The sequence below is a fragment of the Pseudoalteromonas sp. S327 genome, assembly GCF_005886415.1.
In the GTDB taxonomy this organism is placed as follows: Bacteria; Pseudomonadota; Gammaproteobacteria; order Enterobacterales; family Alteromonadaceae; genus Pseudoalteromonas; species Pseudoalteromonas atlantica.
This window is the reverse complement of sequence record NZ_PNDP01000012.1, coordinates 57,672-110,577: the sequence shown is the minus strand read 5'-3', so window position 1 is coordinate 110,577 and position 52,906 is coordinate 57,672. Positions and strand designations below refer to the sequence as shown.

Here is a 52,906-nt window from a genome sequence, read left to right as displayed (position 1 = left end):
TGCAATCCACGGCTATAACTGCCCATGAATACAAGTTCTTTATGTAATGAAAAATAAAGATGCGCTGTTGCTACTCCGCAAAGTATCGGCCTAAATAAACTCTACCTCGAAGTAAACCGATTAGCTTTCGTATAACAGATAGGCAAATTATCAATTCAAATCACTTACTGTAATAGATGTTTTCAAGCGATTTCTCGTTGTTTAAGAAATTTACCTAATAAAAAACATAATTATTTTTAGAGTGTAATTTAGTTAATAAATCTCAATTTAAGTGCCATATTTCAATATAAATCAACAAGTTCTCAACGCGCCGTGAATTCTCGATTTAAGTGGCACTGATCATTTTTTGAAAAATAACTAATTTTTATTTCACAAACAATTGATAACCATTATTGTTTAGATTAGTATGCACCTACTAAATGAAATTGAGAGTAGTTTGTATTCATGTATATTTGTCTTTGTCACGGGGTGACTGATAAAAAAATTGAGCAAACAATTGACGATGGTGCAACTACCATGCGTGAATTAACTAAAGAGCTTAAAGTAGGCAGCCAATGCGGTAAGTGTTGTTGTTGTACTAAAAAGATCCTAAATCGCAAACTTATTGAGATTGCAGATATTACCGATCAAGTCGCTTAATTCGTTATTACAAAATTCAAATACAAAAAAAGCAGCTTATAAAGCTGCTTTTTTTATGACCTAAATTTACCTTACAGTTGAGACTGTAAGTAATTTTCAAGCCCTGTATTTTGAATAAGTAGTTGCTGGGTCTCTAGCCAGTCAATTTGTTCTTCCTGCTCGTTCAAAATATTGTCGAGTGCTTCACGGCTAATATAATCTTTTTTGTTTTCAGCTAATTTAATTGCACTGCGCAAATCATCAATTGTATCAAGCTCAAAGCTCATATTTGCGGCAATCATTTCTTCGCTGTTTTCGCCAATGCGTAAACGGCCTAGGTCTTGTAAGTTAGGTAAGCCTTCTAAAAATAAAATACGTTCGATTAAACGATCGGCGTTTTTCATTTTTTGAATTGAAACCTTGTAGTCTGCTTTATCAAGCTGGCTAAAACCAAAATCTTTAAACATGCGGGCATGCAAAAAGTATTGGTTAATACCCACAAGCTCATTAGCGAGTACTTTATTTAAAGCTGCTATAACGTCTTTATCGCCTTTCATACTTTATGCTCCTTACTCGCCCATTTGTGCTTGGTGGTAGTTTTGCGTACCAATTTTATCAATTAGACCAAGTTGTTGCTCTAACCAATAAACGTGATCTTCCTCGGTATCAAATAATAGCTTTTCTAACACTTCGCGAGACTGATAATCTTGCTGCTCTTCACAAATAGCAATTACCTCTTTAACACATGCAACTACTTCAAGCTCTAGTGTTAAGTCGTTTTGCATCATACTTTTTACATCGTTACCAATTAAAAGGTCACGGCGTTTAGTCATGTTAGGCACGCCTTCTAAAAACAAGATGCGTTTGATTAGCCAATCAGCATGATCTTTTTCTTCTTCCATTTCATGGTTAAGGCGTACATATAATTTATCTAAACCCCAGTCATCATACATGCGTGAATGAATAAAATACTGGTCAATTGCGGCTAACTCATTGGCTAGCAAAGTATTAAATGCATCGATTACTTTTTGATTACCTTTCATGATAAATCACCTTAACTATTTTAATTGTGCACAGTGTAGTTAAATTTGCGTATTTTGCAAGTTTTTCTATAAAAATCATTAATTTACAATTGGTTTTGATTCTTATTTAAGTTTGCGTTATTGCTTGGTTTATGTACAGTTTTGCATTTTCATTTAAAGGGTAATGTTATACCCATTTATGCCGTTTGCACCATAAATAAACACCACTGAGTATAAAAAATGCTAACGACAGTGATACTAAAAGCCATACAAATTTTACAATCGGCCCTGCAAATGCGCCAGTATGAAACACATATTTAAAGTTCCATACATGGGTGACTGCATTTGCTTTACTGGCATCATACGCGCTAAGCACTTTAGCGTTGTATGGATTTACCCACACCCAGCTATAAGCATGGCTTTCTCCTGGGTTTTGTAGGCGTAAAGCGATTGGGTCATTGTGTTTTTTAGGTAAGTAAATACGATACAAAATCCCCTCAGGAAATACATCAAGGGCTTTATTTATTGCTTGGTCGTAGTTAATACTTGCTGTTGATTTTGCTATCACTTTTGGCGCTTTAGGCCTATTTTGTACTTGAGAAAATGCCACGGTTTCTACTAATGTTTTGGTCGCGCTTTTCCAATTAAAGGTGATACCTGTGAAGGCTATAAGCAATAGCGGTAATAAAACATAAACACCAAGCACGGTGTGTAGCTGATACATAAGTACTTTAAATTTAGCTTTAGGTTTAATCGCCAGTCGTTTTAGGCGGTTTTTAGGCTTAACCCATAAATAAAAGCCCACTAACACATTTATTATTAATAATAGGGCGCATACAGAGACCACGTTTTTTAGTGGTTTTTCACCAGAGACTGTTTCAAATAATAGCCAGCGATGCAAAGCAAGGGTAAAACCATACAGCGTGTCATTTGTTTGGTATTGAAAAATTACTTTGCCTGTATACGGGTTCACACTGGCGTTACTGCCATCACCTAATCTAAATTGCCAGCTGGCATTAGGGTTACTAAGGGGCATAAAGCGGGTGATTTTTTTATCTGTTTGCTGCTGTACTGCGCGGATTAATTCTGCGTGGCTAAGCGTTTTGGTTTGTGGTTCTATCTGCCATTTATCGGGCTGAATATAATATTGTATGTCATTTGCATAAAGTAAAATGGCGCCGCTAATACTGAGTATTAACAAAAAAAGGCCACTTAGTAAGGCAAGGTATAAGTGAATTCGACGTAACCAGATTTTCAAAAGTAATCTCTATAATAAGCAGTTACAGCGATTGTAAGTGATAGAACAGGTGTTTATCAATTTATAAAATGTGACCCTTTGTGTAAGCAAACTACTGTATATAAAACCGCGAACAACACGCTAAGCTTTAGTCCCTTAAATAAAGTTTAAAAATTTAGGGGCTTTAAGTCAGTAAAAGTTCGTATGAGTAATGCGCTTTAATTTTTATAATAATGAAATAAACACCAGCTAAAAATTAAAATATGCACGGTTTGCGTTCTTGCTTATTTTTACGTGTAAATTTTAATTGCAACTTATTGATGTTTAAACTGTAATTATGTGATGTATTTTAAACGCTTTGCGGGCTAAAACTTGCGTCTTTTAGGTTTTAGTGCATTAATATAGGTAATAAATAATACAATTACAGTTATTGGATATATAGCATGGTTGAAGGAAAAAAGTATGGGCTGCTAAATGGCACAGCTCAGTCTGTGCGTAGTAAGCTGATCATTACTTTTTTAGTTATTGCTATTGTTCCACTTTGCTTGCTGACCTGGTTTAGCTTACAGCACGTTAATAATACCTTGCAAAAAAATGCAAATGCAGAGCTTCATGAATTAAGCTCTATCGCCTCAGAGTTTGCTAATTTATGGTTTGATGATCACCTTACTGATTTATATACCTTTAAAAATCAGCTTTCTAACTTCCCGCTTGAACAAAGCAAATTAATAAATCATTTTGTTAATCAATATGACTTTGTAAACAGTATAGAAATTATCGCTGCATCGGCACTTAAGCAGCCCATTATCTCGCCTTACGGGCAGATAAACAAAGGTGAGCTTAGTACGCTTATAAATTCGGTTAATACCTCAACGCCAGCCGCTTTTGGCTCTGTTATGTTAAATGGCAAACAGTTTAATATTGTGGCTATGCCTTTGCTTAATTCGGCGCAACAACTAGAGGGTGTAATTCTCACAGAAGTAAATATTAATGGCCTTTTAAAAAGCTTAAACACCATTCACAACATGCACAACGAAGTGAGTTTTTTTGTACTACATAATAATAAAATAGAGCGCTCTTCAGTAACAAATGCAGATGAGGCGCCTGTTTTTTCGCAAACGGCACTCACCAGTAAGCAAGTGTTTGATTACGCCAGTGCCAACGGCACGACATACCATGCATATATTAGTGATTTAAATTTTTTAGGTGTGCAAGGGTGGCAACTTTTAGCAGCAAAACCTTTGCATATTATGCTCAAAGACTCTACTTATTATAAGCAGCTGGCTATTTTTACAAATGCAGTTTCTTTACTTCTCATTTTATGCGCAGCGTGGTGGTTTAGTCGGCGCTTATCTAAGCCTTTAATTCAGCTTACCTCAGTAATGGCCCGAATTACCGATGGCGAGAAAGTAAAGGTGCCTACTTTAACTGATAGCCACGAGTTAAATAGGTTATCAGTAGATCTTCAAAAAATGGTGGCATTTAAAGAAGAGCAGCAGAGCATACTGCAAAAGCAGCGCTCTGCTTTGCAAACTGCGTTTAAACAATTGGATGAGCAAAAAAGTGCCCTCGATGAGCATGCCATTGTTGCGGTAACAGATTTAGCGGGCACTATCACTTTTGTAAATAAGAAGTTTTGTGAAATTAGCGGCTATGAAGAACATGAGCTTATAGGTCAAAATCACCGTTTACTTAATTCAGGAAGGCACGACAAAGGCTTTTTTAAAAGCATGTATAAAACCCTTAAACGGGGTGAAGTATGGAACGGCCAAATTTGTAATAAAGCAAAACATGGCGGTTTTTATTGGGTAGACACCACCATAGCGCCATTTTTTGATGAGCACGGAAAACCGCAAAGCTATATAGCCATTCGTACTGATGTCACGCCATTAAAATTACAAGAGCTTGAACTTGAGCAGCACAAAACCCAGCTTCAGTTAGTCATAGATACCACCGCCGTAGGAATATGGGATTGGTTTATAGATACCAGCAAAGTGACTTTTAATAATCGCTGGGCAGAAATAATAGGCTATAAACTCAGCGAGTTAGAACCTACCACTATTAATACTTGGTATAAGTTTGCACACCCCGATGATTTGGTTATTTCAGAGCAAAAGCTAAAAGCGCATTTTAATGGTGACACCGATTACTATGTCAGCGAAGCGCGAATGAAACACAAAGATGGCCACTGGGTTTGGGTACTCGATACTGCAAAAGTAGTCGACTGGAACCTAGATGGGTCGCCTCGTCGTATGATTGGAACACATTTAGATATTACCGAGCGCAAGCAAATAGAGTCTGAGCTACAGTATAGCCGCGATCGCTTTGCTTCTTTGGTGGAAAATATTCCAGGGGTTATTTATCGATGTAAGTTCGATAAAGCCTGGACTATGTTGTACATGAGTGACCAAGTAAAAGACATAACAGGCTATACGCCTGATGACTTTATTAATAATAAAACACTAAGCTTTGCCGCTATTATTCACGATGGCGATCAAGATGTTGGGCTGCAAGTAAGTACCTGTATTGCACAAAAGCTGCCTTGGTCTATTGAATACAGAGTAAAAAGAAATGATGGCAGTATTCGCTGGGTGCATGAAAAAGGCCAAGCAATTTATGGCGATGACAACGAAGTTCTTTATTTAGATGGCTTTATTTTAGACATTACTGAGCGCCATAATACTCAAGTAGAAATTACCCGCCAACAAAACCTGCTTGAAGCAATGAGTAAACAAGGCCAAATTGGCGCATGGGAAATAAACCTTGAAAACCAAACCATGTATTGGTCAGACGAAGTAAAAGTAATACACGAAGTTCCCGACGGGTTTGAACCTAACATTGATACAGCCATTAACTTTTATAAGCCAGGAGAGCACCGCGATAAAATTAGTACGTTGTTTGAATGTGCGGTGACTTTAGGCGAAAGCTGGAGTGTAGAGCTGATAATTTTAACTTATACCGGTAAAGAGCGCTGGGTTAAGTCGATGGGGCAGGCGGAATTTAAAGACGGTAAATGTGTGCGTGTTTTTGGCTCGTTCCAAAGTATTGATGCACATAAACGCCTAGAGTTAGAAAGCGAAAAAGCAAACGCCTATAACAAAAATTTAGCGTCATTAACGGTTTCGCCTGAGGTACAAAATAGCGACGTTGCGCAAGTTAAAAAGCTGACGATAAAGTCGATGGTAGAGGTATTAAATGTTGAGCGTGCCTCTATTTGGATATTTAACAAGCAGTGCGACGAAATGGCGTGCCATGGTTTATATACTCGAAAAGATGGATTTGTGGATTTTGACGGCGTTCTTAAAAAGGCTGATTTTCCAAGTTACTATGAGGCTATTTTTGAGCAAAACCTAGTGGCAATTGAAGATGTATATACGCATAAAGCAACCATTGAATTTACGCAAAGTTATACTCAACCATTAAATATTCAGTCAATGCTGAATGCGGTTATTTCATCAGGCGATGGAAATTTAGGTATTTTATGTGCAGAAACTGTAGGGGCTAAGCACATTTGGACGCAAAGCGAAGAAACCTACTTGCGCTCTTTGGCTACGTTAGTCGGTAGTACCTTGGTCTCGCAAAAGCGTAAAGAAACCGCTGAAAAGCTAAAGGTTGCTTTAGTGCAAGCACAAGATGCTGCTGTAGCAAAAAGCCAGTTTTTAGCAACCATGAGCCACGAAATTCGTACACCGATGAATGGCGTATTAGGCATGTTAGAGCTGGTAGAGTTAGAGCCATTAAGTAAACCAATAGAAAAAAAGGTCGCTATTGCTAAAAGCAGTGCTCATTCTTTACTTGGCGTTATTAACGATATTTTAGATTTTTCTAAGGCGGAAGCAGGCAAAGTTGAGCTTGAGCATATACATTTTAATGCGCGCGACTTAATTGGCGAAATAGCCGAGGCACAGGCCTTTACCGCACAAGAAAAAGGCATTGAGATTATTTTAGATTTAGTCTCCTTGGAGCCTTCACATTTAATGGGCGACCCCGGGCGCATACGCCAAGTGGTAACCAACTTAATTAGTAATGCGGTTAAATTTACCAGCCAGGGTGAAGTGGTGGTGAGTGCATCTATAGAAAAAACCGACCAAGACCTACTGCTAAATATAAAAGTAAAAGACTCAGGAATAGGCATAACCGAAGCAAAACAACAGCAATTATTTACCCCTTTTTCGCAAGTGGATGCATCAACCACGCGAGAATACGGAGGCACGGGGCTGGGGCTTGCAATATGTAAACAGTTATGTGAGCTAATGAATGGTAAAATTTCACTGGCGAGCGAACCTGGCAAAGGCAGCGAATTTACTGCAACCATGCAAGTGGCTGAAGGCATCGAAAAAGAACGTACTATCCCTAATATAAATATGAGTTCGTTAAATGTACTAGTGGTTGATGATAACGAGACAAACCGCTTAGTTATCTCTCAGCAGTTAGGACATTGGGGGGCCAATGTTACGCTTGCTAGTAGTGCAAAACAGGCGCTTGAACTATGTGCACAGCGCATAGAAAATAATCAGCCTATGTTTGATATTGCCGTGCTAGACATGCAAATGCCAGAAATGGATGGAATGGAGCTGTGTAAAGTGCTTAAAGCACATGATGACTATAAAGCCATGCCATTAGTAATGATGACCAGTATTGCAGGTATGGAAGGCGCTCAGCGCTACTCAAAAATTGGTTTTCAGGCTTATTTTCCTAAACCGGTTACAACCGCCGATTTAATTTCTGCGTTATCGGTTATTACAAGTTCAGACAGCACCGAGCCCCTTCCTTTGGTGACCCCAGGGTATATTTCGTCACTCAGAAAAGAAAAATCAGACACACCTGCAAAAATTTTATTAGTTGAGGATAACCCCGTTAATCAGCATGTTTCTACACTGATGCTTAAAAAGCTAAATTGCGAAGTAATACTGGCGCAAAATGGTCAAGAAGCCATAAATACCTTAAGCGAGCATAACGAAGGGTATTTTGATTTAGTGTTAATGGATTGCCAAATGCCGGTAATGGATGGCTTTGACGCCACGGCTAATATACGAGACGGTATGGCAGGGGATGAGCACAAAGCAATAAAGATAATTGCCCTAACCGCCAATGCAATGGACTCAGATAAAGAACGTTGTATTAATGCCGGTATGGATGACTACTTAACTAAACCCATTCAGCTTGATATTTTAAAAGAGAAAATAGAGCAGTACTTGTAGGATTAATAACATGAGTAAGCAAATACAAATACGCGACGCTAAAAAAAGCGATGCGCCAACCATTTTACAGTTTATTACCGAACTGGCCATTTACGAAAAAGAACCCGATGCAGTAAAAACAGATGAGCAGGCAATTATAAAAACGCTGTTTAGTGAGGGGGCAACTGCACACAGTGTTATTTGCCTTGAAGATGATGAGCCTATTGGCTTTGCGGTGTATTTTTATAATTACTCTACCTGGCTGGGTAAAAATGGCTTATATCTGGAAGATTTATACGTAAGCCCCGATAGCCGTGGCAATGGTGCGGGCAAACTAATAATGAAACACCTTGCTAATAAAGCTATAAAAAACGACTGTGGACGCTTTGAGTGGGTAGTACTGGATTGGAATAAACCCGCTATAGATTTTTATAATAGCATTGGGGCAAAAGCCCAAAACGAATGGATAATCTACCGCCTAGCAGGCCAAGACTTACTCGATTTTGCAGAGCAATAGTGATACTAAAACGCTTAATTAAGTGGGTTGGTATAATACTTTTTTAAAAGCAGATGAGTGCCGAAAACGGCCAGTATTTGCTTTAAAAATTGTTATGCTGAGGTACGTTTTATTGATTAAGACCCTACATGAATAATCAGTATTGGCAAAAAGCACGGCAAAGCCGCGATGCACGATTTGATGGCTTATTTTACGTTGCGGTAAAAAGCACCGGTATTTATTGTCGGCCAATTTGCCCCGCGCCCACCGCTCAAGAAAAAAATGTGGTGTATTATCAATATGCGCACAACGCAGCGCAAGCAGGCTTTAGACCGTGTATACGCTGCAGGCCCGATAGTGCTCCGGGCAGCGCTGCTTGGCAGGGGGTAAAAACGACCGCGCTTAGAGCTAAGCAGTTAATTGATTTAGGTGATAGCTGTAATTGCGAAATGCTAGCTACTCGTTTGGGTATTACCAGTCGTTATTTGCGACGCATATTTAATCAGCACTTTGGTGTGTCTGTTACTCAATATCGGTTATTTAACCAATGTCAGTTTGCTAAAAAGCTCATTCAAGAAACCACATTACCTATAACCGATATTGCATTTGCCGCTGGGTTTAAAAGTGTGCGACGTTTTAACGATGCTTTTTTACAACAATTAAATATGGCCCCATCAAAGCTCAGAAAATCAAAAAAAGAGGCAACCCCTGTGATCGTATTAACTCTCCCTTTTAGACCTCCTTACAATTGGCAGGCTTTGCACAGCTTTTTGTCAAAGCGGTTAATAGAGCCTATGGAGTGGATAACCCCAACCAGTTACGGGCGAACATTTAAGCTAAAAGGGGTGGTAGGTTATTTTAATGCGCACTTTAAGGCGCAAAATAACCATTTTAAAGTTGAAATAGTAATAAATAATACCGAGCACTTACAAAAAGTAATTAATAATATACGCCGTGTACTTGATGTAGATGCCGATATAAACCCTATTGAAAGCCACTTAAAAAACAGTATTAATGGGGCATTTACATTAAGTGAAGGGCTACGCTTACCTGGGATATGGTCAAGCTTTGAAGCGGGGATTCGCGCTGTATTGGGTCAACAAGTTAGCGTGGGGGCAGCGCACACTTTAGTAACAAAGCTGGTTGCAGAGCGAGGCGATAAACACGCAGATAAAGTGTATTTTCCACAGCCTGAGGATTTAGCGACATGCGACTTTGAATTTTTTAAAATGCCGCAATCGCGCAAAAATGCATTAAAAAATTTATCTAAGTACTGCGCTGATAACCCCGATAGCAGGGTTTTGGATAATTGGCTCGATATAAAAGGCATAGGGCCGTGGACTGTTAACTACGCTAAACTGCGCGGGCAAAGTAACCCAGATATACTATTAGCCGGCGATCTCGGAGTAAAAAAGGCGCTGATTAATGCTAAGCAATTTAACCCAGAGCTGAGCGCTCCATTTCGCTCGTACTTAACGTTTCAACTATGGCAGCAACTTTCATGATTATACAGACCGCAATTTCGAGTCCGATTGACGATGTTATTATTCAAGCGACTGAAAACGGGGTGAGCTATGTTGGTTTTTACCCAAAAACACACTACACCCATACACCCGTTGAGCAAGTAACAAATGAAGCGGTTTTAATCTGCGTAAAGCAATTAAACGAATACTTTAATGGTCAGCGCAAAACCTTTAATGTGCCATTAGATACGCAAGGTACGCCTTTTCAAAATGGTGTGTGGCAAGCGTTGCTCAGCGTCCCTTTTGGCAAAACCATGACCTACGGCGATATAGCTAAACAATTAAATAACCCTAAGGCGGTAAGAGCAGTCGGGGCTGCAAATGGCAAAAACCCCATTAGTATTATTGTGCCATGCCATCGAATTATTGGTGCAAACTCAAAGCTTACTGGGTACGCTGGTGGCCTTGAGAGAAAAAGTTGGCTACTAAAGCATGAAGGGATAATTTAACTGTTACAGCACTGGCAGCTTTGTTATCACAAGCTACAATTTACATTATTTACTAATAAAAATTATTATGAGTATCAGCAGCTTAAATTATTTATTTATATTTGGTTTGATGTTTTCTTCAGCGGTGTTTGCTAACTCTCAAACGCTTATATTTTGCTACGAAGATAAAGACGTTGCACCTATGTTTTTGGGCATTGGGCAAGAGGTACCTATAGATAACCCTGGCGCCTCAATTGAAATTTTAAAGCAACTGGATGCCGACATACCCAATGTGGCTATTTCATTTGTTAGAAAACCATGGCGCAGATGCCTAAACGATTTAGAGCTTAACCGTGTTAATGCCGTTATTGCCAGCTATCGTGATGGGCGTGAACGTTTTGCTGTGTACCCTACAAACGAAAAAGGGGTGTTGCTAGAAAAATTTGCAGTGAGTCGTTTTAGTAGCTGCTTAATAGGGCGAGCTCGTTTTCATAAACAATGGCAAACACGTGAAGTATTTCAAAATAAAGCGTTCACTATCGCCATTCCTAATGGCTATGGCTTAAACAGCGCGCTAAAAGAAGAGCCTTTTTATATTCATAATACTTTTTCAAAAGACAAAGCTTTTGAATTACTTGATAAAGGAGTGGTACAGGCAAGTGTTGATTTATGCCAAGTAGATGACTTAAAAGTGTCGAGCTATCAACATAAAGGGAGCGATGTAAAACCCCTTTACCCACCTTATGAAACAACCGACGGTTATTTAATTTTTTCAAAGCAGTTTTACCAGCAAAATAGCCAGCTTAGTAAAGAGATATGGCAATGGTTAGCGCGCTTTGACAGTGCACAAATTTATATAAAATACTTGCAAGCTGTTGAGTAATAAGAAAATCAAAGCGCTTATTAACTAAAATAGCGATATGAAATTGGTATTAATCGCATATTAAGGTAGCATAAGCGCACTTTTTATCTTAAGGCACGGCAATGGCTCAATTATACTTTTACTACTCTGCGATGAATGCGGGTAAATCAACCACCTTATTACAATCTGCGTTTAACTATCGTGAGCGTGGTATGGAGCCAGTTATTTTAACGGCTGCAATTGATAACCGCTCTGGTGTAGGAAAAGTATCGTCTCGTATCGGACTGCAAGCTGATGCGCATATATTTGATGCGTCAAAAAATGTTTTTGAGCTGATCCAAAATCTGCAAAACGAAAAAAAGCGCCACTGTGTATTGGTTGACGAATGCCAGTTTTTATCTAAAGAGCAAGTTATGCAGCTGACTGATGTGGTTGATGAACTTGGTATTCCGGTATTGTGTTATGGCCTGCGAAGCGACTTTAGAGGTGAGTTATTTATTGGCTCTCAGTACTTGCTAGCATGGGCCGATAAACTGGTTGAGCTTAAAACAGTGTGCCATTGCGGCCGTAAAGCCAATCATGTATTGCGTACAGATGAAAACGGCAATGCCATTGCCGATGGTAACCAAGTAGAAATTGGCGGCAACGACCGTTATGTGTCGGTGTGCCGCAAGCACTATAAGGCTGAGTTAAATATGGGCCGCTAAGGCTCGTATAAAAGTATCTATATCATCTTGGTTTATATCAAGATGAGTGACTAGCCTAAGCTGTTTGCTTGGGCTAATTAATATGCCTTGTTGTGCTAATTGCTCGCTAATATGCGTTATATTTAACTCACTTGAATAGCGCGCATACACCATGTTGGTGGTGTTATTCATATCAACGCTAAACCCATTGAGTTCGTTAAGCTTACTTGCTAAATAACGCGCATTAGCGTGATCGTATTTTAAGCGAGAGACGTTATTTTCAAGTGCGTATTGCCCCGCGGCTGCCAGCATTCCGGCTTGGCGCATGCCACCACCGAGTACTTTTCTCCAGCGCCGTGCTTTTTTGATAAGCTCCTTTGTGCCTAGTAATAGCGAGCCAACGGGAGCACCTAGCCCTTTTGATAAGCAAATTGAAACAGAGTCAAAGTGCTGGGTAATATCTGTAATATCAACGTTTAATTCAACCGCTGCATTAAACGCACGTGCGCCATCTAAGTGCAGAGCCAACGAGTGCTCATTTACAAAATGACGTGCTTTGGCTAAGTAGCTAAGGGGGAGTACTTTTCCGCCTATGGTGTTTTCAAGGCTAAGTAAGCGGGTGTTGGCAAAATGGCTATCATCTGGTTTTATTGCGGCGGCAATTTTATCAAAGCAGAGGCTGCCATCGGGTTCATTCTCAATCGGTTGTGGTTGAATAGAGCCTAATACTGCAGCGCCACCGCCTTCAAATTTATAGTTATGGGCATTTTGCCCGCAAATATATTCATCTCCGCGTTCGCAATGAGCCATAAGCGCAAGTAAGTTAGCTTGCGTGCCAGAGCTACAATAAAGTGCGGCTTCAAAGCTAAAACGCTCACTTGCATAGGCTTCTAGCTGGTTTACGCTAGGATCATCCCCGTACACATCATCGCCTACTGGCGCGTTATACATTATATCGCGCATGGCTTTTGAGGGTTTAGTAACCGTGTCTGAGCGAAAATCTATCATGGTGGTTATTCCTTTATTAAGTACTACAGGCTTTTTTGTTTTTTATGGGTTTAAACAAGCTCTTCAAAAATTTGTTCACGGGTGGCTTTATCAAAATAACTCCAGGCAATAAAGCGACTTACTTTTTGTCCTTGTGCCATGTCTATAATTTTATATTCGGCAATAGGGAGGGTGCTTAATTTATTTTCTAACACTTTAAGCGTTTCTTTTTTTGAAACCAAGGAGGTAAACCATATTACTTGCTCTGCAAATTGCTCACTTTGAGCAATCATATTGCTAATAAACTGTGCTTCGCCGCCTTCGCACCATAGTTCATTATTTTGCCCGCCAAAATTAAGGGTGTTTTTAGGCGATTTCCCTAAGTTTTTCCATTTGCGCTGCGACCCTTTATTGGCCTCTTCTGCGCTTGCGTGAAATGGGGGGTTACACAGGGTTAAATGAAATAAATCTTTTTGATTTATAATGTTTTCAAAAATAGATGATGCGTTTTTTTGGTGTTTAAGGGTTATTTTTAAACCATTAAATTGGGCGATTTGCTTCGCTATTTTTATTGAATTTGCATCGATGTCGCTACCAGTAAAGTGCCAGTTGTATTCATGATTACCTGTTAATGGGTAGACCAAATTGGCCCCTGTGCCAATATCGAGCACCTTAATTTGCCTGCCAGTTGGAATATTTTGTTGGTTGTCGTCGCTTAATAAGTCTGCCAAGTAATGAATGTAATCAACGCGACCAGGAATAGGAGGGCATAGGTTATGCTCAGGAATATCCCAAAAATCTATTTTATAATGCGCTTTTAAAAGCGCTTGATTAAGCGTTTTTACTGCTGTGTTATTGGTAAAGTCAATGCTTTTACTCCCCGCAGGGGTGACGATGATGAAAGGGGTTAACGCATCGTGCTTATCGCATAGCATGTCTAGATCGTAGCCATGTAAATGTTGGTTGCGTGGGTGGAGCTTGTTAGAGACTTGTTTTGATTTCATAGCATTAATTTAGCAATTAAATAATGGCGCAATTGTATCAAATGCCCCACTAAAAAGTGCAACCATTTACTTTAGAATTAACAGTGGTACTGGTAGGATGAGTGGCTAAAGATAATAAAGGAAAATTTGTGGCAATTACACAGCACTCCCATTTTGTTCAACTAGGCAATCAGCAAACACTACATTTACGCCGTATAGCAAACGACAAGCAAGCGGGCCCCGTGGTGTTTTTTATGCACGGCGCAGTAGAAAATGGCAAAATTTTTTATACTCATAGCAATAAAGGGCTAGGCCCTTATTTGGCTGAGCAAGGCTATTGCTGTTATGTAGCAGACCTGCGCGGGCGCGGAGAGAGCAAGCCGCTTATTTCGTCGCAGGCTAAATATGGTCAAACAGAGGCAATAGTAGAAGATATCCCCGCCTTTATTAATTACATTGAACAATTTGAGGGTAAAAAGCCAGACTATTGGGTTGCTCACTCTTGGGGGGGCGTTTTAATGAATAGCGTTTTTGCACGTTTTCCTGAGTATTTAAAAGAGGTTAAAGCGTGTGCTTATTTTGGCTCTAAACGCTCTTTGTTTAATAATCACCCTAAAAAGTTACTACAAGCAAATATAATTTGGTACTTTATGGCGCCCATATTGGCTAAAAAACAGGGGTACTTAAACGCAAAAGGCTATAAGTGGGGCAGCGATAACGAATCGCAAAAGTCGCATTATCAAAGCATGCAGTGGGCTAAAAAAAGGCCATGGATAGATAGCGATGATGGTTTTGACTATGCAAAAGCCTTAGCTAAAGTGCAGGTGCCTCCTACACTACATATTGGCGCTGTAAACGATAAGGCTCTTGCGCAGCCTATTGATATTAAAAAGTTTATGGCAGAGTCCGGACCTGGAAAACAAACCCTTAAAATTTATGGCAAGCGCCATGGTCATAGTGTGGATTACGATCATATTAATATGCTTACTCACCCTCAGGCACGGGATGAGCAATTTAAAGATGTTGTAAGCTGGTTTAACGAACACAGTTAGGCAATTAGGCTCATTCAAATTGTTTTAAAAACGGTGTTTTATAGCGCTCCCAATGCGCGAGTGCCTGTGTATTAATTGGCTGCCTAATGGCTTGTTTGCTTAATGTGCTAACAGCAGCCTTACGCTTATAAAATGCTAAGCATTGCGGTTCATACTCACACCCTAAAAACGAAAATAAAGCACTTAGCTGCGACTCAGGCTCGGCAACTATTTGCTCATAATGAATATCGTATAGCGGTAATGAGGGCAGACTGCGCCAATGATCCATTAATTTTGCATACAGCGCATGGTAAAGTTTAAATTCTTTTAAATCACAAAAGTACGGCTCATTTTCGGCAAAGTAGTTACTGAATACCGAAAAAGCAGTGGCGTTAAAATCCCTACTTAAATTAATAAATTTAGCATTAGGGAACAGCAAGTAAATTAAGCCAATAGACTGATAGTTACTCGGTAGCTTATTAATAATGAAAGGGCGTACAGGCTGTGCTTTTTTTAATTCTTCAATATAAATATTGCGAGCTTTTACGATTAAATCGTTACTAAGTGCGCTTAAGCATTGCGGGTAAGGGGTTTGCGTTTGCTGCTCTATAAATGCCACCACTTGGTTAGCAATACTGGTGTTTTCACCTAATGTGGCAAACTGTGAGTGGCTGGCCATTATTTGCTCAAGTAAGGTTGAGCCGCTGCGGGGCATGCCAATAATAAACACAGGCGTAATATTGCCGGTAAAAGTGTGATCGGCAGATGCAATTAGCTGTTGTGTATTATGCGTTATAATTGTTTCATAAAAAGGCACTAAATCACTGGTTTTAAAGTGAGAAAGCTTTTTTTGAAGTTTGTTGGCAAGCACATAGTAGTTAAATGCTTGCTCTGTATCTTCTAATTTGTCGTAGCTTTTACCTAACGCGTAGTAACACACCATTTTTAAACGCACGTTATTCGTTTGCGTTAAAAAGTGGTGCAGGTTGCTCACATAATTATGTTCTTTATTGAAACGGCCTAATTGTACTAGTTCAAATAAAATATAGGCAGTTACGGGGTAAAGCCCCATGCTTAGTGCATGCGCAAATGTGGTGTGTGCTTTGTCTAATTCGCCGTAGCTTAAATAATGCTGAGCTAAATAATAATGAGGCTCTGGGTTATGGCTTGCAAGGCTTTTAGCATATTCGAGTACTTTAAGCGCATCATTAGGGGAATTAACGCCGTTAAATGCATCGGCAAGGGCGTGCAGTGGCTCAAGCATATGGGGTAAACGTTCGCATGCTTTTTGTAATAAGTATACCGCAGCATCATAGCGCTCTAACCTAAGTGCTATCCTGCCTAAACCAAATAATGCTTCGCCGCTTTGCGGGTTACTATTTAAAATTGCTTTAAAATGAAACTCGGCTTCTTTGAGTTTATTTTCTTGTAATAATTGATTGGCTTTTTTAATTAGCATGATGAGGCATTATTGTTTTTTAATTAATATAAAATAAAAAAGGCGAAATGTCTTAACATTTCGCCTTGGTTTATCATGAAAAAATATTAGAAAGTATAGGTTGCTTTCGCGTAGTAGAAGCCACCGTTAATACCGTATGGAGACGTTTCGTAGTATTGGCCACCCCAGTTATTGTTAGGGATACCCGTACGGTCTTCAAAATCAAGTTTTTCAGCGTCTTGGTCAAAGATGTTTTGTGCACCTACCGAGAAGCTAATAGACTCATTTAAGAAGTACGTTATTTCAGCGTCAATAGTTACTGCTGCATCAGCTGTTTTTGCTGTTGCATCGTAATCTACGTGAACACCTTGGTATTCGCCGTAGTAATTAGCACGGGTAAACATTGAAAAAGATTCCCACTGTTGTGCCCAAGTAAGCGTTGCACGGTGGTTAGGTAAATCTTCTTCTAAACGCTTAACTTTAAACTCACCGGTAATGTCGCTGAACTTAGTTACCTCTGTTTCATTCCAGTTGTAAGCAAGGCTAAATGTAGAGCTTCCGCCTAGCATGTCAGCTGTGTAGTTAGCAACTAAGTCAATACCTTGTGTTGTTGTATCAAAGTCATTTGTGAAAAAGCTTACTTGCGCATAGCTTTGTGCATTTGGTACGCCTGCTGCTTCTAACGTGTCTTTATCATTTTGGCTAAGTACAATTTTTTCAGATTGGCTGATACGGTCATCAACTTCAATGTTGTAGTAATCAAGTGTTACAAATAAATCACCAATAGTGTAAACCGCACCTAGTGTGTAACTTTGCGATTCTTCTGGCTCAAGCTCTGTACCACCTAATTGCACTGCAATTGGGTTTGTTGGTGGTAAAAGTGCTGAATCTTGTAATACACCATCACTTAAGTTTGTTTGTACGTTACTAACGTTCGCTTGGCCAACTGTTGGAGCACGGAAACCTGTGCTTACTGAGCCACGAATATTTAGATCTTCAGTTACGTGGTACTGCGCCATTACTTTGTAGTTTGTTGTTGTACCAAAGCTGTCGTAATCTTCAAAACGTACCGCAAGGCCCATTAAGAATTCTTCTGTAAATGGTGCTTCAATATCTACATAAGCTGCGTAGTTACGGCGTGTATATTCGCCTGCATCAGAAGGTTTGAAACCAGGGAAACCATTAGAGCCAATACCAAAACCTTGCTCAGTTAAAGGACCTGCAGTGAATGATGCTTCATCACCCGAAATTACAGTAAATGTTTCTTCGTGCCATTCTAAACCACCGGCAATATTTACATCGTACGCTAGGTCAAAATCAAAGCCTTTAGAAAGGTCAAAGTTAAAGTTTTTCTCTAGTTGCTCATATTTACCTGGGCTAAAATCGCGTGGGCTGTCTGCACCTAACGACGCATTAACCGTGTCGTAAATAAAGTAGCGAGATTCGTTTAAACCCACCGTACCACTTAAATCGTAATATGCATCTTTAAGGAAACCACCTGTAAACATACCCTTTGTACCAATAGTTAAAGAGGTATCGGTAATGTTACCACCAAAGTTAGGTGTAAAACCGCCAGGAATGGTTTCGTTAAATGCAAAACAATCAGGATTATTAGCAACACCGCTAATGTAGTCTGGGTTATCTAGTACGTTGTCATCAATTGCGATAGTAGGACAGTTACCGCTCATGTCTTCTGTTAAATCGGCAACAAGCAGTGTTTCACCGCCATCGTTTGAGTATACACCTGGGCGAGTATGCGGGTTACGGTAGTAAAAACCACCACGTACGTCTCGCTCAGAGTAGTTACCAAACATATAAAATTCTGAGTCGTTTGTTAGTTCTAAACCAAAGTTACCAAAAATTGAAATGTCGTCATCAACCTCTGGAGCACCCCAAACTTGCGCAAGCGAAGACACTTCTGGTACACCTGCAGCAGAAAGTGCGGCTGCATCAGGGCGTTGCTCTGAGCGACTTGTTGCATCTGCTGTTTTATATTGAAAACTTAAGTTAGCAAAGCCGTTGTCGGTAAATGGTAAGCCTACGTTACCCGATATCTGTGTTGTATCACCGTCGCCTTCGTAGTATTGACCATGGCGTACTTCAAATTTACCGCCTTCAGAGGCATCTTTAAGTTGGAAGTTCATTACACCTGCGATTGCATCTGAGCCGTATTGTGCTGCTGCACCATCACGTAGTACTTCTACTTGCTTAAGTGCAATGCTAGGAATAACTGAAATATCAGCGCCTTGTGCACCATCGTTAATACCACCACCTAAAAATGCAATAACAGAAGCACGGTGACGGCGTTTACCGTTTAAAAGAATTAATGTGCTGTCTGAAGGTAAGCCACGTAAGTTAGCTGGGCGTACTAGTGATGCAGCATCACTGATTGGGTTTTGGTGAACATTAAAAGAAGGAACAGAGCCTTTAAGTAGCTCTAGCATGTCTGTGTTACCAGACTTTTCTAGCTCTTCACCGCCAATAATATCAATAGGAACCGGTGAATCACCAATAGAGCGTGGCGCTGAGCGAGTACCCACTACGGCAATTTTTTCAACGTTTTTATTAACTTTAGTTTCACTTTCTTCTGCTGCAACAGCAGAACCTGAAATAAACAAACCTGCGGTGGTTGTTGTTGCTAATGCAAATTTAATTGCTTGATTTAGCGCATTGCTTTTAAGTTTCATTCTAATTTTCCCCAGTTAGAATATATTTTGTACGTAATGCAGTAATTAACATTACTTATTTATAATTTTGGACGTATTCACATGGGGATAAAGAGTCAACCTACTCAACTTCTTAAAGCTAAAAGCCCACCTCATGTGAAGTCCTATGTACAGCCTATACATAAAAAACTTTCAGGGCAATTAATAATTAACTCTTTAATAACAAAAAGTTCAAAATAAAATATATTTGCAACAATGGTGCAGTATGTAACTAATTTGAACTAATAAAGTGCGATTTTAACGCTTTTTCGAAGATTTAATGCGCGAAGTGGGTGGGTGGATGTTATCAATTTGTTTCTTTTGGTGAGGCAGGTGGTGTGTTTTGCGCTTGCCAGTCACGATATTTTTGTCTGTATTCGTCCCACACGCAAGGGCTACAGCTACCTCCGCCGCAGCATTCATCAGGCTGTGGTTTTTGGGGTTTGAGGAGTACTATTATTTGTTTGTTTTGCATAAAAATGAGCTTGTGAGCACTGTTATGGTGCAAAAGAGTAAAGTATAGGGCGTATTAAGTAAATTATTCTTGTGTAAAACCCTTTATGTGTGAAAATAAAGGGTATGCGATTATATAAAGTTATTCACCGTGCGCCTTGGCGGGTAGTTAAAATTAGTAAAAAGCGCCAACAGCTTCGCTTTCGTCGTGCAATGGTGGCGCTAAAAATTGCTCTTGCGCAAGAAAGGCAAGAAACCATAGAAATGCTCACCATTTATAGGCGTTACACGCAGGGGCAAACCAGCAAAGAAGAGTTAAAGCGTGCTAATGAGCAATTTGTAGATATTTTAAAAGGGCTTGGCTTAGGTGTATTTGCCGTACTGCCGTTTGCCCCTATTACTATTCCATTGGTTGTAAAGCTAGGCAGGATGGTAGGTGTAGATGTATTGCCTAGCTCGTTTAACATTAATAAACCAGTTAAAGAGCTAGACGCTGAAATAGTTAAAGAGGATTTAAAACAACACACTAAAGCGCCAAATAAAGAATAAATCTGGCTAAAATTAGCTATACCTTTTAGCCGGTCTTATTGGTATGCTTTGAGCTACCATTTTTTATTATATGAGCTTTTCAATGAGTGCATTACTTCGTCATACTTCTTCTGGTATTCCTTTATCTTTTATTCTTAAAAACGAGTTAACTGACTGGCAATCACAACAACCGGCTTTTATCCAAACATGGTTAACAAATAGCGGCTTTGAAAAGCAAGGTTTAGCGCTTGTGCCTGACGCGCAAACCGGTGAGCTAAGCCACGTTTATTGTTTATTACAAAGCCAAAATGATTTTTGGGCCGCAGGCGAGCTTGCCAATAAATTACCCTTGGGCACGTATCAAATTCAAGGCGATGATGCCTTTACAGAGCAAGTCGCGCTTGGTTTTGTGTTAGGCGGCTATGAATTTAGTGAATATAAAGAAAAACCAACGGCCAAAGCACAATTAGCCATTGCCGATGAAGCGCTGTATCAGCGTATTAAGCAACAAGCCGATGCCATTTATTTAGCGCGTGATTTAGTAAACACACCTGCGGTAGATATGATGCCGCAGCATTTATCGCAAGTAATGGAAGATTTAGCCAATAATTACAACGGTGAATTTACCCAGTGGATTGGCGATGAGCTACTTGAGCAAAATTACCCAACAATACACATGGTCGGGCGCGCGAGCGAAAACAAACCGCGTTTACTTGATTTAAAATGGGGCGATGAAAACGCACCACTTATTACCTTAGTTGGTAAAGGGGTATGTTTTGACTCTGGCGGGCTTGATTTAAAACCAAGCTCGGGCATGCGTAACATGAAAAAAGACATGGGCGGGGCAGCGCACGTTATTGCTTTAGCACAGCTAATTATGGCGGCTAATTTACCAATTAGACTGCGCGTTTTAGTGCCTGCGGTTGAAAATGCGGTATCGCGAAATGCATTTCGCCCAGGTGATGTAATTAAAACGCGTAAAGGCATTATGGTTGAAATAGACAATACCGATGCAGAAGGGCGTTTAGTATTGTGTGATGCGCTTAGCGAGGCACAAAACGATAACCCTGAGCTAATTATTGACTTTGCGACCCTTACCGGTGCTTGTCGTGTTGCTTTAGGTACTGAGCTACCGGGCTTTTTCTCAACAGAGCGCGATGTAGCAAATGGTATTATTGATGCCGGTATGGATGTAAGCGACCCTGTATGGCAATTGCCTTTATTTGATCAGTACAAAAGCTTTTTAAAGAGCGATGTAGCTGATATGGCAAACTGTGCCAGCACACCATTTGGTGGTGCAATTACCGCGGCGCTTTATTTAAAAGAGTTTGTAGAGCCAAGCACACCCTGGGTACATTTTGATGTAATGGCGTGGAATTTACGTGCTTTACCTGGGCGCCCAACCGGCGGCGAAGCGTTAGGTATTCGTGCGGTATTTAATTACTTGCAAAGCCGTTTTAAATAAACCTTGTTATACGAGGGTTATACCTCGTATAACTCAAGCGGTAAGTTATCTGGATCGGCAAAAAAGGTGAATTTTTTGCCGGTTATTTCATCCACTCTTATCTCTTCCACAGTTATATTTTGTGACTCTAAATACTGCTTTGCTTGGGCAACGTTTTTAACTTTAAATGCTAAATGCCTTAAGCCTTGCGCTTCTGGGTAGCTTGGTCTTGCAGGTGCTCCATCAAACGAAAATAACTCTATTTGGCTGCCATCAGGCATCGCTAAATCTAATTTATACGAATTACGCGCGGCCCTAAAATGCTCGTTAATAACTTTAAGTTTAAGTACGTTACTATAAAAGTGCTTAGAGCGGGCGTAGTCACTGCAAATAATAGCAGCATGATGAATCCCTAATAGTTCCATGTAGATAGATCCATGTAATTAGCTCCATGAGTTTGTTCTTCTAAAAAACAAAAACGCACTAAAAAGTGCGTTTAATTTTTATGTGCTTAAAAACGTTTAGCTAGGCTCAGCGTCTTTGCAGGCTTTAACTGCGGGGGCTACAAGCTCAAGGCCTGTTAGCTCACACGGTGGCAAAGTTGCATCACTTACTTTAATCGGCGTTACACGCTCGCCCCATTTTATATAGCTTGCTGCCCACGTTAAACCTGCGCCAAACGCTGCCGACATAATATTTGAATGCGGCTTAATTAAGCCTTGCTCTACGGCTTCACATAACGCAATTGCAATTGTGGCGGCTGAGGTATTACCGTAGTCAGCAATGTTTACCATTACTTTTTCATCCGGCACTTTTAAACGATGCTGAATTGCTTGAATAATACGTAAGTTAGCTTGGTGTGGCACTAATACGTTAATGTCATCAAGGCTTAGGTTGGCTTGCGTTAATACATCATCACACGCTTCGCTCATACCTTTAACGGCACGTTTGAAAATTTCACGGCCTTCAAATAATAAGTCTGATGGGCCAATTGGCTCATATTTATTTAAATCACTACCAAAGTTGGTGATATGCAAAATATCTCTGTCTTCGCTGTCGCAACCGGTTTTAGTACCTAGCAGGCCTGCTGGTGTGTCTGCGGCTTCTAGTACTACTGCGCCTGCGCCATCACCAAATAATACAGCGCTGTCACGGCGTGCCCAGTTTACATACCAGGTCATGCGCTCTGCAGCAATAACCACGGCCTTTTTAATCATACCCGCCTGAATTTGAGCGGTAGCTGCCTGAAGAGCATATAAAAAACCAGAACACGCAGCATTGGTATCCATAGCTGCAGCGCCGGTCGCACCAATGTTTTTTTGTATTAAAGAGGCGGTATTGGCCACCACAGTAGAAGGGGTACAAGTCGCTAAAATAACTAAATCGATATCTTTTGCGTCAATCCCTGCACAATCGATGGCGTGCTTTGCGGCAACGGTTGCAAGTTCTGCGGTGCTAACATGGCTAACCCTACGAGATTTAATACCAGTACGTGTGGTGATCCACTCATCGTTGGTATCAACTATTTCGCTAATTTCATCGTTGCTAATGCTTGCTGGTGGAATGCATTTACCCCAACCAGTAATATGTGCGTAGGCCATAGTGTGTTCTCTTAAAAAGGTGGTCTGACGTGTATTGCTAATGGGTGAGTTATATCAAAAATTGCCCTTTAAGAGAAGTTATTAACCTGTTTTGTCTCGTAAATAATAGTAATTGTGGGCAATTTGACGTAAAGCTTGTTTAAAGAGTAAGCAAGTATTAAAACTATACGTAGCGATGTGTTAAACAGCATATAATTGAATAGTGCATGATTTTGCAGCTTCACTTAAACGTAAGTGGCTTGCGTTTATGGCACTGCGTTAAAGTGTTAGCTTGAGTGAATTAAAGTAAGCCGATATTATTAATTACTGCCCGTTTAACGTATAAACACACAAACACGTGGCAATTGCATACATAATAAGGAAGCCCATGAGCAATAAAATAAAAGTGTCGTTGTTTAATCACTTGATAGAGGCCGAACGACAGTTGCTCGACCCCGATGTTCGTCAATCAAGCCATGCATTAAATGCCTTACTTGATGATGAGTTTATTGAAATTGCAGCTAATGGCACCGTATTTGATAAGCAGCACGTACTCACACGTTTACCTACCGAGGTTGTTCCGCAGTTTTATAATCAGCACTTTAAAGGGCGAATGCTTAGCGATGATGTCGCGCAAATTAGTTACCAAGCGGCTTATAGGCGCTCAGCCCGAAGTGAGTTTAATTACTCCTTACGTATGTCGCTTTGGCGTAAAAGTAATGAACAATGGAAAATGGTGTTTCATCAAGGAACGCCGTGCGCGCTGTTTACTATATCAATGGATGAAGATTAACTTTTTTAACGTATTAAATTTTATAGGTACATCACACCTTGTTTATGCAAACCGACCCGACCATTAGCCGCCTTTTAATGCTGCGAAGTGCTGCTATTGCTGTGCAGTTAATTGCTGTACTAAGCGTGTATTTTTTATTAGAACACCAAATAGCGTTACTCCCTTTATTAGTGGTAATAGCCATAGAGGCGATATTTCAATTAGTAAGCGTATTCGCCTATCGAAATGTTAGCCAAGCGCGCCCTATAGGGATGTTAATGCAGCTCACTGCGGATGTCCTGTTTTTAACTATTTTGCTCTCATTAAGTGGCGGCGCAACCAATGCGTTTGTATCGCTATTATTGCTACCTATCATGATTGCAGCGGTCACCCTTCGTGAAAAAGGACTCGCTTATATCGCCGTACTGGCAATTGCCGCTTATAGCTTTTTACTCATTAGGATGCCCGATCACAGTATGCATCAAATGAATATGAGCGGGCATTTTATAGGCATGTGGGTGAATTTTGTTTTAAGTGCAAGCGTTATCGCTTTGGTTATTGGTGCTATGAGCCGAGCATTAAAGGAGCGAGAGCGCACAATAGCTAAAGCCCGGGAGAAGCAATTGCGCAACGAGCAACTGGTAACCCTAGATGGCGCAGCTGCGCAAATAACCCATCAACTAGCTAGTCCTATCGCTAACTTACAATTACTATTTGAAGAGCTTTTAGAAGAGCAGCCAAATAACCCTGTCGTGGTGCAAATGCAAACACCGCTCAAGCAATGTGCTAGGCAATTAAATGACTTTAGAAAGCTCTCTGCTCAGCTTCGTAATAAAAATACCACCGAGCACATTACAGTAAACCAGCTACAAAAGCAGATCACCGATACATTATTACTGCAATACCCTGATCAGCACATTAATTGGTTAAGTGAGCCAATAGCAGTCACCTTAAAAAGTGATGCAATGCTATTGCCTGCTATTCTCAATTTGCTACAAAATGCATGCATTGCTAATCAAAAAAATAACCAAACCCAGTTAGAGCTAAGCTGGCAGCAAGATAATCAACACAGTGAAAGTATATATTTGCTAATTCGTGATTTTGGTAGCGGTTTTAGCCAATCACAATTAACAGAGCTTGGCGGGCAACTTATGCCTAGCAGCCAAGGTATGGGGCTTGCGGTTTTACTTTCTAATGTGACGTTTGAGCGACTAAATGGCTCGTTAACTTTGTATAATCATGCTGGTGGCGGGGCAGTGGCTAAAGTAAAATTAGCCATAACAAATAATGAGCAACCACTTACATGAAATTACTTATAATTGAAGACGATATAAACCTAGCCAGTACACTAGCTCGGCGTTTAACAAAACAAGGCTTTAGTTGTGAAGTTGCGCATAACCAAAGTGATGCATTACTCAGTGCACATAAACACTTACCAGATTTTATTTTGCTCGATATGAAACTAGGTGACGATAACGGCCTTGCCTTAATTAAGCCACTTCGCAGCTTATTACCGCAGGCGTATATTGTATTACTAACAGGGTTTGCAAGCATAGCCACCGCTGTAGAGGCCATGCGTTTAGGCGCTAACGACTACCTTACTAAACCCGTTGATATGGCCACGCTATTAAAGGCCCTAAACGCAGATTTAAATACACAAAATGTCAGTGATGTTGCCACACCAGTTATGTCACCAGAGCGTTTAGAGTGGGAGCATATTCAGCAAGTGCTACATAGTAATAACGGTAATGTGTCGGCCACTGCGCGGCAACTCAATATGCATAGGCGCACATTGCAGCGTAAGTTACAAAAAAAGCCGGTTCAGCAGTAACTGCTTAAGGGGTATAAAATGAGTGATGATGCGGCTACATTAATGCGTAATCAAAAAATTATATTATTCGATGCACAGTGCAAATTATGTAGTGCGTGGTGTAATTTTATTATTAGCATTTTTAAACTGTGCAGCGTGCAATCCCCAAAAGGTGCACTGCTATTAACTCATTTTGGTTTTTCAACCACACAATACGCCTCAATGGTTTACCTACAAAACGGCAAAGCGTACACGCAAAGTCATGCTTTTTTTGAAGTAGTAAAGCAGCTAGGTTACCCCTATAAACTCGCCACTGTATTTAGTATTTTACCTAACACCTTTAATAACTGGCTGTACAATAAAATTGCTTTAAACCGATATACCTTATTTGGAAAATATCAGTATTGCAGAATACCCAATCCAGAAGATGCAAAACATTATTTATAAACTAGTCGTTCACGCATTGCAGTATAAGTAGATGCTAGGTTTAAGTGGCTGTGCTAAAATCGCCGCGTTTTAAATTATCAGGGCTTTGAAATGGCAAGTACAGCGCACGCACTCCACATATTGGTTAAACACAAAGAAATAGCAGAAGACATTATTAAGCAATTAGGTAAAGGTGCCAAGTTTCAAACCTTAGCTAAAAAATACTCGTCGTGCCCATCAGGTAAAAAAGGCGGTGACTTAGGTGAGTTTAGACGTGGGCAAATGGTTCCACAGTTTGACAAAATAGCCTTTAATGGCGCTATTTTAGAGCCACATTTAGTTAAAACTAAATTTGGCTGGCATGTAATTAAAGTGCTTTATCGTACTTAATAAGCTCGCTGACAAATAGTAAAAAGGCTGCACACTGCAGCCTGTTTAGTATTCAGTTTTTTTATTTAATAAACATCCAGATACCCGCAGCAATCATAAACAGGTTTTCGGTCAGAGAGACAAACCCCAGCGGTACATTACTATCTCCGCCAACACAGGCACATTTAAGCTCTCGTTTGTCTATGTAAACAGCCTTAATCACCGACACGGCACCAACACCCCCAATAAATAAAGAAATTGGTGCAACAATATAAGCTGAAAGCCCTGCAATCATGCCAATACTTACAAATGCTTCTAAAAATGGATACACATAAGCATATCTCACTACTTTCATCGCAAATAAATCATAGGTTATAAAAGAATTACTAAAGCTGTATAAGTCGCGTAATTTTTGAATAGCCAGTACGCCCATTGTTAACGCGACAAACAGCATAACTGTATGTATAGAAAAAAGTGCAAAGCCAGTCGAGTAGCTAAATGCAAAGGCAAGCAATAAGGTAACCGCAAAAATGGCCGTTACGGGCGTATAAGTAGTACCTTGTTGGCCAGGCTCCGATTTATTAAAGTAAGCGCGCAGGTCGTCATACCCGCCAATGCGTTCGTTATCGATAAAAGTTTGTGGTGTGGTATCAACATTGTGCTTTTGTTGAAATGCATCGGTTTCTTCGCGCGAAGTCAGCGGCTTATCATCTACCTTATAGCCCTTTCGCTTAAGTAAATCTTTTGATTTGAGTCCAAACGGACATATATGTTCATCGGTTGCCATTCTATATAATGTTGCTGACTTAGCCATGCTTGCTCCTTATGCGTAATTAGTTACTTGTTAGCCCTTAAGTAAGAGTGAGAGTGAATGGCGGTATGAAAGAAGTTAATAGCACCTTGTAATATTTACGTGGCATTTGAAATAAAATAGCGCGCAGCACACTCATTAAGAACACAAAATAGACAATGCACGTATAGTGCCAGCACTTTTATAAAAGTGCAGAGGGTAAGGCTTGAGTAGCAGAGGGTTTTTGTTAAAAGCTTATAGAAATATCGGCTCACGTAGGCAGTAAAGTTACACTGCACCCTTAATAATCATATAAGACTGCATTGCGCAGCCTTATATATGTTAAACAGCAGCTTACTTGCTAAGCGTCTTGCTTGGCTTCTTCTTCACTAATTTGCTTAAGTGCTTGAATAAATGAATCGCTTGGTTGTCCGCCACTAATTGCATATTTATCGTTGATAATAAATGTAGGAACTGAAGTAATACCCATTTGCTTAAAGCGGTCTTGCTCTTGGCGTACTGTTTGAACGTATTTATCTGAGTGTAAAATACTACGCGCCTGTTCTTTATCAAGGCCAACACTTGCGACTACATCAAGCAGTGCCTCTTCTTGATTTAAGTATTTTAAATCGGTGAAGTGTGCTTCAAACATGGCAAGCTTTAATTCGGTTTGCTTATCTTCTTCACGCGCCCAAGTAAGTAGGCGGTGTAAATCAAAGCTGTTGATCATGATGCGCTCACTATTAAAATTAAAGGTAAACCCAGCACGCTGGCCTGCTTCGAACATGTTTTTACGATTTTCATCGCCTTGCTCTTCAGTCAGGTTGTACTTTTGCATTAGGTGCTCGTTTAAATTTTGACCTTCAAGCGGCATGTCAGGGTTTAGCTCAAAAGGATGCCATGTAATATCTGCACTCATCTCGTCTTTAAGTTGGCCAAGCGCTGTTTCTAGGTTTTTATAACCTATTACGCACCATGGGCACATTACGTCTGACACGATATCAATTTTAAAGTTTTTCATATTCATCCTTTTGCGGATTGCTTTGGTATAACAGAGGATATTGGGATGAAGTATGCATTATCAATCCTCAAACTAAAAAGAGCAGCTAATTGCTGCTCTTTATAAAGGGTTTAAGCGTTAAGCCCAAACGGGTCGTCAATACTGTAACTTGGTTGTGTAAACCAATGTGGGCCGTTGTCGGTCATATAAAAGTGATCTTCTAAACGTACACCAAATTCATCAGGTATAACTAGCATTGGCTCGTTACTAAAACACATGCCAGGTGCAAGTGGGGTTTTGTCTCCACCGACTAAATAAGGCCATTCGTGAATGTCTAAGCCAATACCATGGCCCGTACGATGCGGGCAGCCCGGTGTTTGGTACTGTGGCCCCAATCCTTGAGCCGCTAAATAGTGACGAGCGCCGGCATCAACTGCTTCACACGTAGCGCCAATTTTTGCAGCACTAAAGGCGGCGAGTTGCGCTGCTTTTTCATGATCCCAAAACATGCGCTGGCGCACTGTTGGCTCACCAAATACATAGGTGCGGGTTATATCTGAAAGGTAATCATGCACTTTGCAACCGGTATCTATTAATACCATATCGCCTTTTTTAAGCACTTGCGCATCTTTAACGCCATGTGGAAATGAGGTCGCCACACCAAATAAAACAATACAAAAATAGTTACCGGGGGCGCCTACTTTTTGATGCGCTTTTTTAATGAAGGCTTCTACCTCTGTGGTGGTAATACCTTCGTAAAGCATGCTTGCAGTTGCTTGATGTACAGCTAAAGTCATATCCATTGCGCATTGCATGAGCGCTAATTCGTTTACCGACTTATGCATGCGGCAATGTGCAGTAACGCTCTGTGCATTAACTATATTTAGGCCTTTTTGCGCTTTGTTTATACCGTCGAATATAAAAAACTGTGCACTTTCATCAATGCCTATTGTGGCATTGTCATTAATGTTGAGCTGCTTGAGTACACTTACAAATAACGCATATGGACTTTCGTGTTCTTGCCATCCATGAATGGGGCCTTCAATCACTTTAAAGCCGTTTAGGGTGCCAATTTCAAAATAAGGGGCTATGTATTGTACATCGCCTATAGCGGGTAAAATGGCACCAACCATGCGCTCACTTGCATACCATTTCATACCTGTAAAATAAGTAAGGTTTGTACCTGCATTTAAATAAATTGCATCTATATTATTTGCTTGCATATAAGCTTGTGCTTTTGCAATGCGCTGTAAATATTCATCTGCTTGAATAGGGGTTACATTGGCGGTCATATTGCTTAATCCCGCTAATGCTTGCTCGCTTGTGTGTGTACCAACGCCTAGTGTGGCCATAAAAGTCTCCTTGGTTTCAATACCAAGCTGCATAAATTCTTGAGCAATTTAACATATTAAATTTCACTAAAATGTTAAAAAGGCCCAATAAGCAGATTGGTGTTAGGCATTGTGTTTAATGTAAAAGCATAATTCAATATTATGCGACAACATTCATGCTAAGGTTTTTTAGCGTAAGGTAAACGCGATAATTTATTGCTAGTGTGGTAGCTATCAAGCCCTGTTACAGCCACTGTTTCAATGGCTTGTAAATCTAAAAAGCCATCACTTTGCAGCGCAGCTTCATCTAAATACACATCGGTAATTTCACCTATAACCAGCTCGGTGCCATTAACGGCTAAGTGTTGGTGCTCAACGTATTTTACAGAGTATTTTAATCGCGACTCTTGCACAAACGGGGCTGTAAATTCATTTAGGTATTCTGGCGTTAAACCTGTCGCGTCAAACTCTGACTCGCCTTTATCGTAGCGAGCTGATGTTTGATGAGCTTGCTTATATATGGCCTTATTAACTTGGTTAATGGTGTAACAGCCGGTTTCTATGATGTTTTCAAACGTATGGCGAGGCACGCTATTAGGACGCATTATCATGCCAACCAATGGCGGGTGACCCCCTAAATGAATAACCGAGCTAACAATAGCTACATTTGTATTGCCTTGCTTGTCTTGCGTGCCAATTAAGTTGGCGCTTTTAAAACCCGAAAGTGAATTAATTAAATGAGTACGAGTGTGTTTTTCAAGTGCGTTTATGCGCTCTTTAGTAAAATGCATTAAAGGTCCTTACCAGGATATGGCTTCGCCTTGCCAATCTAAATAGGCGGGCTCACCGTTAAGTTCTAAATGAGGGTTATTAAACGTAAGTGTAAAAAGCTGTTTAGCTACAAATTCAGCGCTAAAAAGCTTATCCGCAGGTACGTTTTTTTGAAATGGTTTTGAAAGCGCTGTATCGGTAGTGCCCGGATGAAATAACACCAGTTTAGTATTTTTAGCTCGGCGCGCCAATTCTACCGCTGCGGTTTTAAATAGCATGTTTAAGGCCGATTTAGATGCGCGGTATGTATACCAACCGCCTAATTTATTATCGTTAATACTGCCCACACGCGCACTGAGCGCCGTTATAGTGCACTGCGTTTTATGTGTTAAAAGCGGTAAAATGCTTTGTAAGCATAGTAAGGGAGTGAGTGTGTTGGAATTAAATAATTCGTTAAAATAGTCTGCGTTTAGCTCTTCTAGCTTTTTTTCTGGCATGTGGGTTTTGTTGTGTAAAGTGCCATTAAACATAACGACTTGTTGAATATCTGCATTTTGCTCTTTTAAGTAAGTTGTAACCTTGGCTAAGCTTTGCGCTGTGTAATCGCTCTTTAGGTAAACAACATTACTATTTGTATCTGCCTTTTTTGAGCTAACACATATAACTTGCACTGTGGGGGCATTTATTTGTAGGTGCTCAATATAAGCTTGTGCTATTGCGCTGCTGGCACCAAATAAAACAATTGTTTTCATTGTTTGTCCTTTGTATTAACAGTGCATTGGCCGTTTAAACAGGAGGCGTTTGGCATGAGCAAACTGCTTATTTTTTGTCTGTGTTTTGCAAAAAACATATAGGCGGCATCAGCGAAGTAGCGAATTATTGGCAAGCGAAAAATTTTCAACCAGCGGTATTTTCCTACTGTTTTCCACGCTTGATAGGTAACATCTAAGCCGTAAATTATCTCGCCAGTTGGTAACTGTGCATGCAATATAGCCATGGCCTTGTTTTTATTAACACTTGGATAACGTGCGCTAAAATCGTGGCTATTAAGGTCTTCTAAAACAATTTTATGTTTAGTATCAGCATCTTTAAGGTGCTGCATTTCGGTATTGCAAAGCGGGCAGCTGGCGTCGTAAAAAATGATCATAAAAGCCGTTTTCTAATAATTTACATATAGCTAATTACGATTCACCATTGCAAATGGATCTATTAAATCTGCGCTCATGATGATATTAATAGCATTCCATGAAACAAAGGAGACTGAGAAATGAGTGAACAATATGCCGCCTTGCGAGGTAATGTTAATTTACTTGGGCAGCTACTAGGACAAACTATTAAAGATGCCCAAGGCCAAGCGATTTTAGATAAAGTAGAGGAAATTCGTGCTTTATCAAAGTCATCTCGCAGTGGTAACGAAGACGACAGACAAGCGCTAATTGAGGTACTACATGCGCTTAGTGATGAAGAGCTTTTACCGGTTGCCCGTTCATTTAATCATTTTTTAAATTTAGCTAATGTAGCAGAGCAGTTTCACACTGTTTCGCGTTTTAATGATGTTGGTTTTTGCCAACTAAACCCTCTCACTCAAACATTAAAAACGTTAACTGCAAAAGCAAAAGAAGGCCAATTAGATAGTAATCATCTGGCCGAAACACTCTCAAAACTCCACATAAACTTAGTATTAACCGCTCACCCAACCGAGGTGACGCGCCGTACCATTATTAATAAGCACGTAGAATTAAGTGATTGTTTAGCCTCGCTTGAGCGCAAAGACAATTTACCACAAGAGCGTGAAGCTATTTTAAACCGTATCGCTCAGCTTATCAGCCAAGCATGGCACACCGATGATATTCGTCGTTCTCGCCCAAGCCCAGTTGATGAAGCTAAATGGGGATACGCTGTTATTGAAAACAGCTTATGGCATGCTGTGCCACGCTTTTTACGTGAGTTTTCAGATCAAGTTAAAGAGCATTTAAGTTTAGAGCTCCCAATTGATTATAGCCCCATTGAGTTTACCTCTTGGATGGGCGGAGACCGTGACGGTAACCCATTTGTGACCGCACAGGTAACACAGCAAGTACTTGATCATGGTCGTTGGATGGCGCTTGATTTATACAGCCGTGATATTGACACGCTAAGCGCAGAGCTGAGCATGTCAGATGCAAGCGATGAGCTAATTGAGCTGGCAGGACAAGACTTTGAACCTTATCGCGCTGTACTTAAAAAGCTTAAAAACCAAGTCTCTGAAACAGTGGTACATTTAGGTGCAAAAATTAAGAATAAGCGCAGCGATTCAGAAGACTTAATCACTGATATAAATCAAATCAAGCACCCAGTAGAGGTGTGCTATCGCTCTTTATTAAAGTGCAACATGAAAGTTGTCGCCGATGGTTTATTACTTGATTTACTGCACCGTATAAATAGCTTTGGCCTGCGTTTGGCAAAACTTGATGTACGCCAAGATTCAGACCGCCACAGCGATGTGTTTTCTGAGCTTACACGCCACCTAGGCTTAGGCGATTACAACCAATGGCAAGAGCAAGACAAACAAGCATTTTTGCTTACCGAGCTTAATTCTCGCCGCCCGCTTATTCCTAAAAACTGGCAACCAAGTCCAGAGGTGCAAGAAGTACTCGACACCTTTGATGTAATAGCTAAGCAAGATGAAAAAACATTTGGCTTGTATATTATTTCAATGGCGCGTACCGCCTCTGACATTTTAGCTGTACAACTGCTTTTAAAAGAAAGTGGCTGTCAGTTTGATTTACCAGTAGCGCCTTTGTTTGAAACGCTTGACGATTTAAACGCTGGTAGTGATGTAATTACCACTTTGCTTGATAACGTATGGTACCGCGGGCATATTAAAAATACCCAAAATGTCATGATTGGTTATTCTGATTCAGCTAAAGATGCCGGCATGATGGCCGCAGGCTGGGCACAGTACGAAGCAATGGATAAACTAGTGCAGCTTGCCGATGAGCGCGGCATTGAACTTGTTTTATTCCATGGTCGTGGTGGTACGGTAGGGCGCGGTGGTGCACCTGCTGCACAAGCACTGCATTCACAACCGCCTGGTTCATTAAAAGGTGGCTTGCGTGTAACTGAGCAAGGCGAAATGATCCGCTTTAAGTTTGGTTTACCTGATGTAGCACTGCAAAGTTTAAATATTTACGCGGGTGCTGTACTGCAAAGTAACTTATTACCACCGCCAGAGCCTAAGCAAGAATGGCGTGAAGTGATGAAGTTGATAAGCGAGCAGTCGTGCGATCACTACCGTAATGTGGTTCGCCACGATGAAAACTTTGTTCCTTACTTTAGAATGGCAACGCCTGAGCTGGAGCTGTCTAAATTACCGTTGGGCTCGCGTCCTGCGAAACGTAATCCAAATGGTGGGGTGGAGAGCTTACGTGCTATTCCATGGATTTTTGCATGGAGTCAAAACCGTTTAATGTTACCTGCATGGCTTGGCGCATTAACAGGCTTAAAGGCGGCACTTGATAAATACGGCATAGAAACACTGCACGAAATGAGCCTGCAATGGCCATTTTTCAGAGCACGTCTTGAAATGCTAGAAATGGTATTTAGTAAAGCCGATAGCTGGTTAAGTGAGCATTACGATAACGCGCTGGTGGAAGATATGTACAAACCACTAGGTACCTCGTTACGTAAAGAGCTAGAAGAAGCAATTAGCTTAGTGCAATCGCTTAGCCCGCAAAATAGCTTATTGGCAGATCAACCATGGATAAAAGAGTCGATTGCGCTGCGTAATCCGTACACCGATCCGCTTAATGTACTGCAAGTTGAGCTGCTGCGCCGTTCGCGCTCAAGCGATAAAGTGAGTGAAGGTGATATTGATAATGCATTAATGATCACCATGACAGGTATAGCTGCAGGTATGCGCAATACTGGTTAGTCAACTTTAACTAAAAAATAGGGGAGCACAGTGTGCTCCCTTTTTTTGCTGGCATTTAGGCGCCTAACCTTTTAAACTACTTAGCCATTAAATAATTATAATATGTTATGGCATCAGCAACTTTTACTGTGCAACAAGACACAGCACTCACAAATTCACATATCTCACTAAGCGTTACGCAAACTCAAGCATTACGCAGCCAATTAAAAGCCCAGCGCGGTATTTTACATCCTAACGATATTAGCCAATTATGCGCGCAACTTAATGTATCTGATGACGCGTTATTACAAGGTTTAGTGCCTTTAGCGTCTGAATTTTCGGTGGCTCCTGTTTCTCATTTTCATGTGGGAGCTATTGTTAAAGCACTTGATGAGCAAGGTGATATAAATTTTTATTTTGGTGCGAATGTAGAGTTTGATCACCAAGCGCTTAGTTTAGTCGTGCATGCAGAGCAGTCGGCGATTAACAATGCGTGGTTAAATGGCGCAAAAAAAATACTAAAAATAGCAATTAGCGATGCCCCATGTGGTTATTGCAGGCAGTTTATGAACGAACTGGCTGATGCAAAAGAGTTTGATATTTTACTACCAGATCAGCACTTTAAATTAGCTGATTTATTACCGCATTCATTTGGCCCCACTGATTTAGGCAACGATTTTAGCCTGTTTAACCCAAAACAGCAGCAACACACATTTGCAGATACAGCTCTTGATGAAAAACTAGCAGCCATGGCGCTAATGGCCTACGTACCTTACAGTAACAACTTTAGCGCAGTTAAAATAAGCACCTTTGATAATGGTGACTTTTACGGCAGTTACGCAGAAAACGCGGCTTACAGCCCAAGCCTTTCGCCACTACAAAGTGCGCTTAGTCAATTGTTTTTAGCGGGTCTTAGCTTTAACGATAAAACGATTAAAGCAATTACACTGTTAGAAACCCAAGGTCATGAAAACCAAGGGGGAGTAGCACGTGCGGTACTTGCAAGCTTTAGCAATTTGCCAGAAATAGAAGTGATTAGCGCAAAGCTAAGGTAACCAGAGCTCAGGGTAAGCTAAAAACAATAAAGCACAGCAATTGCTGTGCTTTATGCGTTTTATTAAAGCGCTAAAAAGGCATTAGCCTAATAGTACTTTTGCAGCTTCTAAAACCACAGCCACAGATTTTTTCTCAATTTCACCGTGATCAACATTTGGAATTTCTTGGCGAGTACGGTTAACCAATACACCGGCAACACACGCCGCTTTAAGGCCTAGCGCTGCACACATGGTAAATAAGGTAGCAGACTCCATTTCGTAGTTCATCACACCTAGGTTTTGCCACTCTTCACAGCTACCTTGTAATGACTTAGGTACATAACCCGAATGCGTATCGTAACGCTCTTGCCCTGGGTAGAATGTATCGCTTGAGGCTGTAATACCAATGTGGAAGTCGATATCTAGGTTTTTACACGCTTGCACCATAGCTTGAGTTGCAAAAAAGTCAGATACCGCAGGGTAGCTAAGTGGTGCAAAGTGTTGACTTGCGCCATCTAAACGCACAGAGGCTTGGCTTACTAAAATATCACCTTCATTAATATGTGGCTGAATTGCCCCAGTAGTACCAATACGTAAGAAAGTACGTACGCCAAGCTGTGCCAGCTCTTCTACAGCAATAGAGGTTGAAGGGCCGCCAATACCGGTTGAACAAATCACCACAGAGTGACCATTTAACTGGCCTAAATAAACATGAAACTCACGTGTTTGAGCAAGGCAGGTTGGGTTGTCTAGGAATTGAGAAATGCGTGCAGCGCGATCTGGGTCACCAGGGACAATAGCAAGTTCAGCCCCTTTTAAATCGTCAATACATAATCCTAAGTGAAATACCTTTTCCATAACTAAGCCTTTTTATAAAAATTTGTTGTCAATCTAGCATCATTACGGCAAATGTAAACTAAGTACAGGACGTATGTCCGATGTTGAAAAATACTTATAAATGATGGCTTTATTCATTCACATTGAATATTAAATCAAAGGCTTAAAGTTCGTTAAAAGGCGGGTGGTTGACTTGTTTATTGAGAGTCTATATGTATTGATTATGGTGATAATTTAAATTTATCAATACGTGGTTTAAAGCGTTTTTAGTTATTTAATAACAAATAGTTACGGTTTGTTTTTGGCATTATTTTAACGGCTTTTATATAAGCGCGTAAATAATGCTTGAACAATAAGTGAGCGCACTACGCGTTATTTGCAAATAGGCCGATAATTTTAGTTTTTGCATAACTAATCAAAACCACATGAATAAAACACACAAGTATAGGATTTATTATGAGCACACAATTTGACGCGTTTAAACGTAAAGTAGAGCACTGTTTATGTGCACCTGGCGATGGTGTATTTACAGTTAATACCGCGAAAGAGCGTAAAGCGGCATTACGTAATAAATTGTATGGGCAAAGCGAAAATGTTGATGTTTTGTGGCGCGATTCTTTAACACAATTACCCGAATCTCCTCACAAAGCGGTTATGTTAGGTATTAGCTCAGATTGTGGCGGCGGTATTTTACGTGGAGCAAACTGGGGGCCATTATTTTTACGCTCAGCCTTGATTGATCAGCAAACCCAGTGCCGCTCTTTTGATTTAGGTGATGTACGCGTTATCCCGCATTTATTACATGATAAATACTTAAACGACGCCACAATTTCAAACTGCCAAAAAGCCCTATACGGCGATAAAAACGATGATTACTACGTAAGCCCGCTTTCTATTACCGAAGATGTGTGTGACAGCTTTTACGCCACATTTAAAGATAAAGGCATATTTGGTATTGGGGGCGATCACTCAATCAGCTACCCGCTAACTAAAGCGTATTTAAAAGCTAAGCGCGAGCAAGGCAAACGTACCGCTATTATTCATTTTGATGCGCATACCGATTTATTAGTAGAGCGCTTAGGGATAGATTTATGCTTTGGCTCGTGGTGTACGCATATATTAGAGTTTTTACCTGCACCGCATCATTTAATCCAGTTTGGTATTCGCTCAAGCGGTAAACCTAAATCGCACTGGGAAAGCACCTTTGGTGTAAAACAACATTGGGCTAATGAAATTATAGAGCGTGGTGCAAAAGCGGTTGCTGATGAAACCATTGCGCAGCTTAAAGCCGATAAAGTAGATGAAGTGTACGTAAGCTTTGACATAGATGCACTCGATGCCGAATTTGCCTCAGCAACGGGCACACCAGAAGATAACGGCTTAACCCCGCAACATGCACTGGATATTTTACAAGCTATTGCCGATGAGTTTCCAATTACTGGCGCCGACATGATGGAAATAGCGCCATTTACCGACAGCTCATTAGTAGGCCAAGCAAGTTCAGAAACAACATTACGTGAAGGCGCTAAAATTTCAGCGTTCTTAATTAGTGCAATGAATAGATAGCAGGTTAGTCTTTAAAAAACCTAGTCCTATCAGTGTATAGGGCTAGGTTAAAAACTAGCGGTTCGGTTACCCTCGGCTATAGTTGGTGTATATCTGTTTTAGTTTTGAGGCGAAGCTGAATGAAGCTGTACTTATTTTTGTTGTGTTTTGCATGCATAAGGCTCAATGCAGCTGAAATTACAATAGTGACCGAAGTATTCCCCGATTTTCAATACATTGACGAAAACAACCAACTTGCAGGGCGCTCTGTAGATAAAGTGAGAAACGCGCTCGCCAATACAGATATTAATTATATTATGCTAGAGCATAGTTGGGCGCTATCTTATAACGCTACATTGCGAGATAAAAACACCTGCATATTTTCAATTGCAAGATTGCCCAAGCGAGAAGGTAAGTTTAGTTGGATAGCTGAGCTTGAAAGTTTTGACTCTGCTATTTATGCCCTTAAATCACGTAACATTCGCTTAAAAACGCTTAGCGATGCTAAAAAATATAAAACCGCAGTTATTCGTGATAATTTTAGTCATCATTTTTTATTAGAGCGCGGTTTTACTGAAGCTAAAAATTTACTGATAATTGATAGCTTTGACAAAATAGATAAATTAATAAGCACACGGCACGATATTCTCGACTTTGTTATTTTAAGTAAAAAACAATTTAACTACCGCGCACAGTTTGAGCCAAAGCTTAAGTTATTAGAGCCTATATTAACGCTCAATACACAACACTCCCCCCTTTACTTTGCCTGTAATAAAAACATGTCGCAAAGCCTACAAGATAGACTTGCGCTGGCATTCGATGAAGCAAAAAAGCAAAATAAACAACGCTAATTCAATGGCTTATTAATTTAGCCTGTAAAAGCATAAATATAAATTGCCGCGTTTAAAAAAGCGTCTATAATCAGCTGCTTTTTATTGAAAAAGCGCTAACTTTTTGGAGCGTTAAATGGGTGATTTAATCGGGATTAGCTTATTGATCTTGATCAGTGCGTTGTTTGCCATGTCGGAAATTGCTATTGCAGCGTCGCGTAAAATTAAACTGCGGGTAATGGCCGATGAAGGCAGTGATAACGCGGCCGCGGTATTAAAACTGCAAGAAAACCCTGGGGCGTTTTTTGCGATGATCCAAATTGCCCTAAACGCGATTGCTATTTTAGGCGGAATAGTGGGCGAACAAGAGCTATCGCCTTATGTACAAAGTATCTTGGTGCTTTTTTATCAAGGTGTACACCTTGAAAAAATTAGTTTTTTATTTTCGTTTTTTACCATTACCTCGCTGTTTATATTATTTGCTGATTTAATGCCAAAGCGTTTAGCGATGATCATGCCCGAAGCGGTGGCTGTGCGTGTGGTAACAATAATGCGATGGGTTACTTTTGCACTTACGCCATTAGTGATGTTTTTTAATGGTTTAACTAATTTTGTACTGCGTTTATTTAAAGTACCCGCAGAGCGAGAAGACATTGTTACCACCGAAGACATTGTGGCGATGATGGACGCGGGCGCAGAATACGGCAGCTTACAACAACAAGAGTATGAGCTAATTGGCAATGTGTTTGAACTAGAAGCACGCTTTTTATCAAGTGTAATGACCCCACGCGACCAAATAGTTTATTTTGACTTAAATGAAAGCAGCCACGATATAGCCACCAAAATTATTGAAAATCCCCATAATCATTTTTTAGTGGTCTCGGGTAATTTAGATAAATTACGCGGCTCTGTTGAGTCAAAAGATATACTACGACAAGTACTAAAGGGTGAGCCAGCTAATATTAAGCAAGAGCTGATTGAAACAGACGTGTTTTATTTACCTGAAACTCTAAGCCTGTCCGAGGCGCTAAATGCATTTAAAAGTGCTGCAAAACCGTTTGCTGTGGTAGTAAATGAATATGCCTTGTTAGTCGGTATTGTTACCGTAAAAGATTTAATGAAAGGGTTTATGGGAGATTTAATTACCCACCAAGGCGATGAACTTATTATTGCCCGCGATGAGCACTCATGGTTAGTGGATGGTTTAACCCCAATTTCTGATTTAGCAAAAGTATTAGACATTGAAGAGTTTCCCGATCAAATGCACTTTGAAACTGTGGCTGGCTTTTTAATATACACAATGAAGCGTATACCTAAACGTGCTGAGTACTTTACCTTTAATGGCTTTAAATTTGAGGTGGTTGATGTTGAGGGCATAAGGGTTGAGCAATTATTGGTGTCTCGTATAAATAAATAGTGATAAATTTGCATTAAAGCCAAGCTTAGCTTGGCTTTTTTGTTGCAGGTTAATAAATAACGCACCGCAATAAAGTTTATTTTTCATACTTATCCGTTTTATTTTTCATCAAATTAACACCTTCTACAACCTATGGCGTAGTTTAATTTTGCAACTGTAAGTTAGTGTAAATTTGCACCCATTTTAATTTATTCTCGTTTAGATTTACTTTAGAATGATCGTTCACTCTAGACATAAATAGACTAAAAGGTATTTAACATGCAGCGTTCTCGCATCGCTTTATTTGTATTAACAGCCCTCGTTGGATCTGTTGCTTTAACAGGTTGCGACCAAGCAGCTGACTCGCAACAAGCTTCAGCTCCACAAGCAGTACCTGTTGGTGTAATTACATTAAAAAGCCAAGCGCTTACACTAAAAAAGGAGCTTCCCGGTCGCATTAGTGCTTTTCAAATTGCGGAAATCCGCCCGCAAGTAAGTGGCATTGTGCAATCGCGTTTATTTAAAGAAGGTGCTCAAGTTAAGCAAGGCCAAGCGCTTTATCAAATTGACCCCGCTACGTTTGAAGCTGACCTAGCAGCAAGCGAAGCAGCTGTTGCCCGCGCTGAGGCAAGTATTGCCAGCACTAAATCAAAAGCGTCGCGTTATAGCGAGCTTTTAAAAATTAAAGCCGTAAGTCAGCAAGACTTTGACGAAGCAGATGCAGCGCAAAAGCAAGCACAAGCAGAGCTATTAACGGCAAAAGCACAGCTTAAATCGGCGCAAATTAACCTAGATTACAGCCATGTATCTTCTCCAATCAGTGGCCAAATTAGTAAATCGAGCGTTACTGTTGGTGCGCTTGTTAGCGCTAATCAAACAACAGCATTGGCAACAGTGACCCAGCTTGACCCTATTTATGTTGATTTAACCCAATCAAGCAACGAGCTAACTCAACTTAAAAAAGCTATTTCTTCAGGTTCATTGAGCGTTGATTCACAATCGCAAACAGATGTTGAACTGCAAATGGAAGATGGCTCAACTTACCCACTTAAAGGCACGTTACAGTTCTCTGAAGTGACAGTAGACCCAAGCACAGGGTCGGTTACCTTACGCGCTAAATTCCCAAATCCTGATAAGTTATTATTACCGGGTATGTATGCACGTGCCTCAGTGGTTGAGGGCGTAAAACAAAACGCTATTTTAGTGCCGCAACGTGGGGTTAGCCGTAATACAAAAGGCGAGCCAACAGCCATGGTTGTTAGCAAAGAAAACACCGTTGAAAGCCGCGTTTTAAAAGTAGACAGAACGATTGGTTCAAACTGGTTAGTAACCGACGGGCTAAGCGATGGCGATAAAGTGATTATTGAAGGGTTACAAAAAATTCGCCCTGGAGCGCCGGTAACACCGACTGAAGTTTCACCATCAGCAACAGCTGACAAAGCGCAATAACGGAGAGTTTTAATGTCACGATTTTTTATCGACAGACCCATCTTTGCATGGGTACTTGCTATCGTGGTTATGCTTGCAGGTGTTTTAGCTATTCAAAGTTTACCAATAGCTCAGTACCCGTCAATTGCCCCGCCGGCAATTAGTATTACTGCAACATACCCGGGCGCATCAGCACGTACCCTAGAGGATACGGTTACCCAAGTTATTGAGCAAAAAATGAAAGGCCTTGATGGTTTGCTATATATGTCATCGACTTCTGAGTCGAGTGGTTCAGCAACCCTTACGCTTTCATTTAGCGCCGAAACTGACCCGGATATTGCACAGGTACAAGTGCAAAACAAGTTAGCCACAGCCACCCCTTTGCTACCTGAAGAAGTGCAAAGGCAAGGTGTATCGGTGGCTAAGTCTGCACGTAACTTTTTAATGGTACTGGGTTTTGTATCAAAAGATGGCAGCATGACGAATATCGATATTGGTGATTATGTGTCATCTAATGTTCAAGATATTGTTTCGCGTGTTGAAGGGGTAGGTGAGGTTCAGCTGTTTGGTTCTCAGTATGCTATGCGTATTTGGTTAGACCCAGCTAAGCTGCAAAACTACAAGTTAACCCCTGCTGATATTAGTGCATCAATCAGTGCTCAAAACGCCCAAGTGTCTGCTGGGCAATTAGGCGGCATGCCTGCGGTTGAAGGTCAGCAACTTAATGCTACCGTTACTGCACAAAGCCGTTTACAAACAGCAAAAGAGTTTGAAGACATTATAGTTAAGGCAAACGCCGATGGCTCGTTTGTACGCCTTGAAGATGTAGCCCGTGTAGAGCTTGGTGGTGAAAGCTATCGTGTTGTAGCGCGTTACGATGGACAACCAGCATCGGGCTTAGGTATTAAGCTTGCCAGTGGGGCAAATGCACTCGATACCGCAGAAGGTGTAAAAGCTGCTATTGAAGAGTTAAAAGCGTTTTTTCCTGAAGGCTTAGATGTTGTTGTTCCTTATGATACTACTCCGTTTGTTTCGTTATCGATTGAAAAAGTAGTGCATACATTAATAGAAGCGGTTGTGCTGGTATTTGTTGTTATGTATCTGTTTTTACAAAACTTCCGCGCTACGCTTATTCCAACTATAGCTGTACCTGTGGTGTTGTTAGGTACTTTTGGTATTTTGTACGCGTTTGGCTATTCAATAAATACATTAACCATGTTTGCAATGGTACTTGCCATAGGTCTACTGGTTGATGATGCGATTGTTGTAGTAGAAAACGTTGAGCGTGTAATGAGTGAAGAAAAACTCTCTGCGCTTGAAGCAACACGTAAATCGATGGATGAAATTAAAGGCGCGCTAGTGGGTATTGCCATGGTGCTGTCGGCTGTATTTATTCCGATGGCGTTCTTTAGTGGGTCTACCGGTGTTATTTATCGTCAGTTTTCTATTACGCTGGTATCAGCAATGGGGCTCTCGGTATTAGTAGCACTTATTTTAACACCTGCATTGTGTGCCACGCTTTTAAAGCCTAGCCACGTGCATGATAATAGCTCGATGTTTGGCCGTTTTTTCAGTGGTTTTAACCGCGGGTTTGATAAAACAAATGCCGGCGCGCAAAGTTTTGTAAGCCGTATGATCCGCTTATCTAAGCGCTACCTTTTATGTTATGGCCTTATTGTTGCGGGCATGGTGTATATCTTTTCAAGCCTACCTACAGCGTTTTTACCTGATGAAGACCAAGGTATTTTGTTTAACCAGGTTTCACTGCCTGCAGGCTCAACTACCGAAGAAACATTAGAAGTGGTTAAAAAAGTAGAAAACCACTATTTAAACGATCAATCTGAAGCTGTTAACGGTATTTTTACGGTAACCGGATTTAGCTTTGCAGGTTCTGGTCAAAACTCAGCAATAGGGTTTGTAAACTTTAAGCATTGGGATGAGCGCGAACGTGATGATTTATCTGTGCAAGGTGTGGCAGGTAAAGCAATGGGCTATTTCTCAACGATTAAAGAAGCGTTTGTGTTTGCTTTCCCGCCGCCAGCCATTGTTGAGCTAGGTACTGCAAATGGTTTTAATATTTTCTTACAAGACAGGGTTGGACTTGGCCACGATGCTTTATTAGCAGCGCGTAATCAATTACTTGGTTTAGCGAGTCAAAGCCCAATTTTGGCGGGTGTACGCCCTAACGGACAAGAAGATATGCCCGAGCTGCAACTTGATGTTGACCTTGCTAAAGCACAAGCACTGGGTGTGTCTCAGGCTGATATTAACAGCACGTTATCAACTGCGTGGGGTAGTAGTTACGTTAATGACTTTATTGACCGTGGCCGCGTTAAAAAGGTCTACCTTCAAGGTGAAGCGCAAGGACGTATGGTGCCAGAGGATTTAAACAAGTGGTATGTACGTAATGACAGTGGCGATATGGTGCCATTTTCAGCCTTTGCAAGTTCGTATTGGACCTATGGTTCACCACGTCTTGAGCGTTATAACGGCTTTTCAGCAATGGAAATTCAAGGTACTGCTGCACCAGGTTACAGTACTGGCCAAGCAATGGACGAAATGGAGCGCTTAGTTAAACAACTTCCTAATGGAATTGCCTCTGAGTGGACGGGTATTTCGTTTCAAGAGCGCTCTAGCAGTGGCCAAGCCCCGTTACTTTACGGTTTATCGCTATTGTTTGTATTTTTATGTTTAGCAGCGCTTTATGAAAGCTGGTCTGTACCGTTTGCGGTTATGCTTATTGTGCCATTAGGTATATTTGGTGCGACGGTTGCCGCGGTAATGGCAGGTTTATCTAATGATATTTACCTTCAGGTAGGTTTATTAACCACCATAGGATTAGCCTCTAAAAATGCAATATTAATCGTAGAATTTGCGATTCATAAAATGCAAGAAGGCTTAGGGTTAGTCGATGCGGCTATTGCAGCAGTACGCTTACGCTTACGTCCAATATTAATGACCTCAATGGCCTTTATTTGTGGTGTTATACCGCTTGCTATTGCCTCAAGTGCCGGTTCAGGTGCGCAAAATGCACTGGGTATTTCGATTATAGGTGGTACGCTTGCCTCTTCTATTTTAGTGGTGGTATTTGTGCCGTTATTCTTTGTTTTAGTTCGTCGTGTATTTCCAATGAAAAACACCGACGATAAAAAGGAGAGCGCACAATGAGCATTAAACGCTTCACTTTAAGCGCAATTACATTAGTTGTTTTAAGTGGCTGCCAACTAGCCCCTGAGCAAAAAGAGCTTGCTTTACCAGTGCCAGATACTTATGTATCTGACACTGAGCAAGCAGCAGCGCAACAGTTACATTGGCAGCAATTTTTTAATGATGAAAAATTGCAAACCTTGATTAGCTTAAGCCTTGAGCATAATAAAGATATGCAAATAGCAGTATTAAATGTGCAGCGTGTACGCGGTTTATACCAAATTGAAGATTCGGGTTTATACCCTTCATTAGATTTTAATGGTGGGGCTACGCGCCAACGTTTACCGGCTGATTTAACCAGTACGGGTGAAGCAGGTATTAGCTCACAGTACAGCGCAACGGTCGGTATTACCTCTTATGAATTAGATATTTGGGGTAAGGTACGTAACCAGTCTGAGCAAGCCCTGCAAAACCTCTATAACACTGAGCTTACGCAATACAGCACGCAAATTTCACTCATTGCTGAGCTTGCCAATGCTTGGTTAAACTACGCAACTGACTTACAGCTATTAGAGCTTGCTAAAGAAACATTAAGCTCGCAGCAGGAGTCGCTCTCGCTTACGCAAAAAAGCTTTGATTTAGGCGCTACATCGGCAATTACGCTTGAGCAGCTTAAAAGTACGGTTGCCACTGCAAAAGTAGATATAGCAACATATAAACGCTTGTTAAAACGTGATAAAAGCGCGTTAGATTTACTGGTAGGGCGCCCTGTATCGAGTGATTTATTACCGACTAACTCGTTAACTAATTTACTGGATTTACCAGAAGTACCTGTTGGTTTACCCTCTGATTTATTAACACAGCGCCCTGATATTAAAGCCGCTGAGCATGCTTTATTAGCCGCTAACGCGAATATAGGTATAGCGCGTGCGGCGTTTTACCCAAGCATTAGCTTAACCGCGACTGCGGGCAGTACGTCTAGTGATTTAAGTGGCTTGTTTGATTCAGGCTCAGGGACATGGAGCTTTGTACCGTCAATCAACTTACCAATTTTTACTATGGGACGTAACCAGGCAAACCTTGATGTGGCAAAGGCCGATCAAGAAATTGCGGTGGCGACGTACCAGCAAAAAATTCAAAATGCGTTTCGTGAAACTGCCGATGCATTAGCAGATAGAGAAGGCTACAAAGAGCAACTTGATGCCCTTGATATGTTAATTAGTTCGCGTCAGCTAACGTACGATTTATCAAAAATGCGTTACGAAAAAGGCGCTGATAGCTACCTACAGGTACTTGATGCACAGCGTACGTGGTACTCGGCTCAACAGCAGTTAATAACAGGTCAGCAGGCTTACCTTGCCAGCCAAATTAATTTGTATAAAGCTTTAGGTGGCGGCTGGAATATAGCTAAAACACCTGTGCAAGAGCAGTAAAATGAAAGGTGTTGTTAAGTTAAGCTATGCAATGAACTTACGCTGTATTAAGTATGCGCTTAATACCGGAGTAGGGTTATGAGCACGAAAGCTAAAAGGCATATAGACCCAGCATTAGCACAAGCTAGGCGAGAGCAGGTGCTTAGTGCTGCCTCAGAGTGTTTTAAACGCAAGGGATATCATGGCGCAGGCATGGCCGAAATATCCCGTACTGCAGGCATGAGCGCTGGGCATATATATAACTACTTTGAAAGCAAAGAGGCAATAATTGAAAGTATTATTGCTAAAGACATGGAAGAAATGTTTTCTATCTTTCAGGAGTTTGAAGATCACCCAGGTGATGTTCTACAAGCGCTTATAGATGGCTTAAACATTGGTGTACAAAGGCATATGGATACCGGTGCCTGTGTGGTTGATTTAGACATGATGGCGGAAGCGGGTCGCAATAGTAAAGTGGCCTCGCTTTTACGAGATATGGATATTCAAGCACGGGGGCGCATGCGTCAATTGCTCACCAGTGAACGTAGTGCACTTAAAGACACTGATGAACACGAACTTGAAAGCCGCATTAACGTTATTTTTTCGATGATGGCGGGGTTACTGCTTCGTAAGATGCTCTACCCTGAGCTCACCGAAGAAACGGTGTTAATCGCGCTAAGGCCTGCGATGAAAACCTTGCTCATGCCGTTTGATAAAACCAAGTAATAGAAAACTAAAAAGCGAGTCAAAAGGCTCGCTTTTTTAATGCTAAATACGCTCTACGCACCACAATAGTGCCATTGCAGCGATAGCAAGGGAGCCAATTGGCATCACCCATTTTATGTAAATAGGTTTATTGCGCATGGTTAGTAACACCGGCAGTGCAATACACAGTATACTCAGCTGCCCAAGCTCTACACCTAAGTTAAACGCTAAAATGCTGAGCAATTGATAATCGCTCGAGAGCCCAAGCTCACCAAGTACACTGGCAAAGCCCATTCCATGTAACAAACCAAACGCAAAAGTAAGCCAGCCAAGGCGTAATATAACCGGCCATACATTGTTTAAAGCCGCAAATAATACCGAGATTGCAATACCTAGCTCTACCCAGCGGCTACTTGGCGAAACAAGATTAAGAGCCGTAGCAGTAAGGGTAAGTGAATGCGCAAGGGTAAACGCAGTCACGATCCACGCAGTGTGCTTAATAATGTGCTTTTTACTTACTATTGCCTGCCAATGACTTTCAGTGCGTGTTAAAACGCAGGTTAAAAGTAGTGCAATTAAAAATAAAATATGGTCAATACCAATCCAAATATGTAACACGCCTTGATAAACATATTGGTTAAAAGTCGTTAAATAACTCGATTGCCCAGTGGTAAAAGTGTGTTGTTGCTCATCTATAGTGAAAACCCGCGAAACCTGATTTACATTTACAATAACTTTGTGGTTAGCGTCTTGGTTAAAAAAAGCGCGGTACATTAACGTTACATCTGCATCAGTGTTACAGCTAAAAACTAGCGGCAACACTAAATATGCTTCATTAAAATGATTATCTAATTGGTAGTTATCGGTAATTTTTAATGGGCAAGTTTGCTCATTTTGTAAAACCAATAGAGTATTTTTGGCATAGCGATTAATAGCCGACTTTTGTGATTTTAATTCGCCCCAGCTTATTTGTGTGTCTTGGTTAACATCAAGCGCAACTTGTTGTTCTAAATCGCTAATATTTATTTGCCAGGTGCCTGTGTATTGCTTTTTGTTGTTGGTATTATCCAGTGAAATATAGCTTGTGCTCAACTGATGTGCTTGCACGCTAAAGTTGGCAAATAGCGCAACTATAAATAAAACAAATAACGCGTTTATTTTACTCATAAAGAATCCCTAACCATCGTATTTGCTTGGCTTAGTAAGTGTTTATCTGTACTCATTTTTGCTTGCTGCCAATTTATATTTGCCCAGTATTGTGCCTTGGCTTGGTTTGCTTGTACATGAATATAGTAGTTAGCTAAGTCGTTGGCATGGAAGGTATCTTGGCGTTGTTCACGTAATTTTACGCGTTGTTGCATGAGCGGTTGCCACACCGTATTAGTGTGCTTATTACTGCGTTTTTCAGCTATGGCTAACTTGAGCAAAATAGCGTCTTCAAGCGATGAGTGGCTATTGGCAAGTTTACCGAGTGTATTAAGCACTTTTTCAGGGTTGTTTTGCTGCAGTTGAATATCGGCCCACAGCACAATAAGGCTTACCGGGGCTGTGTTTAAATCAATATTATTTATATGCTGCTGCGCACGGGTGAATTTATTAAGTCTAAACGCCATTTCGCTGAGCACATGTTTTGTCGTTAAGCTGCTGTTTTTGTTTTGCGTAAGCTTAACTAACGCGTGATAACTTTCACTAAGTTTGCCCTGTTGGCTTTGTACATCTAGCACACACGTGCTGGCCGTTAATAGGCTGGTGTTACCAATTAATGCCACGCAATGGTGCTTAGCTTGTTCAAATTTGCCTTGTGTCATCAACATATTAGCGAGTAATAAATGGGTGTTTACATGATCTGGCTGGGTTTTTAATACGTTATTAGCAACTTCTATGGCACGCGAAAACGCATGCTCCTTTTGAAGTACCCGTGCATATAAATAACCGCTTTGTGCAGTTGCAGAAGCGGTATATAGGTTTTTTAAGCGTTTTTTTAATACACCTTGATAGCGCTCTGTTTGGCCTATGTATTGGCTATTTAGCACCAGCGCAGTGAGTTGCTCCAGGGTTAAATTAGCACTTAATGTTGCATTGCTTGAGGCAATAATTGCGTTATCTTTTGGGGTAATTGGTTTTGCAAGCACGTTATTTACACACAGTGCAGCGCAAAAAACAAAGAGCATTTTTTTATAATGACTGCGCATTGTTTTATCCTCTTAAAAAAGCCATCCATGGCCATCAGCTTAATTTACTTACTGAGTTAGTTACCAGAAGCGCCCGATGAAATACCGCTTACGTCTGTGTCTGTATTGATAAAGACACGTCCGTTGGTAGATAGCGGTTGCGCAGTGGGGCTTTGATTAAATGCATCGCTTGCAAATTGTGCAAAGTCCACTTGCAGTGCTTCAATGGTTATATTTACCGCTGCAGTCACTTGCTGGTTAACACCGTCTGATACACCAAACATAAAGCTGTCGCTACCGGTTGCTTCTTTGTTTGGGGTATAGGTAAAGCTGCCATCGCTATTTACTACAGCGTTACCTAATGTCGGCTGCGAAGTTAATGTGTATGTTAATGTATCGCCATCAGCATCGGTGGCCACTAACATGTCGTTAATTTCAACTTCTGTTTGTGTGGTTAACATTGCATCACTAGCATTGGGCGCAGAATTTACAACCGGTGTGGGTTGTTTGTTATCATCATCACTGCTACACGCGCCTAGTGCCAAAGCGCATAACAATATACTGCTATGGGTAAGGTTTAAATTACGCATACGTTACTCCTTATTTAGAGCCTGCAAGTGGGGTGGCTAAGTATGGGAAAGTGGCATCCATCATGCTCGCATCAACTGGAGCACCATCAGTGAATGGCACTGTACCTACATCAGCATCCTCTGGTGTACATAGACCTAAGTCGGTGTCTTCACCATTTACAGGAATAGGGTGACATAAACGCCCCATTACCACGCGAAGTGCAATATCAACGACATCGTCACCTGGACGGCGCCCGTTTGGAAAACCTGCTAAATCATCACCGGCTACACCAAATGCAGACTGATCAGTTTGTGCTGTGGCTGCAATTGCAGTATTTAAACGTAGCATTTCTGATGGCGTTACGGTGGCTTGTTGGTTTACCCCTGCAAAACCAGTTAAAAATGCGGTGATTAAATCAGTACGTGGAAAGTTAGTTGGAGCAAGAGTTTCTAAATTAGCGCCAAGTGTGGTATTTACTGCATCTTTAAATAAAATATTTAACAGCTCTGGTAAAGACGGGTGCGAAACGTAATCTAAAAACTGTGCATCGTCTTTAGGGTGAGCCGTTGAGAAGGTATCTTTGTCTTTAATACCAATAACTAGCTCATTAACTAATGGATTACCTAAGCGTGAAACCTGCGTTAATGCACCGCCATTTACCGCGTTATCTGCAAATTTAGCGTTAGGGTTTAAAATGCGTGCTTGAGGTAGGCTTGCTGTTGTCCATGAACCAATTACGCCGTTGCCTTCACCTACAATACAGCTTTTAGGCATTTCAACTGCAATTGAGGTAACGTTTTTATCTACGAGGTCGTCATTCTCACTGCTTTGTGTAATCCCTCCAGGGAAACCACCGCCATCCCCAGCACCTGGCGCACTATCACCTTCTACGGGAACGTAATTTACTAAATCGAATGTTTTACCTAAGTTAACGACAAATGGGTCTTTGCGCTGACCAACAAATACTTTGGCCATACTGTCACAGTCTGGTACCGAAACTTGATAAACAAACTGATCTGCATAGGTTTGGTAATCAGCCATTGAACCAAATGTTTTGTCACCAATATAATCAAGCGGTTTATTAAACGTGGTTGAACTGGTAGTGGTATTACTTAATGTTGTACTGGTACCCGTGCGTTGTGGACCGCTTATCATGCTGAGTGTGTATGACTCGCTAAAATTAGCGGCGCTATCATCACCTGCTGCTACACCACCAACGTTTTTAAGAGGTACAGATACAGTACGTTGATTATCTTCTGGGCCAACGGTTAATTGCACGCCTTGATTATCGTTTGGCAGCATACTGGTAAAATTAAAGGCAAAGGTAATATCCTCAACTGCATCACCGTCGTTATCAATATGAATACTGTAGGTTGCATCTGGGTCCATAGCAAAGTAGTTAGGGCCGCCGTAGGCATCTTGTAGAGGAATATAGTTGGCAATAAATGTAACGTAGTCGTCTCTGCCTGCTTCATAACTATTAAATACGTAAAAGTCGGTAGAGTCTAAGGTTGGAAAGCGGCTAATGTTCGGCGCTTCACGATGACTTGATGCCTCGCTAGAGGTGCTTACTAAGGTACTGCATACTACTACTGCGAGTATAGATGGAGTTAAAGCTTTCATGACTTTTTCCTTTAGTTTTGATTGGAGTCATAACTAATAACGAAGCAAAAAGCACAATGGATGCAAAAAAGTTAAATATTTTTTTATTATTGTTAATAAAGGAGTGTTTAACGTTCAAGATTAAATTTTCAGCAGGCTGTTTTATATTTTGATAAGGAAGTGATAAAGAGGCTGAAGCGGTTTGGTTTTATACTTATTACAGGGGGTGTATGCAATTAAAATAACGCAGCAGGTATTGAGCACACAATATGATAAGCATCGCAGTGCGATTAAGCCTACTTTAGTTTAATCAAATATTAATGGTTACCCAAGGTAAATAAAAAGGTTGGCCAAACAAAGTTTGACCAACCAGTCGCGTTTATTTAGTTATAAAATAACTAAATCTGTCGTGTACAGTACTTGTGTTGGTAGGCCGTTTGGCGAGCCACCTAAAGGCTCTAAGCTAACAGCGAGTAGGGCAATGTCTTGTGCCTTAAAGCGCGTGCCTTTGAGTAACTGTTTTTCACCGTTTTTAGGCAGTAGACCCAACGAAATTGGCGTGTCTTGCCCTTTTAAAATCATCCACAGCTCGTAGTCTTTATCGGTTTGCGCAACGAGTTTATCACTGGCTTTAACCGATAATGTTTGCTCATCTACGTTAATAAACCACAGTGATTGCTTATCTTGGTTTTGTACTAAAGCAATTTGTTGGCTGTATTGGGGCTGAATAACCAAAAATGCCAAGATAATACAGGCAGCTGTAGCTATAAATGACAAATTGCGCCACAGCGATGTAGCTGGTTTGATCACCGTTTTAACGGGCTGATTGGTGTGTTCTAATGTATTTAAAATATTCTGCCACACTTGCGCGCGGGGTGTTTGAGGCGTAATTGCACTGGCTAAATCATTTAAATTTTGCTCCCACATTATAGTGGCTTCTCGGGCTTGCGGTAAGCTGAGCATTAAGCGTTGAAAACGTTTTCGTGCCAGGCCTTTTAAAGTACCTAATACATACTGCCCTGCTAAAGCATCAAGTAATTCTGGTTTATTATAATTCATAATGTTAAACACCTCTGCAACTGCTGCAAACCACGCCTGATCCAGCTTTTAACTGTGCCTAAGGGCGTTTCTATGTGATTGACTAACTCACCATGGCTTAGCCCTTTGTAATAGGCTAAATGAATGGCTTGTTTTTGTTGGGGATCAAGTTGCTCAATACAATTAACAAGTTTGGTTTGTTCGTCGTAACTAACATCGACTGCTTGTTCGTCGTATTCATCGTCACCCATTGCCTGCTCTTTTCTTACCTTGTGATAACGCAATGCATCTAAGCTGCGGTATCTCACAATGCTTATCATCCAGCTAATAACTGTGCCTTTAGATGAGTTGTACTCTGACGCGTTATGCCAAATTTTTATAAATGCCTCTTGCAGTACTTCTTCTGCGTGCGCGCGGTTTGACAGCATATTTAAACTAATCGCAAAAAGCTTTGCGCTTGTTTGCTGATACAAATCAGCAAACGCGGCTTTGTTACCCTGTGCTGTTTTACACAAAAGAGGAAGTAAATTGTCGTTTTCCATAAGGTTCCTGTTGTTTTTATTATTACCGAGGTGTGTTGGGCTTCGTGAATTAAAAATTGTTTTATTTAAGCGCAACCTAATCGCTTTGAAATAGAGATTAAACAGGCTGTTATAAATTTAACCAATAAAGATAAACACACTCTCAATAAACGTGTGAAAAGAGTGATTGGATGCAAAAACTTTTAAGCTGACATTTATATTAGCTGCTGTACACATTGAAACAAGTTTTAAATATAAACAGTTACCTTTGAGTAGTGAGAAAAAATGACCGATTACTGTGTAAAAAG

47 protein-coding genes are annotated in these 52,906 nt (G+C 40.8%); 24 read left to right on the top strand and 23 right to left on the bottom strand.

The features are described from left to right. Window positions 1–444 precede the first annotated feature (444 nt). Entirely contained in the window at window positions 445–639 is a 195-nt protein-coding gene (locus CWB60_RS04930) for a (2Fe-2S)-binding protein (RefSeq protein ID WP_004588794.1), read from the top strand. 71 nt (window positions 640–710) lie between these two features. Here the strand turns inward: CWB60_RS04930 and bfr (CWB60_RS04925) are convergent, their stop codons facing one another. From bfr (CWB60_RS04925) to CWB60_RS04915, 3 genes are all read right to left on the bottom strand, one after another. Continuing rightward, the gene (gene bfr / locus CWB60_RS04925) at window positions 711–1,175 is read right to left on the bottom strand and encodes a bacterioferritin (RefSeq protein WP_004588793.1); all 465 of its coding nucleotides are present in this window, start codon (window positions 1,173–1,175) and stop codon (window positions 711–713) included. 12 nt (window positions 1,176–1,187) lie between these two features. Beyond that, a complete protein-coding gene (gene bfr / locus CWB60_RS04920; RefSeq protein WP_024031963.1) occupies window positions 1,188–1,661 on the bottom strand; it encodes a bacterioferritin in 474 nt (157 codons plus the stop codon). Between the two features lie 166 nt (window positions 1,662–1,827). Then, on the bottom strand, window positions 1,828–2,898 hold the full coding sequence (locus tag CWB60_RS04915) for a PepSY-associated TM helix domain-containing protein (RefSeq protein ID WP_138579169.1): 1,071 nt from the start codon (window positions 2,896–2,898) through the stop codon (window positions 1,828–1,830). A gap of 422 nt (window positions 2,899–3,320) precedes the next feature. Here CWB60_RS04915 and CWB60_RS04910 point away from each other — a divergent pair, with 422 nt between their 5' ends. The 6 genes from CWB60_RS04910 (at window position 3,321) to CWB60_RS04885 (ending at window position 12,073) form a co-directional block, all read left to right on the top strand. Continuing rightward, complete coding sequence (locus tag CWB60_RS04910) at window positions 3,321–8,078, top strand: PAS domain-containing protein (RefSeq protein WP_138579167.1); 4,758 nt, start codon at window positions 3,321–3,323, stop codon at window positions 8,076–8,078. A 10-nt stretch (window positions 8,079–8,088) separates the two neighbouring features. Next, window positions 8,089–8,574: a GNAT family N-acetyltransferase gene (locus tag CWB60_RS04905; protein ID WP_029774246.1), complete on the top strand. Its 486-nt coding sequence runs from the start codon at window positions 8,089–8,091 to the stop codon at window positions 8,572–8,574. 128 nt (window positions 8,575–8,702) lie between these two features. Further along, entirely contained in the window at window positions 8,703–10,058 is a 1,356-nt protein-coding gene (locus CWB60_RS04900; protein ID WP_138579165.1) for a DNA-3-methyladenine glycosylase 2 family protein, read from the top strand. Beyond that, complete coding sequence (locus tag CWB60_RS04895) at window positions 10,055–10,525, top strand: methylated-DNA--[protein]-cysteine S-methyltransferase (RefSeq protein ID WP_029774244.1); 471 nt, start codon at window positions 10,055–10,057, stop codon at window positions 10,523–10,525. Before CWB60_RS04900 ends, CWB60_RS04895 begins: the two co-directional genes overlap by 4 nt. Before the next feature lie 67 nt (window positions 10,526–10,592). Then, complete coding sequence (locus tag CWB60_RS04890; protein ID WP_138579163.1) at window positions 10,593–11,387, top strand: transporter substrate-binding domain-containing protein; 795 nt, start codon at window positions 10,593–10,595, stop codon at window positions 11,385–11,387. A 101-nt stretch (window positions 11,388–11,488) separates the two neighbouring features. After that, the gene (locus tag CWB60_RS04885) at window positions 11,489–12,073 is read left to right on the top strand and encodes a thymidine kinase (protein ID WP_004588785.1); all 585 of its coding nucleotides are present in this window, start codon (window positions 11,489–11,491) and stop codon (window positions 12,071–12,073) included. Here CWB60_RS04885 and ltaE read toward each other — a convergent pair. After that, the gene (gene ltaE, locus CWB60_RS04880) at window positions 12,056–13,060 is read right to left on the bottom strand and encodes a low-specificity L-threonine aldolase (RefSeq protein WP_138579161.1); all 1,005 of its coding nucleotides are present in this window, start codon (window positions 13,058–13,060) and stop codon (window positions 12,056–12,058) included. The two genes, CWB60_RS04885 and ltaE, sit on opposite strands and share 18 nt — an antisense overlap. A 50-nt stretch (window positions 13,061–13,110) precedes the next feature. Then, window positions 13,111–14,043 (bottom strand): 23S rRNA (adenine(1618)-N(6))-methyltransferase RlmF, encoded by a 933-nt coding sequence (gene rlmF / locus CWB60_RS04875; protein ID WP_138579159.1) that lies wholly within the window; start codon window positions 14,041–14,043, stop codon window positions 13,111–13,113. Between the two features lie 128 nt (window positions 14,044–14,171). On the opposite strand from rlmF, the gene CWB60_RS04870 reads away from it, so the two are divergent. Continuing rightward, entirely contained in the window at window positions 14,172–15,074 is a 903-nt protein-coding gene (locus CWB60_RS04870) for an alpha/beta fold hydrolase (RefSeq protein ID WP_138579157.1), read from the top strand. Window positions 15,075–15,084: 10 nt separating this feature from the next. Here the strand turns inward: CWB60_RS04870 and CWB60_RS04865 are convergent, their stop codons facing one another. The 3 genes from CWB60_RS04865 to CWB60_RS04855 all read right to left on the bottom strand — a co-directional run bounded on the left by CWB60_RS04865 (window position 15,085) and on the right by CWB60_RS04855 (window position 19,671). After that, window positions 15,085–16,512: a tetratricopeptide repeat-containing sulfotransferase family protein gene (locus CWB60_RS04865; protein WP_138579155.1), complete on the bottom strand. Its 1,428-nt coding sequence runs from the start codon at window positions 16,510–16,512 to the stop codon at window positions 15,085–15,087. Between the two features lie 86 nt (window positions 16,513–16,598). Further along, window positions 16,599–19,178, bottom strand: a complete 2,580-nt coding sequence (locus CWB60_RS04860) for a TonB-dependent receptor plug domain-containing protein (RefSeq protein WP_138579153.1) — start codon at window positions 19,176–19,178, stop codon at window positions 16,599–16,601. A 325-nt stretch (window positions 19,179–19,503) separates the two neighbouring features. Beyond that, the gene (locus CWB60_RS04855) at window positions 19,504–19,671 is read right to left on the bottom strand and encodes an oxidoreductase-like domain-containing protein (protein ID WP_138579151.1); all 168 of its coding nucleotides are present in this window, start codon (window positions 19,669–19,671) and stop codon (window positions 19,504–19,506) included. 104 nt (window positions 19,672–19,775) lie between these two features. Between CWB60_RS04855 and CWB60_RS04850 the strand changes: the two genes are divergently transcribed. Both CWB60_RS04850 and CWB60_RS04845 read left to right on the top strand, forming a co-directional pair. Beyond that, window positions 19,776–20,198, top strand: a complete 423-nt coding sequence (locus CWB60_RS04850; RefSeq protein ID WP_024031949.1) for a hypothetical protein — start codon at window positions 19,776–19,778, stop codon at window positions 20,196–20,198. A gap of 82 nt (window positions 20,199–20,280) precedes the next feature. Beyond that, a complete protein-coding gene (locus CWB60_RS04845) occupies window positions 20,281–21,642 on the top strand; it encodes a leucyl aminopeptidase family protein (RefSeq protein WP_138579149.1) in 1,362 nt (453 codons plus the stop codon). A 17-nt stretch (window positions 21,643–21,659) separates the two neighbouring features. Here the strand turns inward: CWB60_RS04845 and gloA2 are convergent, their stop codons facing one another. Continuing rightward, window positions 21,660–22,046, bottom strand: a complete 387-nt coding sequence (gene gloA2, locus CWB60_RS04840) for an SMU1112c/YaeR family gloxylase I-like metalloprotein (RefSeq protein WP_004588776.1) — start codon at window positions 22,044–22,046, stop codon at window positions 21,660–21,662. A gap of 96 nt (window positions 22,047–22,142) precedes the next feature. After that, on the bottom strand, window positions 22,143–23,222 hold the full coding sequence (locus tag CWB60_RS04835; RefSeq protein ID WP_138579147.1) for a ketoacyl-ACP synthase III: 1,080 nt from the start codon (window positions 23,220–23,222) through the stop codon (window positions 22,143–22,145). Window positions 23,223–23,589: 367 nt separating this feature from the next. On the opposite strand from CWB60_RS04835, the gene CWB60_RS04830 reads away from it, so the two are divergent. The 5 genes from CWB60_RS04830 to CWB60_RS04810 all read left to right on the top strand — a co-directional run bounded on the left by CWB60_RS04830 (window position 23,590) and on the right by CWB60_RS04810 (window position 26,599). Continuing rightward, window positions 23,590–23,994, top strand: coding sequence for a nuclear transport factor 2 family protein (locus CWB60_RS04830; protein WP_004588774.1), 405 nt, complete (start codon window positions 23,590–23,592; stop codon window positions 23,992–23,994). A gap of 44 nt (window positions 23,995–24,038) precedes the next feature. Further along, window positions 24,039–25,280, top strand: a complete 1,242-nt coding sequence (locus tag CWB60_RS04825) for an ATP-binding protein (protein WP_171036116.1) — start codon at window positions 24,039–24,041, stop codon at window positions 25,278–25,280. Continuing rightward, on the top strand, window positions 25,277–25,804 hold the full coding sequence (locus CWB60_RS04820) for a response regulator transcription factor (RefSeq protein WP_029771697.1): 528 nt from the start codon (window positions 25,277–25,279) through the stop codon (window positions 25,802–25,804). Before CWB60_RS04825 ends, CWB60_RS04820 begins: the two co-directional genes overlap by 4 nt. A gap of 18 nt (window positions 25,805–25,822) precedes the next feature. Continuing rightward, the gene (locus CWB60_RS04815) at window positions 25,823–26,230 is read left to right on the top strand and encodes a thiol-disulfide oxidoreductase DCC family protein (RefSeq protein WP_138579143.1); all 408 of its coding nucleotides are present in this window, start codon (window positions 25,823–25,825) and stop codon (window positions 26,228–26,230) included. Between the two features lie 90 nt (window positions 26,231–26,320). Then, entirely contained in the window at window positions 26,321–26,599 is a 279-nt protein-coding gene (locus CWB60_RS04810; RefSeq protein ID WP_004588770.1) for a peptidylprolyl isomerase, read from the top strand. A gap of 61 nt (window positions 26,600–26,660) precedes the next feature. Here the strand turns inward: CWB60_RS04810 and CWB60_RS04805 are convergent, their stop codons facing one another. The 6 genes from CWB60_RS04805 to CWB60_RS04780 all read right to left on the bottom strand — a co-directional run bounded on the left by CWB60_RS04805 (window position 26,661) and on the right by CWB60_RS04780 (window position 31,617). After that, the gene (locus CWB60_RS04805; protein ID WP_138579141.1) at window positions 26,661–27,392 is read right to left on the bottom strand and encodes a MauE/DoxX family redox-associated membrane protein; all 732 of its coding nucleotides are present in this window, start codon (window positions 27,390–27,392) and stop codon (window positions 26,661–26,663) included. 337 nt (window positions 27,393–27,729) lie between these two features. Continuing rightward, window positions 27,730–28,389, bottom strand: a complete 660-nt coding sequence (locus CWB60_RS04800) for a DsbA family oxidoreductase (RefSeq protein WP_138579139.1) — start codon at window positions 28,387–28,389, stop codon at window positions 27,730–27,732. Between the two features lie 110 nt (window positions 28,390–28,499). Beyond that, a complete protein-coding gene (locus CWB60_RS04795; protein WP_138579137.1) occupies window positions 28,500–29,720 on the bottom strand; it encodes a M24 family metallopeptidase in 1,221 nt (406 codons plus the stop codon). A gap of 158 nt (window positions 29,721–29,878) precedes the next feature. Further along, window positions 29,879–30,490, bottom strand: a complete 612-nt coding sequence (locus tag CWB60_RS04790; RefSeq protein WP_138579135.1) for a flavin reductase family protein — start codon at window positions 30,488–30,490, stop codon at window positions 29,879–29,881. A gap of 9 nt (window positions 30,491–30,499) precedes the next feature. Further along, window positions 30,500–31,222: an SDR family NAD(P)-dependent oxidoreductase gene (locus tag CWB60_RS04785; RefSeq protein WP_138579133.1), complete on the bottom strand. Its 723-nt coding sequence runs from the start codon at window positions 31,220–31,222 to the stop codon at window positions 30,500–30,502. Continuing rightward, on the bottom strand, window positions 31,219–31,617 hold the full coding sequence (locus CWB60_RS04780) for a thiol-disulfide oxidoreductase DCC family protein (RefSeq protein WP_138579131.1): 399 nt from the start codon (window positions 31,615–31,617) through the stop codon (window positions 31,219–31,221). Before CWB60_RS04780 ends, CWB60_RS04785 begins: the two co-directional genes overlap by 4 nt. A gap of 120 nt (window positions 31,618–31,737) precedes the next feature. Between CWB60_RS04780 and ppc the strand changes: the two genes are divergently transcribed. Both ppc and cdd read left to right on the top strand, forming a co-directional pair. Beyond that, a complete protein-coding gene (ppc, locus tag CWB60_RS04775) occupies window positions 31,738–34,383 on the top strand; it encodes a phosphoenolpyruvate carboxylase (RefSeq protein ID WP_004588760.1) in 2,646 nt (881 codons plus the stop codon). Window positions 34,384–34,490: 107 nt separating this feature from the next. Next, entirely contained in the window at window positions 34,491–35,417 is a 927-nt protein-coding gene (cdd, locus tag CWB60_RS04770; RefSeq protein ID WP_138579129.1) for a cytidine deaminase, read from the top strand. An 81-nt stretch (window positions 35,418–35,498) separates the two neighbouring features. Here the strand turns inward: cdd and udp are convergent, their stop codons facing one another. Continuing rightward, a complete protein-coding gene (udp, locus tag CWB60_RS04765) occupies window positions 35,499–36,254 on the bottom strand; it encodes a uridine phosphorylase (RefSeq protein WP_004588758.1) in 756 nt (251 codons plus the stop codon). A gap of 435 nt (window positions 36,255–36,689) precedes the next feature. Here udp and CWB60_RS04760 point away from each other — a divergent pair, with 435 nt between their 5' ends. The 7 genes from CWB60_RS04760 to CWB60_RS04730 all read left to right on the top strand — a co-directional run bounded on the left by CWB60_RS04760 (window position 36,690) and on the right by CWB60_RS04730 (window position 46,717). Then, entirely contained in the window at window positions 36,690–37,799 is a 1,110-nt protein-coding gene (locus CWB60_RS04760; protein ID WP_004588757.1) for an arginase family protein, read from the top strand. 119 nt (window positions 37,800–37,918) lie between these two features. Further along, complete coding sequence (locus CWB60_RS04755; RefSeq protein ID WP_138579127.1) at window positions 37,919–38,629, top strand: transporter substrate-binding domain-containing protein; 711 nt, start codon at window positions 37,919–37,921, stop codon at window positions 38,627–38,629. Between the two features lie 115 nt (window positions 38,630–38,744). After that, a complete protein-coding gene (gene paeA, locus CWB60_RS04750; protein ID WP_138579125.1) occupies window positions 38,745–40,025 on the top strand; it encodes a polyamine export protein PaeA in 1,281 nt (426 codons plus the stop codon). A 258-nt stretch (window positions 40,026–40,283) separates the two neighbouring features. Continuing rightward, window positions 40,284–41,453: an efflux RND transporter periplasmic adaptor subunit gene (locus CWB60_RS04745; RefSeq protein WP_138579123.1), complete on the top strand. Its 1,170-nt coding sequence runs from the start codon at window positions 40,284–40,286 to the stop codon at window positions 41,451–41,453. A 12-nt stretch (window positions 41,454–41,465) separates the two neighbouring features. Then, complete coding sequence (locus CWB60_RS04740) at window positions 41,466–44,600, top strand: efflux RND transporter permease subunit (protein WP_054981829.1); 3,135 nt, start codon at window positions 41,466–41,468, stop codon at window positions 44,598–44,600. Beyond that, window positions 44,597–46,012, top strand: a complete 1,416-nt coding sequence (locus tag CWB60_RS04735) for an efflux transporter outer membrane subunit (RefSeq protein ID WP_121638433.1) — start codon at window positions 44,597–44,599, stop codon at window positions 46,010–46,012. The genes CWB60_RS04740 and CWB60_RS04735 overlap by 4 nt, the downstream gene beginning before the upstream one ends. Before the next feature lie 78 nt (window positions 46,013–46,090). Then, window positions 46,091–46,717, top strand: coding sequence for a TetR/AcrR family transcriptional regulator (locus CWB60_RS04730; protein ID WP_024031928.1), 627 nt, complete (start codon window positions 46,091–46,093; stop codon window positions 46,715–46,717). 42 nt (window positions 46,718–46,759) lie between these two features. Here the strand turns inward: CWB60_RS04730 and CWB60_RS04725 are convergent, their stop codons facing one another. From CWB60_RS04725 to CWB60_RS04700, 6 genes are all read right to left on the bottom strand, one after another. Then, a complete protein-coding gene (locus tag CWB60_RS04725; protein ID WP_138579121.1) occupies window positions 46,760–47,863 on the bottom strand; it encodes a HupE/UreJ family protein in 1,104 nt (367 codons plus the stop codon). Beyond that, window positions 47,860–48,888: a tetratricopeptide repeat protein gene (locus CWB60_RS04720; RefSeq protein WP_138579119.1), complete on the bottom strand. Its 1,029-nt coding sequence runs from the start codon at window positions 48,886–48,888 to the stop codon at window positions 47,860–47,862. Before CWB60_RS04720 ends, CWB60_RS04725 begins: the two co-directional genes overlap by 4 nt. Before the next feature lie 56 nt (window positions 48,889–48,944). Continuing rightward, window positions 48,945–49,457, bottom strand: a complete 513-nt coding sequence (locus tag CWB60_RS04715; protein ID WP_138579117.1) for a cadherin-like domain-containing protein — start codon at window positions 49,455–49,457, stop codon at window positions 48,945–48,947. Window positions 49,458–49,467: 10 nt separating this feature from the next. Further along, the gene (locus tag CWB60_RS04710; protein ID WP_138579115.1) at window positions 49,468–51,060 is read right to left on the bottom strand and encodes a DUF4331 domain-containing protein; all 1,593 of its coding nucleotides are present in this window, start codon (window positions 51,058–51,060) and stop codon (window positions 49,468–49,470) included. Between the two features lie 366 nt (window positions 51,061–51,426). Further along, window positions 51,427–52,098, bottom strand: a complete 672-nt coding sequence (locus CWB60_RS04705; protein WP_138579113.1) for an anti-sigma factor — start codon at window positions 52,096–52,098, stop codon at window positions 51,427–51,429. Next, complete coding sequence (locus tag CWB60_RS04700; protein WP_024031922.1) at window positions 52,095–52,619, bottom strand: sigma-70 family RNA polymerase sigma factor; 525 nt, start codon at window positions 52,617–52,619, stop codon at window positions 52,095–52,097. Before CWB60_RS04700 ends, CWB60_RS04705 begins: the two co-directional genes overlap by 4 nt. Window positions 52,620–52,906: the final 287 nt, after the last annotated feature.

Coding starts and splice junctions, on each gene's coding strand:
- CWB60_RS04710 (WP_138579115.1), bottom strand. CDS start 51,060: ATGAAAGCTTTAACTCCATCTATACTCGCAGTAGTAGTATGCAGTACC.
- CWB60_RS04735 (WP_121638433.1), top strand. CDS start 44,597: ATGAGCATTAAACGCTTCACTTTAAGCGCAATTACATTAGTTGTTTTA.
- ltaE (WP_138579161.1), bottom strand. CDS start 13,060: ATGATAGATTTTCGCTCAGACACGGTTACTAAACCCTCAAAAGCCATG.
- udp (WP_004588758.1), bottom strand. CDS start 36,254: ATGGAAAAGGTATTTCACTTAGGATTATGTATTGACGATTTAAAAGGG.
- CWB60_RS04790 (WP_138579135.1), bottom strand. CDS start 30,490: ATGCATTTTACTAAAGAGCGCATAAACGCACTTGAAAAACACACTCGT.
- CWB60_RS04760 (WP_004588757.1), top strand. CDS start 36,690: ATGAGCACACAATTTGACGCGTTTAAACGTAAAGTAGAGCACTGTTTA.
- CWB60_RS04835 (WP_138579147.1), bottom strand. CDS start 23,222: ATGGCCTACGCACATATTACTGGTTGGGGTAAATGCATTCCACCAGCA.
- rlmF (WP_138579159.1), bottom strand. CDS start 14,043: ATGAAATCAAAACAAGTCTCTAACAAGCTCCACCCACGCAACCAACAT.
- CWB60_RS04700 (WP_024031922.1), bottom strand. CDS start 52,619: ATGGAAAACGACAATTTACTTCCTCTTTTGTGTAAAACAGCACAGGGT.
- CWB60_RS04820 (WP_029771697.1), top strand. CDS start 25,277: ATGAAATTACTTATAATTGAAGACGATATAAACCTAGCCAGTACACTA.
- CWB60_RS04825 (WP_171036116.1), top strand. CDS start 24,039: ATGCAAACCGACCCGACCATTAGCCGCCTTTTAATGCTGCGAAGTGCT.
- CWB60_RS04780 (WP_138579131.1), bottom strand. CDS start 31,617: ATGATCATTTTTTACGACGCCAGCTGCCCGCTTTGCAATACCGAAATG.
- bfr (WP_024031963.1), bottom strand. CDS start 1,661: ATGAAAGGTAATCAAAAAGTAATCGATGCATTTAATACTTTGCTAGCC.
- CWB60_RS04890 (WP_138579163.1), top strand. CDS start 10,593: ATGAGTATCAGCAGCTTAAATTATTTATTTATATTTGGTTTGATGTTT.
- CWB60_RS04845 (WP_138579149.1), top strand. CDS start 20,281: ATGAGTGCATTACTTCGTCATACTTCTTCTGGTATTCCTTTATCTTTT.
- CWB60_RS04740 (WP_054981829.1), top strand. CDS start 41,466: ATGTCACGATTTTTTATCGACAGACCCATCTTTGCATGGGTACTTGCT.
- CWB60_RS04755 (WP_138579127.1), top strand. CDS start 37,919: ATGAAGCTGTACTTATTTTTGTTGTGTTTTGCATGCATAAGGCTCAAT.
- CWB60_RS04810 (WP_004588770.1), top strand. CDS start 26,321: ATGGCAAGTACAGCGCACGCACTCCACATATTGGTTAAACACAAAGAA.
- bfr (WP_004588793.1), bottom strand. CDS start 1,175: ATGAAAGGCGATAAAGACGTTATAGCAGCTTTAAATAAAGTACTCGCT.
- ppc (WP_004588760.1), top strand. CDS start 31,738: ATGAGTGAACAATATGCCGCCTTGCGAGGTAATGTTAATTTACTTGGG.
- CWB60_RS04800 (WP_138579139.1), bottom strand. CDS start 28,389: ATGAAAAACTTTAAAATTGATATCGTGTCAGACGTAATGTGCCCATGG.
- CWB60_RS04885 (WP_004588785.1), top strand. CDS start 11,489: ATGGCTCAATTATACTTTTACTACTCTGCGATGAATGCGGGTAAATCA.
- CWB60_RS04830 (WP_004588774.1), top strand. CDS start 23,590: ATGAGCAATAAAATAAAAGTGTCGTTGTTTAATCACTTGATAGAGGCC.
- CWB60_RS04910 (WP_138579167.1), top strand. CDS start 3,321: ATGGTTGAAGGAAAAAAGTATGGGCTGCTAAATGGCACAGCTCAGTCT.
- CWB60_RS04815 (WP_138579143.1), top strand. CDS start 25,823: ATGAGTGATGATGCGGCTACATTAATGCGTAATCAAAAAATTATATTA.
- CWB60_RS04905 (WP_029774246.1), top strand. CDS start 8,089: ATGAGTAAGCAAATACAAATACGCGACGCTAAAAAAAGCGATGCGCCA.
- CWB60_RS04855 (WP_138579151.1), bottom strand. CDS start 19,671: ATGCAAAACAAACAAATAATAGTACTCCTCAAACCCCAAAAACCACAG.
- CWB60_RS04795 (WP_138579137.1), bottom strand. CDS start 29,720: ATGGCCACACTAGGCGTTGGTACACACACAAGCGAGCAAGCATTAGCG.
- CWB60_RS04705 (WP_138579113.1), bottom strand. CDS start 52,098: ATGAATTATAATAAACCAGAATTACTTGATGCTTTAGCAGGGCAGTAT.
- CWB60_RS04805 (WP_138579141.1), bottom strand. CDS start 27,392: ATGGCTAAGTCAGCAACATTATATAGAATGGCAACCGATGAACATATA.
- CWB60_RS04730 (WP_024031928.1), top strand. CDS start 46,091: ATGAGCACGAAAGCTAAAAGGCATATAGACCCAGCATTAGCACAAGCT.
- CWB60_RS04745 (WP_138579123.1), top strand. CDS start 40,284: ATGCAGCGTTCTCGCATCGCTTTATTTGTATTAACAGCCCTCGTTGGA.
- CWB60_RS04895 (WP_029774244.1), top strand. CDS start 10,055: ATGATTATACAGACCGCAATTTCGAGTCCGATTGACGATGTTATTATT.
- CWB60_RS04785 (WP_138579133.1), bottom strand. CDS start 31,222: ATGAAAACAATTGTTTTATTTGGTGCCAGCAGCGCAATAGCACAAGCT.
- CWB60_RS04860 (WP_138579153.1), bottom strand. CDS start 19,178: ATGAAACTTAAAAGCAATGCGCTAAATCAAGCAATTAAATTTGCATTA.
- cdd (WP_138579129.1), top strand. CDS start 34,491: ATGGCATCAGCAACTTTTACTGTGCAACAAGACACAGCACTCACAAAT.
- gloA2 (WP_004588776.1), bottom strand. CDS start 22,046: ATGGAACTATTAGGGATTCATCATGCTGCTATTATTTGCAGTGACTAC.
- CWB60_RS04850 (WP_024031949.1), top strand. CDS start 19,776: ATGCGATTATATAAAGTTATTCACCGTGCGCCTTGGCGGGTAGTTAAA.
- CWB60_RS04900 (WP_138579165.1), top strand. CDS start 8,703: ATGAATAATCAGTATTGGCAAAAAGCACGGCAAAGCCGCGATGCACGA.
- CWB60_RS04930 (WP_004588794.1), top strand. CDS start 445: ATGTATATTTGTCTTTGTCACGGGGTGACTGATAAAAAAATTGAGCAA.
- paeA (WP_138579125.1), top strand. CDS start 38,745: ATGGGTGATTTAATCGGGATTAGCTTATTGATCTTGATCAGTGCGTTG.
- CWB60_RS04725 (WP_138579121.1), bottom strand. CDS start 47,863: ATGAGTAAAATAAACGCGTTATTTGTTTTATTTATAGTTGCGCTATTT.
- CWB60_RS04865 (WP_138579155.1), bottom strand. CDS start 16,512: ATGCTAATTAAAAAAGCCAATCAATTATTACAAGAAAATAAACTCAAA.
- CWB60_RS04720 (WP_138579119.1), bottom strand. CDS start 48,888: ATGCGCAGTCATTATAAAAAAATGCTCTTTGTTTTTTGCGCTGCACTG.
- CWB60_RS04715 (WP_138579117.1), bottom strand. CDS start 49,457: ATGCGTAATTTAAACCTTACCCATAGCAGTATATTGTTATGCGCTTTG.